Annotated in this window: 49 protein-coding genes; 25 read left to right on the top strand and 24 right to left on the bottom strand. The window is 63.5% G+C overall.

All coding sequences use genetic code 11. The features are described 5' to 3' along the window. The 5 genes from AWB82_RS29085 to AWB82_RS38565 all read right to left on the bottom strand — a co-directional run. Nucleotides 1–842, bottom strand: an 842-nt coding sequence (locus AWB82_RS29085) for an acetyl-CoA C-acyltransferase (RefSeq protein ID WP_086972786.1), incomplete at its 3' end; no start/stop codon positions are given. A gap of 928 nt (nucleotides 843–1,770) precedes the next feature. Next, nucleotides 1,771–4,107, bottom strand: coding sequence for a cytochrome P450/oxidoreductase (locus AWB82_RS29080; RefSeq protein ID WP_086972779.1), 2,337 nt, complete (start codon nucleotides 4,105–4,107; stop codon nucleotides 1,771–1,773). 138 nt (nucleotides 4,108–4,245) lie between these two features. After that, the gene (locus AWB82_RS29075) at nucleotides 4,246–5,409 is read right to left on the bottom strand and encodes a dienelactone hydrolase family protein (RefSeq protein ID WP_086972778.1); all 1,164 of its coding nucleotides are present in this window, start codon (nucleotides 5,407–5,409) and stop codon (nucleotides 4,246–4,248) included. 52 nt (nucleotides 5,410–5,461) lie between these two features. After that, nucleotides 5,462–6,805: an Nramp family divalent metal transporter gene (locus AWB82_RS29070; RefSeq protein WP_086972777.1), complete on the bottom strand. Its 1,344-nt coding sequence runs from the start codon at nucleotides 6,803–6,805 to the stop codon at nucleotides 5,462–5,464. Between the two features lie 91 nt (nucleotides 6,806–6,896). Beyond that, a complete protein-coding gene (locus tag AWB82_RS38565) occupies nucleotides 6,897–7,487 on the bottom strand; it encodes a hypothetical protein (protein ID WP_235023484.1) in 591 nt (196 codons plus the stop codon). Between the two features lie 18 nt (nucleotides 7,488–7,505). Between AWB82_RS38565 and AWB82_RS29065 the strand changes: the two genes are divergently transcribed. The 5 genes from AWB82_RS29065 (at nucleotide 7,506) to rpoD (ending at nucleotide 15,261) form a co-directional block, all read left to right on the top strand. Next, nucleotides 7,506–8,987 (top strand): phage integrase family protein, encoded by a 1,482-nt coding sequence (locus AWB82_RS29065; protein ID WP_235023483.1) that lies wholly within the window; start codon nucleotides 7,506–7,508, stop codon nucleotides 8,985–8,987. Nucleotides 8,988–9,160: 173 nt separating this feature from the next. After that, nucleotides 9,161–10,339 (top strand): ParA family protein, encoded by a 1,179-nt coding sequence (locus tag AWB82_RS29060; protein ID WP_086972775.1) that lies wholly within the window; start codon nucleotides 9,161–9,163, stop codon nucleotides 10,337–10,339. Then, complete coding sequence (locus AWB82_RS29055; RefSeq protein ID WP_086972774.1) at nucleotides 10,340–11,311, top strand: ParB/RepB/Spo0J family partition protein; 972 nt, start codon at nucleotides 10,340–10,342, stop codon at nucleotides 11,309–11,311. A gap of 317 nt (nucleotides 11,312–11,628) precedes the next feature. After that, nucleotides 11,629–12,951 (top strand): replication protein O, encoded by a 1,323-nt coding sequence (locus AWB82_RS29050; RefSeq protein ID WP_235023482.1) that lies wholly within the window; start codon nucleotides 11,629–11,631, stop codon nucleotides 12,949–12,951. 300 nt (nucleotides 12,952–13,251) lie between these two features. Continuing rightward, nucleotides 13,252–15,261 (top strand): RNA polymerase sigma factor RpoD, encoded by a 2,010-nt coding sequence (gene rpoD / locus AWB82_RS29045; RefSeq protein ID WP_086972772.1) that lies wholly within the window; start codon nucleotides 13,252–13,254, stop codon nucleotides 15,259–15,261. A gap of 92 nt (nucleotides 15,262–15,353) precedes the next feature. Here the strand turns inward: rpoD and AWB82_RS29040 are convergent, their stop codons facing one another. The 3 genes from AWB82_RS29040 to AWB82_RS29030 form a co-directional block, all read right to left on the bottom strand. After that, nucleotides 15,354–15,671 (bottom strand): hypothetical protein, encoded by a 318-nt coding sequence (locus AWB82_RS29040; protein WP_235023481.1) that lies wholly within the window; start codon nucleotides 15,669–15,671, stop codon nucleotides 15,354–15,356. Nucleotides 15,672–16,028: 357 nt separating this feature from the next. Continuing rightward, nucleotides 16,029–16,172 (bottom strand): methyl-accepting chemotaxis protein, encoded by a 144-nt coding sequence (locus AWB82_RS38560; protein ID WP_407643056.1) that lies wholly within the window; start codon nucleotides 16,170–16,172, stop codon nucleotides 16,029–16,031. Nucleotides 16,173–16,388: 216 nt separating this feature from the next. Next, nucleotides 16,389–17,093 carry a glutathione S-transferase N-terminal domain-containing protein gene (locus AWB82_RS29030; protein WP_086972770.1) on the bottom strand — a complete coding sequence of 235 codons (705 nt, stop codon included), beginning with the start codon at nucleotides 17,091–17,093 and terminating at the stop codon, nucleotides 16,389–16,391. A 377-nt stretch (nucleotides 17,094–17,470) separates the two neighbouring features. Between AWB82_RS29030 and AWB82_RS29025 the strand changes: the two genes are divergently transcribed. Then, entirely contained in the window at nucleotides 17,471–17,974 is a 504-nt protein-coding gene (locus AWB82_RS29025; RefSeq protein WP_086972769.1) for a hypothetical protein, read from the top strand. A gap of 69 nt (nucleotides 17,975–18,043) precedes the next feature. After that, entirely contained in the window at nucleotides 18,044–18,811 is a 768-nt protein-coding gene (locus AWB82_RS29020) for an SDR family oxidoreductase (protein WP_086972768.1), read from the top strand. Nucleotides 18,812–18,820: 9 nt separating this feature from the next. Here AWB82_RS29020 and AWB82_RS29015 read toward each other — a convergent pair whose 3' ends face one another. Further along, nucleotides 18,821–19,051 (bottom strand): hypothetical protein, encoded by a 231-nt coding sequence (locus tag AWB82_RS29015; protein WP_086972767.1) that lies wholly within the window; start codon nucleotides 19,049–19,051, stop codon nucleotides 18,821–18,823. A gap of 179 nt (nucleotides 19,052–19,230) precedes the next feature. Between AWB82_RS29015 and AWB82_RS29010 the strand changes: the two genes are divergently transcribed. The 7 genes from AWB82_RS29010 to AWB82_RS28980 all read left to right on the top strand — a co-directional run bounded on the left by AWB82_RS29010 (nucleotide 19,231) and on the right by AWB82_RS28980 (nucleotide 27,382). Next, the gene (locus AWB82_RS29010) at nucleotides 19,231–21,204 is read left to right on the top strand and encodes a sigma-54-dependent Fis family transcriptional regulator (protein ID WP_086972766.1); all 1,974 of its coding nucleotides are present in this window, start codon (nucleotides 19,231–19,233) and stop codon (nucleotides 21,202–21,204) included. A 201-nt stretch (nucleotides 21,205–21,405) separates the two neighbouring features. After that, nucleotides 21,406–22,461 carry an ATP-NAD kinase family protein gene (locus tag AWB82_RS29005; RefSeq protein WP_086972765.1) on the top strand — a complete coding sequence of 352 codons (1,056 nt, stop codon included), beginning with the start codon at nucleotides 21,406–21,408 and terminating at the stop codon, nucleotides 22,459–22,461. 33 nt (nucleotides 22,462–22,494) lie between these two features. After that, nucleotides 22,495–23,490 carry a thiamine pyrophosphate-dependent dehydrogenase E1 component subunit alpha gene (locus AWB82_RS29000; protein ID WP_086972764.1) on the top strand — a complete coding sequence of 332 codons (996 nt, stop codon included), beginning with the start codon at nucleotides 22,495–22,497 and terminating at the stop codon, nucleotides 23,488–23,490. Between the two features lie 18 nt (nucleotides 23,491–23,508). Beyond that, on the top strand, nucleotides 23,509–24,525 hold the full coding sequence (locus AWB82_RS28995; protein WP_086972763.1) for an alpha-ketoacid dehydrogenase subunit beta: 1,017 nt from the start codon (nucleotides 23,509–23,511) through the stop codon (nucleotides 24,523–24,525). Further along, nucleotides 24,525–25,658, top strand: coding sequence for an acetoin dehydrogenase dihydrolipoyllysine-residue acetyltransferase subunit (locus tag AWB82_RS28990; RefSeq protein ID WP_086972762.1), 1,134 nt, complete (start codon nucleotides 24,525–24,527; stop codon nucleotides 25,656–25,658). The genes AWB82_RS28995 and AWB82_RS28990 overlap by 1 nt, the downstream gene beginning before the upstream one ends. Before the next feature lie 131 nt (nucleotides 25,659–25,789). Then, the gene (locus AWB82_RS28985) at nucleotides 25,790–26,533 is read left to right on the top strand and encodes a lipoyl protein ligase domain-containing protein (RefSeq protein ID WP_086972784.1); all 744 of its coding nucleotides are present in this window, start codon (nucleotides 25,790–25,792) and stop codon (nucleotides 26,531–26,533) included. A gap of 18 nt (nucleotides 26,534–26,551) precedes the next feature. Further along, complete coding sequence (locus tag AWB82_RS28980) at nucleotides 26,552–27,382, top strand: hypothetical protein (protein ID WP_086972761.1); 831 nt, start codon at nucleotides 26,552–26,554, stop codon at nucleotides 27,380–27,382. 10 nt (nucleotides 27,383–27,392) lie between these two features. Here AWB82_RS28980 and AWB82_RS28975 read toward each other — a convergent pair whose 3' ends face one another. From AWB82_RS28975 to AWB82_RS28965, 3 genes are all read right to left on the bottom strand, one after another. After that, nucleotides 27,393–27,923: a YMGG-like glycine zipper-containing protein gene (locus tag AWB82_RS28975; RefSeq protein WP_086972760.1), complete on the bottom strand. Its 531-nt coding sequence runs from the start codon at nucleotides 27,921–27,923 to the stop codon at nucleotides 27,393–27,395. A 49-nt stretch (nucleotides 27,924–27,972) separates the two neighbouring features. Next, nucleotides 27,973–28,323: a hypothetical protein gene (locus AWB82_RS28970; RefSeq protein ID WP_086972759.1), complete on the bottom strand. Its 351-nt coding sequence runs from the start codon at nucleotides 28,321–28,323 to the stop codon at nucleotides 27,973–27,975. Between the two features lie 174 nt (nucleotides 28,324–28,497). Beyond that, complete coding sequence (locus tag AWB82_RS28965) at nucleotides 28,498–29,301, bottom strand: DeoR/GlpR family DNA-binding transcription regulator (RefSeq protein ID WP_086972758.1); 804 nt, start codon at nucleotides 29,299–29,301, stop codon at nucleotides 28,498–28,500. Between the two features lie 31 nt (nucleotides 29,302–29,332). Between AWB82_RS28965 and AWB82_RS28960 the strand changes: the two genes are divergently transcribed. Beyond that, nucleotides 29,333–29,920, top strand: a complete 588-nt coding sequence (locus AWB82_RS28960) for an NUDIX domain-containing protein (RefSeq protein ID WP_086972757.1) — start codon at nucleotides 29,333–29,335, stop codon at nucleotides 29,918–29,920. On the opposite strand, the gene modC is transcribed toward AWB82_RS28960, so the two are convergent. Genes modC through modA form a run of 3 tightly spaced genes read right to left on the bottom strand, consistent with a single transcriptional unit; the run spans nucleotide 29,909 to nucleotide 32,503 of the window. Further along, the gene (gene modC, locus AWB82_RS28955) at nucleotides 29,909–31,054 is read right to left on the bottom strand and encodes a molybdenum ABC transporter ATP-binding protein (protein ID WP_086972756.1); all 1,146 of its coding nucleotides are present in this window, start codon (nucleotides 31,052–31,054) and stop codon (nucleotides 29,909–29,911) included. The genes AWB82_RS28960 and modC overlap by 12 nt on opposite strands. Next, entirely contained in the window at nucleotides 31,047–31,727 is a 681-nt protein-coding gene (gene modB / locus AWB82_RS28950; RefSeq protein ID WP_086972755.1) for a molybdate ABC transporter permease subunit, read from the bottom strand. The genes modC and modB overlap by 8 nt, the downstream gene beginning before the upstream one ends. Nucleotides 31,728–31,735: 8 nt before the next feature. Continuing rightward, on the bottom strand, nucleotides 31,736–32,503 hold the full coding sequence (gene modA, locus AWB82_RS28945; RefSeq protein ID WP_200818221.1) for a molybdate ABC transporter substrate-binding protein: 768 nt from the start codon (nucleotides 32,501–32,503) through the stop codon (nucleotides 31,736–31,738). A 318-nt stretch (nucleotides 32,504–32,821) separates the two neighbouring features. Between modA and AWB82_RS28940 the strand changes: the two genes are divergently transcribed. The 4 genes from AWB82_RS28940 (at nucleotide 32,822) to AWB82_RS28925 (ending at nucleotide 35,984) form a co-directional block, all read left to right on the top strand. Continuing rightward, nucleotides 32,822–33,619: an enoyl-CoA hydratase/isomerase family protein gene (locus AWB82_RS28940; RefSeq protein ID WP_086972754.1), complete on the top strand. Its 798-nt coding sequence runs from the start codon at nucleotides 32,822–32,824 to the stop codon at nucleotides 33,617–33,619. Nucleotides 33,620–33,636: 17 nt separating this feature from the next. Then, nucleotides 33,637–34,314, top strand: a complete 678-nt coding sequence (locus AWB82_RS28935; RefSeq protein WP_086972753.1) for a glutathione S-transferase family protein — start codon at nucleotides 33,637–33,639, stop codon at nucleotides 34,312–34,314. Nucleotides 34,315–34,437: 123 nt separating this feature from the next. After that, complete coding sequence (locus AWB82_RS28930; protein WP_086972752.1) at nucleotides 34,438–34,620, top strand: hypothetical protein; 183 nt, start codon at nucleotides 34,438–34,440, stop codon at nucleotides 34,618–34,620. A gap of 320 nt (nucleotides 34,621–34,940) precedes the next feature. After that, nucleotides 34,941–35,984, top strand: coding sequence for a PDDEXK nuclease domain-containing protein (locus tag AWB82_RS28925; RefSeq protein WP_086972751.1), 1,044 nt, complete (start codon nucleotides 34,941–34,943; stop codon nucleotides 35,982–35,984). Between the two features lie 194 nt (nucleotides 35,985–36,178). On the opposite strand, the gene AWB82_RS28920 is transcribed toward AWB82_RS28925, so the two are convergent. The 3 genes from AWB82_RS28920 to AWB82_RS28910 form a co-directional block, all read right to left on the bottom strand. After that, nucleotides 36,179–36,496 carry a c-type cytochrome gene (locus AWB82_RS28920; RefSeq protein ID WP_200818220.1) on the bottom strand — a complete coding sequence of 106 codons (318 nt, stop codon included), beginning with the start codon at nucleotides 36,494–36,496 and terminating at the stop codon, nucleotides 36,179–36,181. Beyond that, nucleotides 36,493–37,761 carry a PQQ-dependent sugar dehydrogenase gene (locus AWB82_RS28915; protein WP_086972750.1) on the bottom strand — a complete coding sequence of 423 codons (1,269 nt, stop codon included), beginning with the start codon at nucleotides 37,759–37,761 and terminating at the stop codon, nucleotides 36,493–36,495. The genes AWB82_RS28920 and AWB82_RS28915 overlap by 4 nt, the downstream gene beginning before the upstream one ends. Nucleotides 37,762–38,012: 251 nt before the next feature. Continuing rightward, complete coding sequence (locus AWB82_RS28910) at nucleotides 38,013–38,771, bottom strand: hypothetical protein (RefSeq protein WP_086972749.1); 759 nt, start codon at nucleotides 38,769–38,771, stop codon at nucleotides 38,013–38,015. A 180-nt stretch (nucleotides 38,772–38,951) separates the two neighbouring features. On the opposite strand from AWB82_RS28910, the gene AWB82_RS28905 reads away from it, so the two are divergent. Continuing rightward, nucleotides 38,952–39,428, top strand: a complete 477-nt coding sequence (locus AWB82_RS28905) for an outer membrane lipoprotein (RefSeq protein WP_086972748.1) — start codon at nucleotides 38,952–38,954, stop codon at nucleotides 39,426–39,428. A 100-nt stretch (nucleotides 39,429–39,528) separates the two neighbouring features. On the opposite strand, the gene AWB82_RS28900 is transcribed toward AWB82_RS28905, so the two are convergent. The 4 genes from AWB82_RS28900 to vapB all read right to left on the bottom strand — a co-directional run bounded on the left by AWB82_RS28900 (nucleotide 39,529) and on the right by vapB (nucleotide 40,854). Beyond that, nucleotides 39,529–39,930 carry a hypothetical protein gene (locus AWB82_RS28900; protein WP_086972747.1) on the bottom strand — a complete coding sequence of 134 codons (402 nt, stop codon included), beginning with the start codon at nucleotides 39,928–39,930 and terminating at the stop codon, nucleotides 39,529–39,531. A gap of 22 nt (nucleotides 39,931–39,952) precedes the next feature. Then, entirely contained in the window at nucleotides 39,953–40,120 is a 168-nt protein-coding gene (locus tag AWB82_RS38085) for a hypothetical protein (protein ID WP_200818219.1), read from the bottom strand. Between the two features lie 90 nt (nucleotides 40,121–40,210). Next, nucleotides 40,211–40,618 carry a type II toxin-antitoxin system VapC family toxin gene (locus AWB82_RS28895; protein WP_086972746.1) on the bottom strand — a complete coding sequence of 136 codons (408 nt, stop codon included), beginning with the start codon at nucleotides 40,616–40,618 and terminating at the stop codon, nucleotides 40,211–40,213. Continuing rightward, complete coding sequence (vapB, locus tag AWB82_RS28890; RefSeq protein ID WP_086972781.1) at nucleotides 40,618–40,854, bottom strand: type II toxin-antitoxin system VapB family antitoxin; 237 nt, start codon at nucleotides 40,852–40,854, stop codon at nucleotides 40,618–40,620. Before vapB ends, AWB82_RS28895 begins: the two co-directional genes overlap by 1 nt. Nucleotides 40,855–41,087: 233 nt before the next feature. On the opposite strand from vapB, the gene AWB82_RS28885 reads away from it, so the two are divergent. Then, nucleotides 41,088–42,221, top strand: coding sequence for a polysaccharide pyruvyl transferase family protein (locus AWB82_RS28885; RefSeq protein ID WP_086972780.1), 1,134 nt, complete (start codon nucleotides 41,088–41,090; stop codon nucleotides 42,219–42,221). On the opposite strand, the gene AWB82_RS28880 is transcribed toward AWB82_RS28885, so the two are convergent. Beyond that, nucleotides 42,216–43,085 carry a LysR family transcriptional regulator gene (locus AWB82_RS28880; protein WP_086972745.1) on the bottom strand — a complete coding sequence of 290 codons (870 nt, stop codon included), beginning with the start codon at nucleotides 43,083–43,085 and terminating at the stop codon, nucleotides 42,216–42,218. The two genes, AWB82_RS28885 and AWB82_RS28880, sit on opposite strands and share 6 nt — an antisense overlap. Nucleotides 43,086–43,191: 106 nt before the next feature. Here AWB82_RS28880 and AWB82_RS28875 point away from each other — a divergent pair, with 106 nt between their 5' ends. From AWB82_RS28875 to AWB82_RS28865, 3 genes are all read left to right on the top strand, one after another. After that, on the top strand, nucleotides 43,192–44,763 hold the full coding sequence (locus tag AWB82_RS28875; RefSeq protein WP_086972744.1) for an MFS transporter: 1,572 nt from the start codon (nucleotides 43,192–43,194) through the stop codon (nucleotides 44,761–44,763). Between the two features lie 80 nt (nucleotides 44,764–44,843). Next, nucleotides 44,844–45,218: a potassium channel family protein gene (locus tag AWB82_RS28870; RefSeq protein WP_086972743.1), complete on the top strand. Its 375-nt coding sequence runs from the start codon at nucleotides 44,844–44,846 to the stop codon at nucleotides 45,216–45,218. A gap of 68 nt (nucleotides 45,219–45,286) precedes the next feature. After that, the gene (locus tag AWB82_RS28865; RefSeq protein WP_086972742.1) at nucleotides 45,287–45,994 is read left to right on the top strand and encodes an SDR family NAD(P)-dependent oxidoreductase; all 708 of its coding nucleotides are present in this window, start codon (nucleotides 45,287–45,289) and stop codon (nucleotides 45,992–45,994) included. 3 nt (nucleotides 45,995–45,997) lie between these two features. Here AWB82_RS28865 and AWB82_RS28860 read toward each other — a convergent pair whose 3' ends face one another. Then, entirely contained in the window at nucleotides 45,998–47,041 is a 1,044-nt protein-coding gene (locus tag AWB82_RS28860) for a sensor domain-containing diguanylate cyclase (RefSeq protein ID WP_086972741.1), read from the bottom strand. 239 nt (nucleotides 47,042–47,280) lie between these two features. On the opposite strand from AWB82_RS28860, the gene AWB82_RS38080 reads away from it, so the two are divergent. Beyond that, a partial coding sequence (locus AWB82_RS38080) for an alpha/beta hydrolase (protein WP_235023480.1) occupies nucleotides 47,281–48,240 on the top strand: 960 nt, incomplete at its 3' end.

Raw genomic sequence — 48,240 nt, 5'->3', positions numbered from 1 at the left:
TTCGCGTATGCCTTGATGCGCGCGAGCGGCGTGAGCCCCAGCGCTTCGGCCTTCTTCGCCGACATCACCACGACCGCCGCCGCGCCGTCGTTGAGGCCCGATGCGTTCGCCGCCGTCACCGTGCCTTCCTTCGAGAACGCGGGCTTCAGCCCCGCGAGCGCATCGGCCGTCACGCCGTGACGCACGAATTCGTCGGTGTTGAACTGCAGCGGCTCGCCCTTGCGTTGCGGAATCGCGACCGGCACGATTTCGTCGTTGAAGCGGCCGGCCTTCTGCGCGGCTTCCGCCTTGTTTTGCGACAGCGCCGCGAACGCGTCCTGCTGCTCGCGCGTGATGCCGAATTCCTTCGCGACGTTTTCCGCCGTCGTGCCCATGTGGTAGTTGTTATAAACGTCCCACAGGCCATCGACGATCATCGTGTCGATCAGCTTCGCGTCGCCCATGCGAAAACCGTCGCGCGAGCCCGGCAGCACATGCGGCGCCGCGCTCATGTTTTCCTGGCCGCCCGCGATGACGATCTCCGCGTCGCCCGCGATAATCGCGTTCGCCGCCAGCATCACCGCCTTCAGGCCCGAACCGCAAACCTTATTGATCGTCATGCCGGGAACCATGGCGGGCAAACCCGCCTTGATGAGCGATTGGCGCGCCGGATTCTGGCCCGAGCCAGCGGCCAATACCTGGCCCAAAATCACTTCGCTTATCTGATCCGGCTTCACGCCTGCGCGCTCCAGCACGGCCCTGATCACCGTCGCGCCCAGTTCCGGCGCCGCGATCTTCGCGAGCGAGCCGCCGAACTTGCCTACCGCCGTACGCGCGGCGGATACGATCACTACGTCAGTCATTTTCTTTTCCTCGTGAAACAGCGAAAGCATGAACGGACTTTCCGTTTGCGATGGCACTCACGCGATACGGAAACACATCCATTCCGAATGGATTCGTTGAGTTCGGTACGAACCCGGGCGATTGATGCGCAACGTCGATTGCGGAGCGATGTCCGACCGTCCGATGCGTGAGAGAGCGACTTTCAAAGGGCGTCGCGCCGACTACGGGATGACTTCGCCCGAAAGACGAGGTTCGTTCCGCCTGGATAATCCCGAACGGGATACGGCAAACGTGTAGCCAATTGCTTGGTCCATTTATATGGGCCTTTAATAAAATCTCTCAGGTTCAGCACCGGCCTTCTCTTCGCCTTGCCGCGTGAATCGTGCGCGCGTGATTCCACCGCGCGAACTTTCGCGCCGTCGTGCAGCAAGGTCTATAGGAAGTTATTCGGTTGTGTGCGCTTGTGCGACGCACCAAATCAGTAACAATTTTAAACGCAAAATATGCGTAAAAAATTTCATATTAGTAGGTATAAACCCTAAAACCAGTAAAAATTCGCATGCTCATCATGCCGAATATCGCAGTTTTACTCGAACGCACGTTCAATAATCATCCTATATGACGACGAAAATTGCGCGTCAGCTCGATCGATTTCGCGGATTCCGGGTAACCACGTAATACAGACGCAGGTCGTTCGTTATTTCAGCCAACGGCCGCCGCTACCAAACGTTCGTCCAAGACGCCTTTGCGAAGTTAGACCTTATATTCGAATTAACCACTGGGTATAACCATTCAATCTTTATCCGCTTCTCGATTTGGATATATATGACGGCGTGATGAAAATATGAGCAGTTAATCGGTTGGTTATTGCGCGACATTTTGTCATCCGTCGGCGAGGAAGTAATCACTTCGAGCGGCTGCGCAAGCCGCCCGGATTCCGGCAAACCGTCAAAGCGCCAAGACGAGCCTTTCGCCCTTCGCGCGCGAACAGCACGTCATCATGCGGTTGTTCGACTGGCGTTCGGCTTTAGTCAGCACCACGTCGCGATGATCGATATCGCCGTCGAGCACGCGCACCTCGCATGATCCACACAGACCTTCTTCGCAGTCGCTCTGCACATCGACGTTCGCGCGCCGAAGTGTCGTGAGCAGCGTCTGATCGGCCGGGACGGTCAGCACGAGGCCCGAATCCTTCAGTTCGACTTCGAACGCGCGCTCCTTTTCCGGATCGAGCGTGCCGAGTTTCGATTCGAAATGCTCGATCCTCAGCGCGTCTTCGGGCCAGGACGCGCTCGCGTCGCCGAGCGCTTCGAGCATGCGCGCCGGGCCGCACGCGTAGACGAGCGTGTCCTCGTCCACGGCGAGCGCGGCGAAATCGTTGCGCGCGCCTTCTTCCGAGATGTACGCGCGCAGGCGTTCGCCGTGCAGCGCGCGCATCTCGTCGAGCAAGGCCATTGACGCGCGCGAGCGTCCGCTGTAGTGCACTTCGTAGTCGATGCCGAGCGCACGCGCGCGCCGCGCCATTGCGCTGATCGGCGTGATGCCGATGCCGCCCGCGATCAGCACGAGCTTTTTCGCGGTCTCGTCGAGCCGAAAATGATTGCGCGGGCCGCGGATGCGCCAGTGCGCGCCGGGCTTCACGTTCTCATTCTCATGCACCCACGCCGAGCCGCCGCGGCTCTGCGTCTCGCGCAACACCGCGATTTCGAACGCGCGCGCGTCGTCGGGATCGCCGCACAGCGAATACTGGCGCGAGATGCCGGTCTCGCCGCATACGACGTCGATATGCGAGCCCGCCGTCCAGCGCGGCAGATCGCGCCCGTTCGCCGATACCAGCCGCACGCGCGCGATGCGATCCGCGCACGCCTTCACCGACTCGACGATCACCGCGCGGTTCACCGCATGCGAGGAAGGCTCGCCGATACGCACGACCGCGCGCGGCTCGCGCACCGCCGGATCGGCGCGTTCGGGATTCATCGCCGGGTCCCATTCGATGTGAAGATGCTCCGGCCCGCGAAACGACGTGTTCGGCACATACGTGAAGCGCTGCGCGGCGAGCCGCATATGCGGCAGGCGGCGCGTGAGCTCGTCGAGAAACACCTGCATCTCCATGCGCGCGAGATTTTTGCCCATGCACTGATGCGCGCCGTAGCCGAAGGTCAGTTGATCGCTGGCGTTTTCGCGGCGGATGTCGAAGAGATCGGCGTCGGCGAACTGATGTTGATCGTGATTCGCCGACGACGTGACGATCAGAAGCTTCGAGCCCGCCGCAATCTCGACGCCGCCGATCGTCACGTCTTTCGTCGCCAGCCGCCGCCATGCCGCGACCGATCCGTTATGCCGCAGACACTCTTCGACCGCGTTCGGAATCAGGCTCGGGTCGTCGCAGATATCACGCCATGCATCGGGATGTTGAAGCAGCAGCTTCATCGCGTTCGCGGTCGCGTTGGCCGTCGTCTCGTGCGCGGCGACGATGCCCGCCATCATCATCGAATGCAGATAGGAATCCGTAACGACGTCGGGCAATTCCTTCTGCTTGCGGATGCCGTATTGCATCCAGCCGGGACCGGACGGGTCCTCGCGCATCTTGTCGAGCACCTTGCCCGCGTATTGCCAGAACTTGCCGACCGCGTGCGCGACTTCGACCTGCTCCTCGGGCTTCGGCCGTCCCCATGTGTTGACCGTGTGCGCGATCGAATAGCGGCGCAACGTGTCCATGTCTTCTTCGGGCACGCCGAGAAAATGCAGCGCGACGGTGAGCGGCACTTCCCACAGCATCTGATCGACGAGATCGGCGCGGCCGTCGTCGATGAAGCGATCGACGTACTCGCGCGCGAGCGCACGCACCATCGGTTCGTGATGGGCGAGCGCGTCAGGCGTGAACGGGTCCATCAGCGCGCGACGGCGCGGCATGTGCGCGGGCTCGTCCTCGTTGACGAGCGTGCGGTTGAGCGCAAAGCCGTAAGACGCGAGCACCGCGTTCGCTTCGGGGCCGGTCGGCGTGATCTTTTCGAGCGCGATCGACGGGCTGAACGTGATGTTGTCGCGGAAGATCGCCTTGATGTCGTCGTAGCGCGTGACGACCCAGTAACCGAGTTTCGGGCTGAAGAACACCGGTTCGCGCTCGCGCGCCCAGCGCACGTATTCGGGCGGGTCTTGCTGATAGCCGTCGCCGAAGGGATCGAACCCGGCCGCGCCCGCGCTGACAGGACAGCCGTTCGGCGCGCGTGTTTCGTCATGGAAAGGACATCGGGGCGCGCGGTTTTCGCCGGCCACGTCGGTCATGCTTGTCTCCTGGTCTTTTCTTGTCGTGACGATAGTATGCAACGCCTCGCCGCTTCGGTCATCGCGGTACGCGTTGTCGAACCCGCACTCGACGCTGCTGTTTATCCGCAGCGTGCCGGGATTGGTAACGCTGCCGCGTTATATAGGCTTGCCCTCGCTCGATGCCCAGTTCGGCATCAACGCGTTGCTCGGCAGCGTTTCGTCGATCAGCTTCTCGGCCGTTCTCCGGCCGGCGACCGGCAAGCCCTCGGGGTTCAGCACGCCGATCTGGACCAGCACCGAAGCCTGATCCCAGTAGATATGCTCGTTGTAGAGTTTGTCGCCGCGAAAGCGGATCACAGCGAGCATCGGGACCTCGAAGTATTTTCCCGTCGGCGCGAGACCGGGCAGCAGCCAGTCGATTTCGCAACTGTGCGTCGCGCAGAACACGAATTCGTCGACGACGCGGTCCGCGCCGATCGTGCGCGACACCGGAATCAGCTTCGTGTCGGCGGGATTCGAGTGGACGAAGTGATATCGGTAGAAGCGCTTCAATTGATCGTGACCGACGCCGCCCGTCATCGTCGGTACGTGATTCACGTAAGGCTCGTCGACCATCGTCGGCATCACGGCGTCGACATCGCGCGCACCGAACTCGAAGTAGCAGTGCTGCTCCCAGAGATGGTTCAGATCGAAGTGCGGGCCGAGCACCTTGCGCAGCATGGAAAGCGTGCGCGAGTACGCCATCAGCGCGGCGGGTTTGTCATAGTGCTCGCGATCCGCCACGATAAAGCCCGCCGACACGCCCGGATAAACGTAGCGTTCGATGTACGGTCTGCCCGCGAACGCCGCCTCGACTTCGCGTGCATCGGGCGCGCCGTGCTCGGGGAAGTGGAAGACCATCGGGCAGCGGATCGTCGGAATATCGGCGAGGCAGGCGCTAAAGTCGTCGGCGTAGTAACAGGCGGCGCAATCGACATCGGCCTGCGCGGCGATGCGCGTCGCGAATCGGCCGCCGCGCCCGTAACCGATCACGCTCACTTTGCCGGCGTGCTGCGGCAACGCGCGCAGAGCATCGACGAGCGCCGCGAAATTTTCCGCGGCGATGCCGCCCGGCTTCGGATCGAGCTCGGGAAGTTGCGGCGCGAGCACGACATACCCTTCCTCGGCGTACAGATCGGCCGAGCGCTTCACGAAGTCGTCGAGGCCGGCCGCGTCGTGCAGCAACACGATGCCCGGACCCGAACCCTTCGCGGGCTGCGTGACGTAAGCGGGAAGCGTCGTGCCGTCGCGAAGCGTAATGTCGATGAAGCGACCGCTCATGGTCTGCGTCTCCGTATATATATAGAGGGAATGTTTTGCGCGCGCGACGCGCCTACGACAACAGCGTGTCGGCAAGCAGCTTCACGTTGAGCACGACGATCACGGCCGCCACCAGCCACGACAGCGCGCTCGTCCAGCGCGAAATCGCGAAGACGCCCATTTTCCGGCGGTCCGACACGAAAAGCACCAGCGGAATCACGGCGAATGGCAGTTGCATCGACAGAATGACCTGGCTCAGCACGAGCAACTGGCCGGTGCCCTTCTCGCCGTAGATCGCCGTGACCACGACCACGGGAACGATGGCGATCCCGCGCGTGATGAGGCGCCGCGCCCAGTTCGGAATCCGTAGCCGCAGAAAGCCTTCCATTACGATCTGGCCGGCGAGCGTCGCGGTAACGGTCGAATTCAGCCCCGACGCGAGCAGCGCAACCGCGAAGAGCGTCGATGCGATGCTCAGGCCGAGCAACGGCGAGAGGAGGTGGAACGCATCGCCGATTTCCGCGACTTCATCGTGACCGTTCGCGTGGAACACGGCGGCCGCGACGATCAGGATCGCCGCGTTGATGAAAAGCGCGAGCGTCAGCGCGATGGTGCTGTCGATCGTCGCCCAGCGAATCGCGCTGCGCCGGGCCGCGACGGATTTGCCGTATGCGCGCGTCTGCACGATCGACGAATGCAGATACAGATTGTGCGGCATGACCGTCGCGCCGATGATGCCGATCGCGACGTACAGCATTTCGCGGTCGGCGACGATGCGCGGCGACGGCACGAAACCGCGCAGGACATCGGCGAGCGGCGGCGCGGCGGCCGCGATCTGCAACGCGAAACAACTCGCGATCACGACCAGAAGCGCGATGACGAACGCTTCCAGCAGCCGAAAGCCTTTGTTGATCAGCAGCAGTAAGAGGAATGCGTCGAGCGCGGTCAGGAGCGCGCCCGCGATCAACGGAATGCCGAAGAGCAGTTGCAGCGCGATGGCGGTGCCGATCACTTCGGCCAGATCGCACGCGACGATCGCGGTCTCGCACACGAGCCACAGCGCGAAATTCACCGGCTTCGGATAATGATCGCGGCAGGCTTGCGCGAGATCGCGCCCGGTCGCGACGCCCAGGCGGACTGCGAGCGCCTGCAGCAGAATCGCCATCAGGTTCGACAATAAAATGACGGTGAGCAAGGTGTAGCCGAAGCGCGAACCGCCGGTGATGTCGGTCGCCCAGTTGCCCGGGTCCATATAGCCGACGGATATCATGAACCCCGGACCGGCGAACGCGAGAAAGCGCCGAATCCATCGGCCGCCTTCCGGCACGTGAACCGACGCGTACACCTCCGGGAGGCTCGGGCGGAACGCGTCGTCCTGCTCGGGCGGTGTCGAAGCGGGGCGTACAGGATCAAGCATCGGCTCGTTTCTCCTGCGGATACCTGCTGTGGGCGTGGTGGAAATATGCGCCGCGGCGGATGAACATTCAAGCGCGTCAGCGGAGTACCGCTCACACACGTTCGGAGCGGCCCAGCATCTGATAATCCGACTTATCAGATGTAGCGATTTTCCTTGTCAAATTCGAAGCTGGTTGATAACCTCGGCCCAAACTACTGAAAAATAAGGATAAATGGCTACCCAAACGGCACGCTCCGGAGGACGTTTGGCAGAAAGCGCGGTGGAGACAGTCCGCTTGCGTGCGCCGAGCCGTCTTACGCGGCAGCACTTCGCGCTGTATCGCGGTTATCTCGACGGCGTGTCGGAGGCGCAGTTGCATGCTTCGTATGGCGATGCCAGCACCGACGTGCGCACGACCCGGCGGCTGATCGACGCGCTGCGCGATACGCTCTCGGTTCTCGCCCGACGCGCCCGCGATACGGAAGCCGCGCACTTGCTGCGGCTTCGGCCAGGCAGCATTCCCCTCTTCGAGCCGCCGGCCACGGCCGCCCCGCCGCTCGACGACTTCCGCGAAAGAATCGATCCGGATGGCGTCTACAGCGAGTCCGAATTGCTGGCGCTCTACGAGGAGGCCTATCCGCCCGACGCCTCGCCCGCCGTCGATCGCCGCGCCGCGCGCAATGCGCGATTGCGGCGGCGGCAAGCGGATGCGCTCGCGCGCATGGAGGCGTCGCTTGCGCAGGATCCGAGTCCGGATCATCCCATCGACGGCTGGTTCGAGTCTGCCGTCGCCGCGCGACTGACGGCGGCCGGACTTTCGACGCTCGCGGACGTCATCGGACTGATCGAGCGGCGGCGGAATCGGTGGTACTCGGCCGTGCCCCGGCTCGGTCCGAAAGGCGCGCAACGCGTGGTCGACTGGCTGCAACTCCACGCTCAGGCGCTTCGGCACACGCTGTCGCCCGTCGCGCTGGTGCCGCGGCGGCAGTGGCGCTCGGGCGATATTCCGTCGAAGCCGGCTCCGGAAGTCGATGAACGCGACGCCGTCGTGATCTCGCCGCTTGAAACGCTGCGCGTCCCGCCAGCGCTCGACGGGTCAAAAGGGTCAAATCGGGCGGTTGCTAGGCCGCAGTTCGACACCGATATCCGCGCGATCTCAGCCTGGCTCGACGCCCGTTCGAACAGCCAGCACACGCGGCGTGCTTATCGGCGGGAAGCGGAACGGCTGCTGCTTTGGGCTCTGATCGAGAAAGGCAAGCCGATTTCGTCCCTCGATGCCGACGAATGCGCCGACTACATCGGAGCGTTTTTAGCCGATCCGCAGCCGGCGGCGCGTTGGGTCGCCAGGCATCGCGGCGAGCGGTGTTTCGGCGACTGGCGTCCGTTTGCCGGCCCCTTGTCCGACCGCAGCCGCGAGACGGCGCGCTCCATATTGAGCGCGATGTGCGAGTGGCTCGTCGGCCAGCGTTATCTGATGGTCAATCCTTTTGCGGGCTTCGCGCGCGTCGCGAGGCCGCCCATATTTGAATCGGCGACCCGCTCGCTCGACGCGGGGCAGTGGAAATGCGTGCTGGAATCGGTCGAGCGGACGGAATACTCGTTCGCCGAGCACCGCGACAAATTGGCGCTGCTTCTCGCTTACGCCACGGGTTTGCGTCGCGCCGAGCTCGCGACCGCAACCACCGACGCGCTCAGTGCGGGACGTCTATCCGGCGTTGAGGGCGTGGTGTGGCGTCTTGCCGTCGATGGAGGCCGCGGCGCGCCGCGCTCGGTGCTTTTACCGCCGATCGTCGTCGAGACGTTGACGGAAAACCTGAAATTGCGCGGACTGCCGAATCCGCTGGATTGCGCAGAAGGAACGCCGGTTCTGGCTCAGGCGCGCGGCGGACAAGCACTGACGCCCGATGGGCTCGGAAAGATCTTCAAGACAATCTTTTTTAATGCGGCCGCGCTCTCGGAATCTCGCGCGCCAGGCGGCGGACGGCATTTGACACGCGCGAGCACGCACTGGCTGCGTCACACCCACTCGACGCACGCAATCGGACACGGTGCCGACCTGCGTGAAGTCGGCGCCGGACTCGGCCATGCCGATCTCGCAACCACCGCCGTTTACCTAAAAAATGAAGACGCTGGCCGATTTCTCGGCATCGAAGCACTGATTCGCGGCGCCTCGTTAACACGGAAATCCCGAGATTCGTCTTAATTTCGCGTTTACACGCGCGGACGACGTTGTAAAAATGTCCGCTGCGGGCGCTCAAGTACTTCAGAGTTTACTTGAGGTTTACCGGTTCGCCGTTTATTCTTCGGTTTGCAACTTGTTTTCCACAAACCGAAGAATTATTTGCTTACCCAGGCCCGCCAGTGACTGCGAATTCCATGCTAAGCGCTCGGCTTCCCGAAGTCGATCAATCCGTTTCGATCGAAACGCTCTTGGGGGTGGCGGCCCAAGCCACTGACATTCTCAATCAGATCCGCGATGCGATGTTGGAGCCGTATCCGCGCAAGAGCGCGCCGACATTCACGAGCGCGCAGGTCGCTTCCCTCTGCGGCGTCGACAAGCAACGGTTCCAGTACTTGACCACCAAGGGCGACCTGCCTGCGGGCACGTCCAAGGGCGCGGGTCGCAGCAAGGAATTCACGCTCCAGGAAGCGCTCACATGGATCCGGGCGACGAAAGAACGCCCGCGCCGGCCGGAAGGAAAACGCGGCAGGATCGTGACAGTCGCGAACTTCAAAGGTGGCGTCGCCAAGACGACGACCGCCGTCTCAGCCGCGCAGGCCTTGACGCTGCTCGGCCGCAGAGTGCTGGTCATCGACTGTGATCCGCAAGGCACGACGACGCAGTTATGCGGATGGGCGCCGGACGCGGAAATCTCGGACGATCAGACCCTTCTTCCGCTCATCTACGGCGACCAGCAAACGCTGCACTACGCCGTACAGGAAACCTACTGGCATAACCTGGACCTCATCCCGGCGTCGTCGTCTCTTTTCGACGCCGAGTTCGAGATTCCTGCCAAGGTGCTGAACGACAGCACCTTCGAGTTCTGGGAAATCGTTCGCAAGGGCCTGATGCCGCTCACGGACGAATACGACGCGATCGTGATTGATACGCCTCCGGCGCTCAGCTATTTGACCATCAACGCGCTGCTCGCGTCGGATGCGATTTTGCTGCCCTGCCCGCCCGAGGCGCTCGACTTCGCAAGCTCGACACAGTTCTGGCACCTCTTCGCGGATATCGCCAAGAAGTTGCCGGGCGTGCTCGAACAGAAGCGCTTCGATTTTGTCAACGTGATCTTGACCAAAGCCAAGTCCGATGATGTGTCGCGCGTCGTGCGCGGTTGGCTTAAGAAAGCCTATGGAGATCGCGTGCTGCCTTTCGAGATTCCCGAATCGACGGTTCCGAAGGGCGCGTCGGCGCAACTTTCGACAGTCTACGACCTGTCGAAGCCGGACGGCAGCACAGCCGCATACAACCGATTCAAAGAGCCGCTCGACCGGCTCGCCGAGCACCTCGACGCGCAGTTCGCGCGGGCGTGGAATCAGACGGAGGAATAAATGGGCATCGGGGACAGACTCCTCGCCAAGACAGCGAACATCGGCAGCAAGCCGACGGACGCGGCGCAGCCGCGGCCGGTCAACACTGAACCGCGTACATCGCCGGGCCGCTTGATGGATGCCCAGCATCGCATCAACACGGCACAGACACGAATCAAGGAACTCGAGTCGCAACTCGAAGAGCAGGCGGCGCTGGAAGTGCCGCTCCATGCTCTTATCGAAGTGCGCGGGCGTCGGCGCAAGCTCACAACCGAGCAGTTTCAGGAACTGAAGAACAACCTCGCCCAGCACGCACTCGCCACGCCAATTTTGGTGCGCGCGTTGCCGGACGCTCGTTACGAGATTATCGCGGGCCATAACCGGGTCGCCGCATACCGGGAGCTCGGTCGGCCGACGATTCGCGCAAACGTTGCGTCGATCGAAGAAGGTGAAATCGAGTTCGCAGCGTTCTTTTCGAATCTGCTGTCCCCATCGCTTACGGACTTCGAGAAGTATTGGAACTTCAAGCGATTGCAGGAACTGAGTGGCCTTTCGCGCACGGAGATTTCCGAAAGCGCGGGTCTGAGCAGAAGTCACGTCACGCGAATTTTTTCGTTCGACGCGCTGCCGGAGGCTGCCAAAGTCGCGCTCGCTGAAAAGCCCGAGCGACTCGGCAGCAACGCAGCGCAGAAGCTCGCGGCGCTGACGGAAGCAGGAAAATCGGAAAAGGTAGTCGAAGCGATTCGGCGGCTGGTTGAGGACGATAGCTTCACGCAAGACAAGGCAGTCGCGTTCGTAGCGGAAAAGCCACGCGCGGCCGCCCCGAGTGCAACCGTAGTTCGGTCGGGACGCAGGAAGGTCTGTGAAGTCTCCACCAGAAACGGTGTGGTCGGAGTTCGTTTCTTTGAGAAAGACGCGAGCGACGCAGAGCAGTGGGGACAGCGGATTGCCGATTTCATCAACAAAACGCTGAGCGAATCGGAACAGGACTGAAGTTCTACTAGAGTTTCGTTTTAAATCAACTACTTAGCAAATTCGCCAAAGCTGACGTTGATTGAGCCTAGTAGACCTTCCTTGTAAATCAATGACTTGCTGCATCGGCACCGTAGAGGATGCTATGTAACGAACAAGCTTCACAAAGACAAAAGCCTTCGGCGCCAACCGAAGGCTTTTGAATATCGGGCTTAACTGCTTATCGCCCGGTCCGCTTCCCGACGCCAATCGGGTCACGAGTACGCACTCGAAGTTTAGCGGAACGCGATCTGCAGTCAAGCGTTTGTCTTCCATTTTCCGAAATGGACGTATTTGACATGCATATCGCGCAACATTCCGTTGCAGGCGAGGTTGTTTCTCGCCCAAAAACTTACGATTTCCCTCCGGCGACTGCCGATCGGCAAGCTCTCGATGAATACGCTTGCGATCGATCGAATCTGCCATGGGTGATTTTTCGGGCCGCGCATCGTGCGACCCATACGTCAGCCCTTCCCGCACGCGCACGCGCATTGTTCGCGGCTTTAGCGCGTACCGTCGACGCATCTCGTCCTTTCGCACCGATTTTCGCGCGGCGCGAATTACTCACCGGACGCGCTCAGCAATCCATGCGCACCTTCTATCGGAGTATGGACGACCTCGAAGGCGCCGGGTTCATCACGCGCCCGCCTCAGACACGTTACGGTGCTGCGGGCTTGTTTGGTCGCGCCTACATCCATCTGACCCAGAAGGCGGCCGCGCTGCTCGGCCTCGTTGAGCCAGCGAACGAGGCCGAGAACGAGTCTGCACAGCAACGGGAGAACGCGCTCAGCACCGAAGCCGCGTTTTCGTACGCCCGTCCGTCTGTCACCGTGGCAGACGGTGCTATATATAAGGATCTAATCCCTAATACTCAAAAGAGACAACCAGGACGCCTCCCCGCGGACCTCCAACGCCTCTTGCCGCTGGGATTTCGTGAATTTCTGATTTTCAAGCTCATGCGCGAAGCGAAGACTCACGGCAAGCTTCTGTCCGATGTCGTGGAAGCCAGCTGGGCTCCGTTGCGACGTGCAACGCATCCGATAAGCTACCTCCGCACGCTTCTGCGGGCCCCGGTCGATTTCGCGTATCGCGCCCGAACTCAGCGCGAAGCTCAACTGCAGGAACAAGTCGAGCGCACCGATTCAGCGCGCACCGACGCGGCCGTCGTGGGTCTCGCGGGTCAATCTTTTGTTAGCCGCGATGGTTTGCGTCGGTACCGCGTATCGGACGACGCCCGGTCCATCGTCATTCATCATCGTGAGGAGACGCAACCACGCGTACATGCCGGGGCATGGGCGAAAGACTTCGTCGCTGCGCTCGAAGCAGGGCACATCGTGTCGGAAAACGCTGTCGATGCCTGTGATGCCCATTCCGGTTCCTCTCAACGAATCGGGACACTACCATCCGTGATCAAGCGCAAATCCGAAGCGCACCTCAGCGATCTGAAAGCGCTTCTCCGCTTGAAGACAGCCGGTGGCACCCCATCTACGAAAGCGAGCGGAACGGCGCGGCCATCGTCTGAAGCCCGGTCCGATGTGTCCCCATTGACTTCGCTTTTGCAGGCGGCATCGCGTGCGGCGGCGTCGACGGATTTTCGCCATTTACCGGGCTTGAGTTCGTGAGCACGTACTCACTGCGAGCCTGGACTGGCAAGCATCAGACAAACGCGGCTCAAAAGGCGCGCAGGGAAACTTTTTTGAATTAGGCTGCTGCGTCGCAGCAAACTCTGATATACTCTAAGGTTGCGCCGTAATGGGCGAATGGAAAACGCAAAACCCGCATCTGGATGCGGTTTGCGTGTTTTGCTCGATGCGATTTTCAGCAAGCCTTCCGTGGTCGAAGCTGTTATCGAAATCATCGCGAGCGGTTACGCTCGCTCCCGGGGATCTGTCGTCGCCGAGCAAACCTGTCGAGGAGAAAGTATGGCAAGTTTTGATCGGGAAGATTCGGAGCTGGATATCGTCGCGCCGGCACGCAAGGCACCGGGCCGTCGGGCGAACAAAGGGAAGGGCCAGGCCGGCACGATACAGCCCGATGTCGCAATGACCGCCGAACAAAACGAAGAGCGTCAGCGCCAGATGCGCGCGCTCATTCAGTTGGGCAAGGACCGCGGTTATCTCACGCACGCCGAGATCAACGACCACCTGCCGGATAATTTCGCTGAAACGGCGGCGATGGAAACCATCATCAGCACGTTCCACGATATGGGTGTCGCCGTTTACGAGCAGGCGCCGGATGCCGAAACGCTGCTGCTGAACGATACCGCCCCGAGCGTGGTCACGGACGAGCAATCGGACGAGGAAGCGGAAAACGCGTTGTCGACCGTCGATTCCGAATTCGGCCGCACGACCGATCCGGTCCGTATGTACATGCGCGAAATGGGCGCAACCGAGCTGCTCACGCGCGCGGGTGAGATCGCCATTGCAAAGCGCATCGAAGACGGCCTCCACGAGATGATTCAGGCCATCGCGGCGTGCCCTTCGACGGTCGCGACCATTCTCGCGGACGCGGCGCAAGTCGAGGCCGGCGAGCTGAAAATCGACGAACTCATCGATGGCCTGAAGGAAGACGACACGCCGGAAGAAGAGATTTCGGCTCCCGATACGAGCACGAGCGACGCCGTCGAAATCGATACGGAGACCGATGAATCCGGCAGCGACGAAGACGAAGACGACGATCTCGACGGCGACGATGCCGGCGCATCGAACGAAGCGCGTCTGAAGCAGCTGAAGGCCGATTGCCTGGAGATCTTCGCACGCGTGCGCGAGTTGGCGGAACAAGCCAGTAATCCTAAGGGATCGGGCGCGGTGGCGGCGAAGGCCGTCGAGAAGTCGCGCGCCGAAATCCAGCGTGAGCTAGGTTCGATCCGCTTCACGGCGAAGACCATCGACCGCTTGTGCGTGAATGTTCAGCAACAGGTCGCGCAGGTGCGTGACATCGAGCGTCGCGTGTTGCAGATCGCGGTGGATCGTTGCGGCATGCCGCGCGAAAAGTTCGTCGAATCGTTCGTCGGTCACGAGACCGATCTCGAATGGACGTCGCGCGCATCGGGCGCTTCGAAGCAATACGGCGCGTCGCTCGAACGCAGCCTGCCCGCGATTCAGGCAGAGCAGCAGAAGCTCATCGACATCGAAGGCGTGCTCGAGATGCCGCTTCAGCAACTCAAGAAGATCAACCGTCAGATGACGGCCGCCGAGTTGAAGATGCGTCAGGCCAAGCGCGAGATGATCGAAGCGAACCTGCGTCTCGTCATTTCGATCGCGAAGAAGTACGTGAACCGCGGCATGCAGTTCCTGGATCTGATTCAGGAAGGCAACATCGGTCTGATGAAGGCGGTGGACAAGTTCGAATATCGCCGTGGCTGGAAGTTCTCGACGTATGCGACGTGGTGGGTTCGTCAGGCTGTCACGCGTTCGCTCGCGGATCAGGCGCGTACGATCCGCGTGCCTGTTCACATGATCGAAACGATCAACAAGCTGAACCGCATTTCGCGCGAGATCCTGCAGCAGACCGGGCAGGAAGCGCATCCGTCGGTGCTGGCCGAGCGCATGGAAATGCCGGAAGAGAAGATCCGCGGCATTCTCAAGATCGCGAAGCAGCCGGTGTCGCTGGAAACGCCGGTCGGTGAAGATGCCGACGCAACTCTCGGCGACATGATCGAAGACCAGGGCGCCGCGTCCCCCGCGGATGCCGCCGTGCATGCGAACATGCGCGCCGCGATCGACGATGCGCTCAACGCGTTGTCGCCGCGCGAGGCGAAGGTGCTGCGCATGCGCTTTGGTATCGACACGGCGTCGGACTACACGCTCGAAGAACTGGGCAAGCAGTTCGACGTGACGCGCGAGCGCATTCGTCAGATTGAAAGCAAGGCGATGCGCAAGCTCATGCATCCGAGCCGCGCCGACAAGCTGCGTCCTTTCCTGGATCGCTGATCCTCCGGGCCGCCTGAACTCGCGTTCGGGCGAACTCGAAAGCGCGTACCGCCGTTTCTGGCGGCACGCGCTTTTTCATTTGTGCGACGGTATTAGCCGTGGGTCGTGCTTCGAGGCGTGCCTGGCGACGAACACGTCTGCAGCGCGACGATGGCCTTGTTCGCGAGCGTGAGCGTTTCCTCGCAGGCGAGCCGGTCGCGGAAGATCGAGCATCCGCCGCCCGCGTTGACTTTTGCCACCGCGCTGCGCAGTTTGTCGAGCGCGGATCGCGGCGAACCGGCGTCGCGGATTATCGACGCGATATCGAACGCGCTTCCGGCCTCGGTTTCGACGTAGCCGGGACATTGGGTCTGCGCGTGCGCCGCGACGCAGATCATGCTGATCGCCGCGACGGCGGGGAGTCGTCGCACGCGTGGGCAGCGAAGAGGAAAGGCGCGAGAAGAAACAGAGCAGGAGAGGGTATTCATTGGCGTCACCATCGTCAGATCCGCATCGAAAGAACAATGCGTCGGGCGAACTCGTGGCGGCCGGAAACGGACGAATGCTTGTCCACAGTTTCCCTGGACAAGCATGTGGATATCCTGAGCATCGCCGGCTCAACGCATTGATGCGTAACGCATTTCACCCGGCGTACGAAATTCGCGCGTTGCTTCGTGTTCCATTCTGAACCGGTCGCAAAAAATGCGCCGGACGCGACGAAAGCGGCTAAAGCTGGAACGCGTGGACGGGCTGGGCGAGCTCGCGCGCCTACGCGTTCATTTCGCGCGTCAACCGCGAGATTTGCTTCGCCGCTCCGACGAGCGGCGCGCGAGGGCGCGAACTTCTTCCACGACCACCGCGAAGCCACGCCCGAGCGCTCCCGCGTGCGACGCTTCGACCACCGCGTTCAGCGCGAGCAGATTCGCTGACACGAAATGGATTCGATCACGCTCGTAATCTGCACGATCTGAACGCGACCTTGAATCGGTCATGCGCGCGATTGCATCGGCAGCGGCGCGCATCCGTCGTGCTTCCCAAGCTCCGACGCTTCCTTGTGTAACAACAGACGCGCTCACGCACGGCAAACCAACGCCCACGCCCGAGCAACGAAAGGAAACCAACGCCCGCGCATCGCGCGAGACATGCGATCAGTCGCGCTTCGGAATCTCCAGTCCGCGCTTCACGGCGGGCCGCGTCAGGAACGCATCGAGCACGCGCTCGACGTTCTCGAACTCATGAAAATCGACCAGCTCGCGCGCCTCGTAAAAGCCGATCAGATTGCGCACCCACGGAAACGTCGAAATGTCGGCGATGCTGTACTCGTCGCCCATGATCCAGTCGCGTCCGTCGAGTCGCTTGTCGAGCACGGCGAGCAGCCGCTTCGACTCCGCGACATAGCGCGCACGCGGGCGCTTGTCCTCGTAGTCCTTGCCGGCGAACTTGTGGAAGAAGCCTACCTGCCCGAACATCGGTCCGACTCCGCCCATCTGGAACATCAGCCATTGCAGCGTTTCGTAGCGCTTCGCGAGATCGTCGGGCATCAGTTGGCCGCTTTTGGCCGCGAGATAGACGAGAATCGCGCCGGATTCAAATAGCGGCATCGGCTCGCCGTTCGGGCCTTCCGGATCGATGATCGCCGGAATCTTGTTATTCGGATTCAGCGACATAAACTCCTCCGACATCTGATCGTTCTTGTCGAAGCGCACGAGATGCGGCTCATAGGGCAGGCCGGTTTCCTCCAGCATGATCGAGACTTTCACGCCATTGGGCGTCGGCAGCGAATAGAGCTGGATGCGCTCGGGATGCTGAGCGGGCCATTTGCGGGTGATGGGGAAATCGGCAAGCGCGGTCATGTAAGGTCCTCGGAGGTCGAACGGGCGAATATAACGATTTCACGGAATTCGTGCCTGAAGACATCACCGCGCGCGCTGTCATCCGGGTGACGCATCGACGAGAAAAAATTGAGGGATCTCGTACAGACGCGGTCTGTCGAAACGCAGAATCTATCTTCACCTCGACTACAAAAGCGATTGTAGGAATCGCTGTACGAACACGAGGATTGCGCGTAGCGCCTCAGGTCAAGAAGTCAACGAACAACGAAGAAACCACGCCCTTGCGGGAATGATGCAGCGCAAACGCGACGTGCGAGCCTGTTCACTGGCTCGCTTATTGCATCGGTACGGATGCCCGGAATCCGTTGCCGGCCCGACGAACCGTTGGTTACGCTGCCATGAAAACCGCTCCTCTCGCAACGCTCACCGCATTTGCCGCCGTGGTCGGGGGACTGCTGCCCAGCTTCTGCGACGCGACACCTCTCGAAAGCCAGCTCGACTGTAAATCCAGTGCGCACAGCTTTATCGCGCCGCTCGTCGCCGACAAATCCATCGAGGCGCACCCCATGCGCGTCGAGGCGAATTCGGTCAACGCGTTCAGGCCGGCGAAGGGCAGCGAGCTTACGGCATATGGCTTTCGCGTCTACGCCGTGCTTGGCTACGAGCAGGGCGACGACATGTTCAAGCGCGGCAGCGGCCAGCCGATCAACGATTCCGCCTATGGCGTCGTGGTGCTCGCCGCAGCGGAAACGGTGGAGGAGAAGGTGCGCGAATCGGGCAGCACGGCCGTCGTGAAACAGATCGTGCCGATGCTGATGACCGCCGTCTTCTGCAATGGCAGCAGCGCGGGCAATACGACGACGGCTGGCCAACTCACGACGGAAGCATCGCGTAATCGCTGATTCATCGTCGATAATGTTCTCCCGCCCAGCGCGCGTATGTCGCGCGCATAACAACAGGAGAACGCCGACATGTCTGACGCAGCCAACCAGTCTCAACGAATCGCGATCGTTACCGGAGCGGGCAGCGGAATCGGCCGCGCGGCGGCGCTGGCCCTGCTCGGCGACGGCTGGTCGGTCGTGCTCGCGGGCAGGCGTCCCGCGCCGCTCGAAGCGGTGATCGGCGAGTCGAACGCGGCGCAACGCGCGCTCGCCGTGCCGACCGACGTCGCCGATCCGCAATCGGTCGAAAAGCTGTTCAAGGCGGCGGTCGAGCGTTTTAACCGCGTCGATCTGCTCTTCAATAACGCCGGTGTGTCGAATCCGCCCGGGCCGTTCGAGGACTGGACGCCCGAGCAATGGAAGAACGTCGTCGATATCAATCTGAACGGCATGTTCTATTGCGTGCAGCAGGCGTTTCGCACGATGAAGGCGCAAACGCCGAAGGGCGGCCGCATCATCAACAACGGTTCGATTTCCGCGAGCGCGCCGCGCCCGAATTCGGCGGCCTACACGGCGACGAAGCACGCGGTGCAAGGCCTCACGAAAACCGCCTCGCTCGATGGCCGCAAGTACGACATCGCGGTCGGTCAGATCGATGTCGGCAATGCCTTCACCGAGCTGTCCGAGCGCATGTCGAAGGGCGTGCCGCAAGCGAACGGCGAGATCGCCGTCGAGCCGATGATGGACGTGAAGATCGTCGGCCAGTCGGTGCTCTACATGGCGAATCTGCCGCTCGAAGCCAACGTGCTGTTCCACACCGTGATGGCGACCAAGATGCCGTTCGTCGGCCGCGGCTGAGCGCGCCTTCTACGCGATCCGATACCAGACGCGAATGCCCGAATACCAGTGGCTCACGCTGGTATCGTCGCCGGCGCCGAACGTCGAGAGGCTCTCGACGTTCAGCACATCGACGCCATTCTCCGCAATCCATCTGTTCGCGCGTTCGACGAGCGCCGTGCCGTTCTCGTACACATTGCCCTTGATGAGGTGATGCTGCAGAACCTGTCGCTCGAAGTCTTCGTAAGCGATCTTCGCCATCCGCCGTCTCCTGATTTTCGTTCTGATGCGCCGAGGTATCAGCAGGCGTTTATGTTGCGGCGCAGCGCTATCGCCGCATGACGCGTTCTGCCGATTCGAGCATCATATGGCCTGAGACACGCTCGTGCGAATCGGTGAAATCCGCGTGCGGGCGGCACAGGAACGCCAAGGAGAGCACGATGGACATGCGCCAACGCGAGCACATCGAGGCCGTCGTCGCGGCGACCACGCGGGCGGACGCGCTCGGTCCGGCGCGCACGCACGACGGCATCATTCAGTCTTCGTGGCGGCGTTGCGTGCATCAGTACGGGCTCGATCCGTCGCGCATGCAAGAGGCGCGCATCCTGCCGCAAACGCGCCTGCGCGAACATCAACAGCGCATCGACGATTTCGCGCGCATCGCGCGTCACGGTCTGGAAACCTTGTACGAGCAGGTCGCGGGCATGGGCTACGTCGTGTTGCTCACCGACGCGCTCGGCGTGACGGTCGATTACATCGGCGATGCGAACACCGATTCCGCGCTGCGCCACGCGGGGCTTTATCTCGGCGCGGAGTGGAGCGAAGCGGGCGCGGGCACGTGCGCGGTCGGCACGGCGCTCACTACGGGGCAAGCGCTCACCGTCCATCAAATCGATCACTTCGACGCCACGCACATTCCGCTCACGTGCACCGCCGCGCCGCTCTACGATTCGCGCGGCGCGCTTAGCGCGATCCTCGACATTTCCGCGCTCGTGTCGCCGCAAGCGCGCGACAGCCAGAACCTCGCGCTGCAACTCGTGCGCATCTACGCGGGACACATCGAGAACGCGAACTTCCTGCGCACGCATCGGCAGGACTGGATTCTGAAGCTGAACACGTCGCCGGAATTCGTCGATGTCAATCCGGAATATCTGATCGCGCTGGATGCGAGCGGACGCATCGTCGGACACAACCGGCGCGCCCATGCGATGCTCGCGGCGGAAATCGGCCGGCCGATCGCGCCGGGAGAAGCAGCGGCGTCGTTGCTCGGCGTGCCGTTCGACACGCTCTTCGACGCGCGTATCGAAGAACTGGGCCGCTTCGTGTATTCGCGGCCGAGCGAATTGCGCGCGGTGCCGCTCGCGAAGTCGGGCGCGCTGCTTTACTTGAGCGTGATGCCGCCCGCGCCGTGCGTCACGCCGGCCACGAACGCGGCTTCGCCACGCAGCGTGGAAGTGCCCGCGCCGCTCGCTGCCCTATGCGGCGGCGATGCCGCGCTCACGCGTCAACTGGAGCGCGCCGCGAAGCTCGTCGATTCGCCGATCAACCTGCTCGTCAACGGCGAAACCGGCAGCGGCAAGGAGTTCTTCGCGAAGGCGCTGCATCGCGCGAGCGCACGGCGCGCGGGACCGTTCGTCGCGGTGAATTGCGCGGCGATTCCGGAGACGCTCATCGAGAGCGAATTGTTCGGGCATCTGCCCAACAGCTTTTCGGGCGCGGGCGCGCGGCCCAAGCGCGGGCTGATTCAGGAAGCGGACGGCGGCACGCTCTTTCTCGATGAAATCGGCGACATGCCGCGCGAACTGCAATCGCGGCTTCTGCGCGTGCTGGCCGAGGGCGAAGTGCTCGCGATCGGCGCGTCGCGGCCCGTATCGGTCAATGTGCGCGTGATCTCCGCGACGCATCATTCGCTCGACGCGCTCATGCAAGACGGACGCTTCCGCGAAGATCTCTACTACCGCCTGAACGGGGCGCGCTTCACGTTGCCGCCGCTGCGCGAGCGAAGCGATCTCGACTGGCTCGTCGACAAATTCCTCGAAGGCGCGCTCACGCTTTCGGCCGCGGCGCGCGAGCGGCTGCATCGGCACGCGTGGCCGGGCAATCTGCGCGAGCTTTGCAACGTGCTGCGCTATGCGCGTGCGGTGTGCGCGAACGGTTCGATCGATGTCGATGATCTGCCCGAAGGATTCGGCGGCGCGCCCGCGCAGGTCGAGCCGCCGCGCGTCGTCATCGAGAATTTCGATCCGCATCGACTGCCGCCCGAAGGCATGCTGCTGATGCAGTATCTGCGTGCGGCGAGCTGGAACCTGAGCGCGGTCGCGCGGCAGATCGGCGTGAGCCGCATGACGTTGTATCGGCGCATGGCGCGCCATGGCATCAAGTCGCCGAATCAGCGCGACGCGAACGGCCACTGAACGCCCGATACACCCGATACGCCTGTACCCCCGCCGATACACCTGCCGCTGTGACACCTGTCACGGCGGCGCGCCGTACACCCGCCGAAGCGCCCGTTTTTCGCGGGTAATCCCTCGCTTTTTACGCCTCGAAACGCGTCCTTCGATTGGCATGGCGCTTGCCTTTATCCGCCGCACAAAACACAGCACGGAGACACTGGCATGCGTGAGCGCGCGGCGCCGCTCGTCGGCATCATCGCCAATCCTGTTTCGGCGCGCGACATCCGCCGCGTCATCGCGAATGCGAACAGCCTGCAACTCGCGGATCGCGTGAACATCGTGTTGCGCCTGCTTTCTTCGCTCGCGTCGTGCGGCGCTTCGCGCGTGCTGATGATGCCCGATCGCGAAGGCCTAAAGGTCATGCTTCAGCGCCATCTTTCGCGCAAGCAAGGCCCGGACGCCGCGCTCGCCCACGTCGATTTTCTCGATATGCCCGTGACCGCGCGCGTCGACGACACCTTTCGCGCGGCACGCATGATGCTTGACGCCGGCGTCGATGCGCTCATCGTGCTCGGTGGCGACGGCACGCATCGCGCGGTCGTGCGCGAGTGCGGGCAAGTGCCGATCGCGGGGCTCTCGACGGGCACCAACAACGCGTATCCGGAAATGCGCGAGCCGACCATCTCGGGACTCGCGACGGGACTGTACGCAACGGGCCGCGTTCCGCCGGGCGAAGCGCTCGCGTCGAACAAGCTGCTCGATATCGAGATCCGCGATGCGAAGGGCGGCGTGCGCCGCGACATCGCGCTCGTCGATGCCGTGATCTCGCACGAGCGTTTCATCGGCGCGCGGGCGTTGTGGAAGATCGACACGCTCGCCGCCGTCTACGTCTCCTACGCCGATCCGCAGGCGATCGGCATGTCGGCCATCGCCGGTTTATTGGAACCGCTCGGACGGCATGACAAGGGCGGACTCGCGATCGAACTCGGCAAGCAGGGCGAGTGCGAATTCGAACTGCACGCGCCGATCGCGCCCGGCCTCGTCGAAGCCGTGCCGATCGCGAACTGGACGCGCCTCGCCGACGGCGTGCCGCATCGCGTCAAGCAGACGAGCGGCATCGTGGCGCTCGACGGCGAACGCGAACTCGCCTTCGGCCCCGGCGACGACGTCACCGTGACGCTCAGGGAAAACGCCTTTCGCAGCATCGATGTCGCCGCGTGCATGCGCTACGCGGCGGCATCCGGACTGATGCGTCAGTCCAGCAGCAACACCCGCTAGACCCACCCACCGAAGACACCAAAGGAGACAGAGATGACAGCGACGCAACATGCGGGCGGCTTGCCGCTCTCCAAGGACGAACTGTTGACCGTGTATCGCAAGATGCGCACGATCCGCGATTTCGAAGAGCGCCTGCACGTCGATTTCGGACGCGGCGACATTCCCGGTTTCGTGCATTTGTACGCGGGCGAGGAAGCGGCGGGCGTCGGCATCATGAGTCATCTGAACGATGGCGACCGCATTGCGAGCACGCACCGTGGACATGGCCACTGCATCGCGAAGGGCGTCGATCCGATCGAGATGATGAAGGAGATCTACGGCAAGAAAGGCGGCTCGTGCAACGGCAAGGGCGGCTCGATGCATATTGCCGATCTCTCGAAAGGAATGATGGGCGCGAACGGCATTCTCGGCGCGGGTGCGCCGCTCATCTGCGGCGCGGCGCTCGCGGCGAAGTTTCGCGGCAAGGGCGAAGTGGGCATCACGTTCGCGGGCGACGGCGCGTCGAATCAGGGCACTTTCCTCGAAAGCCTGAACCTCGCCGCCGTGTGGAATTTGCCGGTGATTTTCGTGATCGAGAACAACGGCTACGCCGAATCGACCGCGCGCGATTACGGCACGGCGGTCGATAGCTACGTGGATCGCGCGGCGGGCTTCGGCATTCCGGGCGTGACGGTGGACGGCACCGATTTCTTCGCGGTGTACGAAGCGGCGGGCGAAGTCATCAGGCGCGCGCGCGAAGGCGGCGGGCCGGCGCTGCTCGAATGCAAGATGATCCGCTTCTACGGCCATTTCGAAGGCGACGCGCAGACCTACCGCGCGCCCGGCGAAATCGACGATATCCGCTCGAACAAGGATTGCCTGAAGAAGTTCGCGGCCGCCGTCACGCAGGCCGATGTGATCTCCCCGGGAGAACTCGATGCGATCGACCGCGAGGTCGCCGCGCTGATCGACCGCGCCGTGCAGGAAGCGAAGGACGCGCCTTTGCCGAGCGCCGCCGATCTGCTCACCGATGTCTACGTCAAATACTGAATCGAGGAGATAACCATCATGGCCCGCAAACTGAGCATGAAGATGGCGATCAACGAAGCCATCGATCAGGAAATGACGCGCGATCCGAGCGTGATCGTGCTGGGTGAGGACATCGTCGGCGGCGCAGGCGCGGACGGCGAGAAGGACGCGTGGGGCGGCGTGCTCGGCGTGACGAAGGGACTTTACGCGAAGCACGGCGACCGCCTGCTCGATACGCCTTTATCGGAGTCGGCGTATGTCGGCGCGGCGATCGGCGCGGCGGCGTGCGGCATGCGCCCGGTCGCGGAACTGATGTTCATCGACTTCATGGGCGTGTGCTTCGACCAGATCTTCAATCAGGCGGCGAAGTTCCGCTACATGTTCGGCGGCAAGGCGGAAACGCCGGTCGTGATTCGCGCGATGGTCGGCGCGGGATTTCGCGCGGCGGCTCAGCATAGCCAGATGCTGACATCGCTGTTCACGCACATTCCCGGCCTGAAAGTCGTGTGCCCGTCGACGCCGTACGACACGAAAGGACTGCTGATCCAGGCGATCCGCGACAACGATCCCGTCATTTTCTGCGAGCACAAGAATCTCTACGGCTTCGAAGGCGAAGTGCCCGAGAACTCGTATGCGATTCCGTTCGGCGAGGCGAACGTCGTGCGCGACGGCCGCGACGTATCGATCGTCACGTACGGCTTGATGGTGCATCGCTCGCTGGAGGCCGCCGCCACGCTCGCGAAAGAAGGCATCGAAGCGGAAGTCGTCGATCTGCGCACGCTCTCGCCGCTCGATCTCGATACGGTGCTGGAGACCGTCGAGAACACGGGAAGGCTCGTCGTCGTCGACGAGGCGAATCCGCGCTGCAACATTGCCACGGATATTTCCGCGCAGGTCGCGCAGCAGGCGTTCGGCGCGCTGAAGGCCGGCATCCAGATGGTCTGCGCGCCGCATACGCCGGTGCCGTTCTCGCCGACCCTCGAAGATCTGTACATTCCGAGCGCCGCGCAGATCGCCGACGCCGCCCGAAAAACCATGAAGGGAGGAAAGCACTGATGTCCGCAATCACACCGATCGTGATGCCCAAGTGGGGCTTGTCGATGAAAGAAGGCACGGTCAACGAGTGGCTCGTGGAGGAGGGCACGGAGATCACCGTCGGCATGCCGATTCTCGATGTCGAAACCGACAAGATCGCCAATGCCGTCGAAGCGCCCGATGCGGGTCTGCTGCGCCGGCGGGTCGCATCGGCGGGCGATACGCTGCCGGTGAAGGCGCTGCTCGGCGTGCTCGCGCCGTCCGAGGTGAGCGACGCCGATATCGACGCATACGTGTCGTCCTACGTGACGCCCGCCGAGGATGAGGAAGAGGGCGAGGAAGCCGCGGCGTATCACTTCGTCGATGTCGAGGGCATCCGCGTGCGCTACGCATCGCGCGGCCATGTCGATGGTAGCGACGCGAGCCGGCCGGCGGTGCTGTTCATCCACGGCTTCGGCGGCGATCTCGACAACTGGCTCTTCAATCTCGACGCGCTCGCCGAGAAGAACCGCGTATTCGCGCTCGATCTGCCGGGTCACGGACAATCGACGCCGAAAGTGCCGGGCACGACCCTGGCCGATCTCGCCGCGTTCGTCGGCAAGTTCATGGACGCGGTGTCGATCGAGCGTGCGCATCTCGTCGGCCATTCGATGGGCGGCGGCATCGCGGCGCAGATGGCCGTCGATCAGCCGGCGCGCGTGCAGTCGGTATCGCTGATTTCGCCGGCCGGTTTCGGCGATGAAGTGAACAACGCGTACACCGAAGGTTTCGTGACCGCCGAATCGCGCCGCGAACTGAAGCCGGTGGTCGAGCTGCTGTTCGCGAATCCCGAGCTGGTCAGCCGTCAGATGCTCGACGATCTGCTGAAGTACAAACGGCTCGACGGCGTGAGCGACGCGCTGACATCGCTCAACGGCGGCTTGTTCGCGGGCGGAAAACAGAGCGCGCAGCCAGGCGCCAAGCTGGCCGCGGCGGGCAAGCCGGTGCTCGTGATCTGGGGCGGCAAGGACCAGATCATCCCCGCCACGCACGCGAAAAATGCGCCGGAAGGCGCGACCGTTCGTGTGTTCGACGACGCCGGGCATATGAGCCAGATGGAGAAGGCGAACGAGGTGAACGCGTTGCTCAAGGAGCACGTGGGCAAGGGCGGCTGATCCCGCTCCGAGCGCACGCGCCCCGCCGGAGAAGGCCCCCGGCGGGGTGCGCTCGTGTTTCGCGGTGATCGGCCACCTTGGGCTACCATGCTGGGATGGCGTCGCTCCCGACGCGCCCGCACATCGATTCCATGCCCTTCCAACTGATCGATCCCGTCTCGCTTTCCGGCGATCCGCTCGATGCCGAAGAAGCGCTTCTCGCGCGCGCGGCCGCTGGCGACGCCGTCGCGCATGTCTGGGAAGCGCCCGCTTCGCTGGTCGTGCCGCGCAGCTATCAGCGTTACGCCGCCCTCGCCGATGCGCGCGAGGCTTTCGCGCGGCGCGGTTGCCCCGTGTGGCTGCGCTTGTCGGGCGGCGGACTCGTTCCGCAGGGTCCGGGCGTGCTCAATCTGAGCCTCGCATACCCCGTGCACGCGCCGATGGGCGCGCTGTCCGAAACCGTCTACGTGCATCTGTGCAGGATTCTCGCGGATGCGCTCAACTCGCTCGGCGTGTTGACGCACTGGCAGGCGGTAGAAGGTTCTTTCTGCGACGGCCGCTTCAATCTCGCCTGGGGCCCCGGCGATGACGCCCGCAAGATCGCGGGCACGGCGCAGTACTGGCGGCGCGTGCCGCACGGCGACGCGGACCAGCCGCTCTACGCGGTGCTCGCGCACGCCGTTCTGCTCGTCGATGCCGATCCGATCGAACTCAACGAGCGCGCCAACGCGTTCGAAGCGATGATCGAAAGCGGACGCCGCTACGAGGAAATGCGGATCGTGACCGTTGCGCAGGCGCTCGCCTACGAATGTTTCTCGATGCCCGCCGACCTGCGCGAGCGCGTGCGCACGGCCTTGATCGACCGCGTGAAGGACGCGTCGCCGCCGGAACAATAAAAACGCATCGAGGTGGCCATGCCGCTCAGAAGTGCTTCGAACGGGTTCTTCTTCGCGCTGTGGGTGGCCGTGTGCGCGGCCGCGCCCGAATTTCTGTGGCAAGGCCTCTTTTCCCTTTTCGGCCATTTCTCGCTGACCGATGCCGCCGCCGCGCTTCTGATCGGCGCGATTCTCGCGTTCTTCGTCGAACCGGTGCTGGAACGCCTGCGCGGTCTCTCCGACGCGCACAAACACGCGGAGAAATCCCCCGCCTTCGCCGCGTGCGAGGCGCTGAGTTTCGCGATCGTCGCCGTGTGCGTGCACGAGGCCATCACCGTGTATGTCGCGGCAAGTCACTCGAACGAGCAGGCGAGCGAGAACCTCGTGAAAGCCGTGGCGCAGGCGCTGCAATGGGCGATCACGCCGTTTTTCATCACGATTGCGTGGATGGCCGCGCGCGCGCCCGCGTGGATCGCGTGGCCGGCGGCGGCGCTATCGATCATCGTCGGCTTTCTCGTCGGCGTGATATCCGGCTGGAGCGCGCACGTGCTCGTGACGAGCGCGATTCCCACGATAGGCGTGCTGATCGCGGGATGCCTCATCGTGCGGGAACAGTGGGATGCGTTCACGTTCAGGCGCTGCGCCCGCGCAACCGGCGTGATCGCGCTCGCGTGGCTCGTGCTGACCGGCGCGCTGCAACTCGTGCTATGGCTTGCGCACGTGCAGGCGTTTCGCGTGTATGAGCGATCGGAGTTCTGGAGCGACCTGCGGTTTTACATCGGCTGGGTGACGGGCCTGCTCGTCGCGCCGTCGTTCGTGCCCGATGCGCCGCTGAACGCCGGCGGTGACGACCGGCGTGTGCGGCATTGACGACTTTTCGTCAGTATGTTCCGGGCGGCGGCTGCCAGCCCGGCGGTGGTGGCGGCGGCGGTGGCGTGGTGCTGTACGCGCCGCCGGAAGGCTGAACCATGCGCGTCGCGCCGCGCACCGGCACCTTGTCGCCGGCCGCGTACATGCATTGCAGATACGCGTAGTCGTAGCGCTGCTGCACGTTGTAGCCCGATGCCTGCGAAGCGCCGACGCCGAACGCGCTGCCGGTCAGGAGACCCGCGCCCGCGCCGATGGCCGCGCCCGAGCCGCCGCCGAACGCCGCGCCCGCCGCCGCGCCGAGCGCCGTGCCGACGACCGCGCTGCCGACCGCGCTGTTGGTCGCCGCCTGATTGGCGTCCACGCCGCCGACCTGATTGAGCGCGAACTGGCGGCACGAGGCATCGTCGGAGCGGAATTGGTCGAATGTTTTGGTGCTGCCGGGCAGCGCCATCACGCTGGGGCCGGTGGGCATCACGGTGCAGGCCGAAAGTCCGGTCGCGCCGATTGCCGCCACTAAAAGAGCAAGCCTTGAGTAGTTCATGGATTCTTGCGAATACGCTTCGTTATCGGATTTCTTTGTGCCGAAAGCATCAGTTCGACGGCGGCGGCGTTGCCGGAACCGGACGCCATGCGTTGCCGCATTGCTTCACATACGGGTAGTAGGCCCTCGCGGAGTCGCAGTAGTACCACATGCCGGGCTCCTGAGCGGGCGCGCCCGGATCGGCGGCGGGCTGGCCCTGCTCGACATACTGCGTCGGTGCGGCAGGCTGGACGACCACGGGCGGCGGCGGATAGTAGTAATACGGCGCCGGCGCCACGGGATACGGGTAATACACGGGCCCGCCCACCCATACGCCGACGCGCGACCAGGCGTGCGCATTGGCGGTCACGCCCGCGCTCGCAATCAGCGATAGCGCGATAAAAGCCTTGAGGCGATTCACGTCCTTCTCCAGAAAAAATTGTTCGCTGTGTCGATGCCTGTAACGGAAATCCGACCTCCGCCGTCGACTGGACATGGCGCATCTTCGAACGCTATTCCCTTTGCTGGAGAATTTCAATTACACGAATCAGTCTGTATTTTTCGGCGCGTTACTCGGTAACAAAGTGTCTGAATTTCACGCGCGCAGCACGGTAATTCCGGCTCGTTCGATCGGCTCGGTGAGCTTCGCGTCGGCCGCATCTTCCACGATGATCGTCTGCGCCAGTTCGATCGCGCCGATCCTGTACGCGGAAGCCGCGTTGAGCTTCGCCGCCGACGCGAGCACGACGGTTTCCGCCGCGCGCGCCGCGAGCGCACGCTTGATATGCGCTTCCTCGAAATCGCCGGTGGTGAGGCCGGCTGTCGGATGCACGCCGGTGACGCCCATGAAATAGAGGTCGGCCTGGATGTGCGACATGGCTTCGACGGCGGCCGCGCCCACGGTAACGATCGAATGCTTGTAGAGCTTGCCGCCGATCAGCACGACTTCGACCGACGCGTGCTGCGCGAGCGCCACCGCGACGCTCGGACTATGCGTGACGATCGTCGCGGACAGATTTTCCGGCAGTTGACGCACGAGCAGCGCGGATGTCGTGCCGCCGTCGATGATCACGATCTGCCCCGGCGCGATCAGTTCCGCCGCTTTCCTCGCGATGCGCCGCTTCGCTTCCGACTCCATGTCCTCGCGTCGGACGAACGGCGCGATTGCGGGCGAAGCGGGCAGCGCGCCGCCGTGCACGCGCTGCAGCAGCCCTTCGGCGGCAAGCTCGCGCAGGTCCCGCCGCACCGTGTCCTCGGAGACGCCGAAGCGCGCGCTCAGTTCGGCGGCGAGCACCTGTCCGTCGCGCTTGAGGGCGTCGAGAATTGCTTTCTTGCGTTGGCTGGTCAACATGGCATTGCACGAAATTTCTTGATGTTGCACGAAACTGCACGCTACCATGAGTTCAACCAATTGTCGAACGGGTGAATCGATGGAAACGAAAGAGCGCGTGCGCATTCTCAAGACCGACGTGCTGTCGGACGACTGGTACGTCCTTAGAAAAGTGACCTTCGATTTTCAGCGCCGCGACGGCGTCTGGCAGCGTCAAAGCCGCGAGACTTACGATCGTGGCAACGGCGCGACCATCCTGCTGCGCGATCGCGAGACCGGCAACGTGCTGCTGACGCGCCAGTTCCGCATGCCCGCGTTCGTCAACGGACACGACGGCATGCTGATCGAAGCGCCCGGCGGCTTGCTCGACGACGCCACGCCCGACGAGTGCATCCGCGCGGAAGTCGAAGAGGAAACGGGTTATCGCGTGCAGCGCGTCGAGAAGATCTTCGAGGCGTTTATGAGCCCGGGATCGGTCACGGAAAAGCTGCATTTCTATATCGGCGATTACGACAGCTCGATGCGCGTATCGGACGGCGGCGGCGTCGAGGCGGAGGGCGAGGAAATCGAGACGATCGAAGTGCCGCTGCAAACGGCCATGCAGATGATCGAGCGCGGCGAAATCATGGATGGCAAGACGATCATGCTGCTGCAATACGCCGCGCTGAGGGATCGCTCAGGCGAGTAGCGACACCGCCTTCACCTGCGCCCACAACCGCATGCCTTCGACGATGCCCAGCCGGTCCAGAGAGTAACGCGTGACGCGCGCGAGCAACGGCGATCCGTCGACGTCGAGCCGGACCACGGCCTGCGACGGATTGGCGTCCTGCGCGATGCCGACGACCGTCGCGGGCAGCACGTTGAGCACGCTGCTGCGCTCATGCTCGTGCGTGCCCGTGAGCAAACTCACGTCGCGCGCTTTCACCGCGACGCGCATGGTTCGACCTTCGGCCATCGGCGCGTGCACGACGGCGAGCTTCGCGCCCGAGCCGGGCAACGTGAGCGTGAGCAGGCCATATGCGCTGTCGTATCCCCCGACGATGCCTTCGAACACGACCGATGCGTCGTCGGCGATCGCGAGCGGCAAATCGAGCCGCGCGAGCGTATCGGCAATCGGGCCGCTCGCGAGCGCGCGACCGCCTTCGAGCAGCACGAGATGATCCGCGAGGCGCGCGACTTCTTCCGGCGCGTGGCTCACGTAGAGCACGGGAATGTCGAGCTCATCGTGTAGGCGTTCGAGATACGGCAGGATTTCCTGCTTGCGTTTCTGATCGAGCGACGCGAGCGGTTCATCGAGCAAAAGCAGACGCGGACTCGTCAGGAGCGCCCGCGCGATACCCACGCGCTGCCGTTCGCCGCCCGACAATCCGGCGGGCATGCGCTCCAGCAGATGCCCGATGCCGAGCAGTTCCGCCGCCTGCGACAGATCCACGCGCCGCTCGGCCGCCTGCACGCGCTCCAGCCCGAAACGCAGGTTTTTCTTCACGCTCAGGTGCGCAAAGAGGCTCGCTTCCTGAAAGACGTAACCGAGCGGGCGCTTGTGCGTCGGCAGAAAAATATCGCGCTCGGTATCCAGCCAGATTTCGCCATTGACGACGAGCCGCCCGACGCGCGGCCGCGCGAGCCCCGCGAGACAGCGCAGGAGCGTGGTCTTGCCGGAACCGGAATGGCCGAAGATCGCGGTGACGCCGCGGCCGGGCAGCGCGAGATCGATATCGAACGTGAAGCCTTTGTGCTCGACGAGAAAGCGCGCTTCGATCGCTTCCCCGGAACTGGTGCGCTCGCGGGCGAGCGTCAGGCGTTGAGAAGTGAGTTCAGACATGAGCCGTGACGGAACGTCGGCCGGAATAGAGCAGTAGAAGGACGACGAAGGAGAATAGCACCATGCCGCCCGCGAGCCAGTGCGCCTGCGCGTATTCGAGCGCCTCGACGTGATCGAAGATCTGCACCGACACCACGCGCGTGCGTCCCGGAATATTGCCGCCGATCATCAGCACGACGCCGAATTCGCCGACGGTATGCGCGAAGCCGAGAATCGTCGCCGTGATGATGCCGGGCCGCGCGAGCGGCAGCGCCACCGTGAAGAACGTGTCCCACGGACCCGCGCGCAGCGTCGCGGCCGCTTCGAGCGGACGGCGTCCGATTGCTTCGAACGCGTTCTGCAACGGCTGCACGACGAAGGGCAGCGAGTAGATCACCGAGCCGACGACGAGCCCCGCGAAGGTGAACGGCAACAAGCCGATGCCGAGCGCCTGCGTGAATTTGCCGACATAACCGTTCGGCCCCATCAGCACGAGCAGATAGAAGCCGATGACGGTCGGCGGCAGCACGAGCGGCAACGCCACCACGGCGCCGACGATGCCCTTCAGCTTCGAATGCGTGTGCGTGAGCCACCATGCGATCGGCGTGCCGATGACGAGCAGAAGCGCCGTCGTGAGCGACGCGAGTTCGAGCGTCAGCGTGATGGCCTGGAGATCGGCGCTATCGAGCGGCATCGGCGCGATTACAGCTGATAACCGTAGGACTTGATCACTTCCGCGGCCTTCGGCCCTTTCAGGTACTCGATGAACTGCTTCGCGACCGGATTGTCACGGCCCTTGCTGAGGATCACGGCGTCCTGCCTGATCGGGTCATGCAGATTCGCCGGCACGATCCACGCCGAACCGCTCGTGATCTTGCCGTTCTTGTAGATCTGCGACAGCGCGACGAAGCCGAGTTCGGCGTTGCCCGTGGCGACGAACTGCTGCGTCTGCGAGATGTTCTGGCCTTCGACGACCTTCGGCTTGATCTCGGCCGTGAGGCCGAGCTTGTCGAGCGTCTGATAGCCGGCGAGACCGTAGGGCGCGGCTTTCGGATTGGCGATCGCGATGTGCCTGAAATCGTTCTTCTTCAGCACTTCGCCCTTGTCGTCGACGTAGCCGTCCTTCGCGGACCACAGCGCGAGCGCGCCCGTCGCGTAGGTGAAGCGGCTGCCGGGCACGGTCGCGCCTTCGCTGTCGAGCTTGGCGGGCGTGGCGTCGTCGGCGGCCAGGAACACTTCGAACGGCGCGCCGTTCTTGATCTGCGCGTAGAACTGGCCCGTCGCGCCGAAGGATGCGACCACTTTGTTGCCGGTGTCCTTCTCGAAGTCGGCGGCGATGGCCCGCACGGGTGCCGTGAAGTTGGCCGCGACCGCGACCTGCACTTCGCCGGCAAGCGCCGACGTCGCGGCGATGCCCGCGGCGAGCGGAACGAACGCACAAAGCAAAGCGCGCAAAATGCGAGTCTTCACGTAAAGCTCCTTGAATCGAGTTGAAAGTCTGGTTATGGATCGACTTCGGGCGCGCGTTGGAGGCCGCGAGCGTGGTGCCGTACAGTTCGGCGAGCACCGTAATATATACGACTATATTACGTCCCCGCATGCGCGCTTCACGACATGGCGGCGATAAGTCTCGTCGGATGATTGTCGTGTAAGCGAATTTGTGAGTAACGCTCAAATATTTGAGTTGACCATTTTCATGTTTATGGATGACACTGATCGTTGAAACGTAGGCTGCCAGCCGGCATAAATTGAGCAGCGCTCAATTCGAGCGCACAGGGAGACTACACCATGACCGACGCAGCGAATCTGCAACGCCTGAAGCTCGGCATCGAAGGCCACGTGGCGCGCGTAACGCTCGATCGCCCCGATGTGCGCAATGCCTTCGACGACGCGACCATCGTCGAGCTCACCGCCGCCTTCCGCGCGCTCGACAGCGACGCCAACGTGCGCGTCGTCATTCTCGCGGCGAGCGGCCCGGCGTTCTGCGCGGGCGCGGACCTCAACTGGATGAAGCGCATGGCGGGCTATTCCGAGGCGGAGAACCGCGCCGACGCGCTTGGCCTCGCGACCATGCTCAACACGATCTACGCCTGCTCGAAGCCGGTCATCGCGCGCGTGCAGGGTGACGCTTACGCGGGCGGCATGGGACTCGTCGCGGTGTGCGATATCGCGGTCGCGGCGGACACGGCGCACTTCTGTCTCTCCGAGGCGAAGCTCGGCCTGATGCCCGCGACGATCGCGCCTTACGTGATCCGCGCGATGGGCGCGCGCGCCGCGCATCGTTACTTCGTGACGGCGGAGCGCTTCGATGCCGCCGAAGCGCTGCGTCTTTCCTTCGTGCACGAAGCCGTCGCCGCCGATCAACTCGATGCGCGCGTCGACGCGATCGCCGCGAGCATCGCCGCGAACAGCCCGAACGGTGTGCGCGAATGCAAGAAGCTCGTCGCGGATTTCGCGGGCAAGGAAGTCGATGAAGCGTTGATCGGCGAGACCGCCGAGCGCATCGCGCGCATCCGCGCATCGGACGAAGGGCGCGAAGGCGTGCGCAGTTTTCTGGAGAAGCGCAAGCCGTCCTGGCTCGCCTGAAGCGCGGAGGAATCGACGTGATTACGCTGCATCATTGCGTGAGCGCGCGCTCGTTCCGGCCGCTTTGGGCGCTGGAAGAAATCGGCGTGCCGTATGAACTGAAGATGTTGCCGTTTCCGCCGCGCGTGTTGGCGCGCGGTTTCAAGGACGTGAATCCGCTCGGCACGATTCCGGCGCTCACCGACGACTCGGACGACGCGCTTTTCATGACCGAATCGTCGGCGATCTGCCAGTATCTGGCGGCGCGCTATTCGCCGGGCGCGCTCGATGTCGCGCCGCACGAGGCCGATTTCGGCCGCTATCTCAATTTCCTGCATTTCGGCGAAGCGACGCTCACATTTCCGCAGACGCTCGTGCTTCGCTATGCGCATCTGGAGCCGCCGGAGCGGCTGCAGCCGCAAATCGTCGAGGATTACTCGCGATGGTTTCACGCGCGCCTGCGCACGCTCGCGCCGCTGCTCGACGCGCAGCCGTATCTGTGCGCCGGACGCTTCACGGCGGCGGACATTTCCGTCGGCTATGCGTTGATGCTCGCGGAACTGCTCGATCAGAGCGCGGGCTTCGCGCCATCGATCGCGGATTATTGGCGGCGTCTGCGCGAACGCGAAGGCTTCATCCGGGCGATGCGGGCGCAAGACGCCGCGGCGCGCGCGCAAGGCGTGTCGACCACGCCGTCCCCGAGGCTGCGCCCTTAGTCACCCTCCTTCAAGTCCCCCCGTCCGTAGGGCTGTGCGATGCGCCGTGCAGCCGTACTCTTCACATCACGCGCTGACGTTCAAGCGCGCCGATGCAGAGAGACTTTCTTGACGAGGTTGGCGATGATCGTTCTTTCCTGGTTCCTGTCGGTGGTTCTTGCGCTGGTCGCGACGGCCACCATTGCGATGGCGCTGCCGCGCTCCGCCGCGGACGAGCTGAACGCCACCGCGCCGCAGTCGATTTTCAGCATCGAGATGAATCGCATCGACGCGGTGCTCGCGTCCTGCACGCCGAATGCCGACTGAATCCGGCGGCGCGCACGGGGCGCGTTGCTAGGCGTTGGATGTAAGTGTCGTCGAATCAATGCTTTGCAGCAGAACCTGAAACGATATCCACAGGCTTGTGCCCACTTTCTGTGGACAACTTTTGTGGACAAAATTAAGCATCGAGGCCCAAGAGCCTCGGAAGATAACCCCAAGCCTTGCGCGAGGGGCGCGTCGGGAGACCAACGAAGACGCAGAAGCACACGCAGAAGGCCGCCGCGCCGCCTGCGCTCCATGTTCCGAAGAGTCGAATCCGCCGATAATGGCCGTTCCACGACAACCGGCGTCGAACCAGGAACCGCATGACCGTCAAACTTCCCAAGGTGTGGGACGACGACTACCGGCATTGGCTTGCCGAACTGAAACTTCGCGTCGAGCGCGCGCGCCAGCGGGCTGCGGCCAGCGCGAACCGCGAACTGGTCACGCTGTATTGGCAGATCGGCCGCGACATTCTCGATCGTCAGCGGCGACAAGGCTGGGGCGCGGGCGTCATCGATCAGTTGGCGCGCGATCTGAAATCGGCGTTTCCCGACATGCGCGGCTTTTCACCGCGTAATCTCAAATACATGCGCGCGCTCGCGCAGGCGTGGCCGGACGAGGCATTCGTGCAGCAGCCTGCTGCACAATTGCCGTGGTTCCACCTTTGCACGTTGCTGGACAAGCTCAAGAATCAGGACGATCGAAGCTGGTACGCGGCGAAGTCGCTTGAGCACGGCTGGTCGCGTCAGGTTCTCGTGATGCAGATCGAAACCGCCGCGCACGCGCGCAGCGGCAGCGCCATCACCAATTTCGACGAGCGGCTGCCGCCGCCGCAATCCGATCTGGCGCGCGACGCGCTCAAAGACCCGTATATCTTCGATTTCCTCGGACTCGCCGAAAACGCGCAGGAACGCGATATCGAACAGGCGCTCACGCGTCACATCACGCGATTTCTGCTGGAATTGGGCGCGGGCTTCGCGTTCGTCGGGCGGCAGTATCGGCTGGATGTGGGCGGCGACGAGTTCTTTATCGATTTGCTGTTCTATCACCTCAAGCTGCGCTGCTACGTGGTGGTCGAACTGAAGACGACGGCGTTCAAGCCGGAATATGCCGGCCAGCTCAATTTCTATCTTTCCGCCGTGGACGCGCAACTGAAAGCGCCCGACGATCAGCCGACGATCGGGCTTTTGCTGTGCAAGGAGAAGAACCGGCTGGTCGCGGAATATGCGCTGCGCGGCGTCGCCAAACCGATGGGCGTGGCCGAATATCAGCTGCTTCGCGAGGTTCCGGCGTCGCTGGAGACCACCTTGCCTTCGATAGACCAGATCGAGGCCGAATTGCGCGGCGATATGCCAGGCGAGCAATGAAGCGGCGGCAAGAAGAGGGCAAAAAATGGCCAAAAAAAAGCCCGCTTCAGTTGAGCGGGCTTGAATCCACATCGGTTGAGACATGGAGGAGACAGGTGTAAGTATAAACCCTTAACTCTGTGCGTCAACACCTAAAACAAAAAAAATCGCAATCGGGAATCGACCGCAGCAAATTTGCAACACGCCGGCTGCCGTCACGGCTTGCCGAGGCTGTGGTAATACGCGGCCAGATTGGCGACGTCGGCGTCGGACAAGGTTTTCGCCATCATCGACATCATTTCGTTCTTGCGCTCGCCCGTGCGGAAATCGTTGAGCGCCTTCACGAGATATTCCTCCGTCTGTCCGGCGAGGTTGGGCGCTTCCGGCAGCTTCGAGATTCCGTCGATGCCGTGACACGCCGCGCAAGCCGACGCCTTCGCGCGCCCGGCCTTGACGTCGCCGCCAGCGAACGACGCGCACGACACCGCCGCCAGCACGCCCGCGAGCACCGCGCCGGTCAGCGCGACCCTCATTTGGCCCCCGTATACGAGATGCGATAGATCGCGCCAGCGTAGTCGTCGGAGACGAGGAGCGAGCCGTCCTGCAGCATCTGCACATCGACGGGGCGGCCCATATACTCGCCGCTGCCCGTGAGCCAGCCTTCCGCGAACACTTCCGTCGCGCCCGCGGTGCCGTCGTCCTTGATCGGCGTGAACATGATGCGCGCGCCGATTGGCTTCGTGCGGTTCCACGAACCGTGCTCCGCGTCGAAGATGCCGCCCTGATACTTCTGCGGGAACATCTTGCCGTTATAGAACGACATGCCGAGATCGGCGGCGTGCGGGGCGAACTCGACCTGCGGGAACACGACGCCCGCCGGCGGATTCTGGTCCTTGTATTCGACCGTGCGCACTTTGCCGCCGCCGTACCACGGAAAGCCGAAGTTCTCGCCGCTCTTGGTCGCATGATCCAGCTCGCCGGGCGGGGTGTCGTCGCCCATGCCGTCGACCTGGTTATCGGTGAACCAGAGCGTCTTGTCCTTCGGATTGAAATCGAGGCCGACCGAGTTGCGCACGCCGTGCGCATAGACTTCGCGGTTCTTGCCGTCCTGATCCAGACGGATGATGCCGGCGAGCCCGTTCTTGTCGAGTTCGGCGAGCTTGTCCTTCGGCGGCACGTTCCACGGCTGACCGAGCGCGACGTACAGCTTTTTGTCCGGCCCGATGCGGCAGTAGCGCGCGCCGTGATTGAAGCTTTCGAACTGCGTCGGAATCAGCTTGCCCTGCGGCACGACGACCGCCGCCGCGACATCCGGTCCGCCTTCGCCGAAGAACTGCGCCGCGGGAAAGCCGAGCACGCGGTTCTGCTCGACCACATAGAGCACGCCGTCCGGCGAGAAGCACACGCCGTTGGGCACCTTGAACGTCACCGACGAGGCGAACTGCACGACATCGCTCGCGAAGCGTTGCTTGGTCCGGTCAGTCACCTGCCACACGCGATTCTTGCGCGTGCCGACGAACACGACGCCCGTCGAAGGCTCGATCGCCATGGCGCGCGCTTCGGGCACCACGGCGTACAGCTCGATCTTGAAGCCCGGAGGCAGCTTGATTTGTTCGAGATTTTTGCGCAGCGCGTCGGCGGTCTGACCGGCTTGCGGGATGGTTTCCGGCGGCGCGGCGTTGCCCGTCTGACGGAAATTCGAAAGCGTGCTGACATTGTCCTGCGCGGCGTTCGCATACGGCAGGCAGGCGAACATCGCACTGACGGCCAACGGCAAAAGCTTGAGCGTTGCGTTCATCTGGGTTGTCTCCGGTTGTTGTCGGCCGGATCGGGCGTTCGTCGCCGTCGTCCGGTCGCATGCAAAGCAAGGCTTCTCTCGGAAATTGCACTGAACAACACACGACTACTTTCGCCGAAGCGCGCACCCATGAAAGCAACCGACGCGAACGCCACGACGCTGCCTGCAGCGAAAAGAATCTTAGGATAGAAATCGCTTATGTAAGTAACGGATGACTAATTTTCGCGGCCGCTTGCCGTCGCCTGCGGCATCTATTTCCGGCCGTCGAAGAGAAAGACGTCGGCGCGGTCCGGGCTCGGCAAAGCGACGAGAAGACGCGCGCCGTCGAGCACCGCGTTACCGGTCACGGTCGCGTCCGGGAGCGGGCAGGGCGCGGGGCCGAACGTCACCGAAACGTCGTAGGCATTCGCGCCTGCGTGCGGCGCCGCCGTGCCCTTGAAGATGCAGCCGGATGTCGTCGTGCCGGCCAGATAGCCGTCGCCCGCGACCGTGATGCGCGTTTGCGTGGTTCCGCCTAGCGACATGCCGCGTCCGCTGTAGAGGCCGCCCGCGTTGGCACGGCTCGGCCCGATGTCGAGCATCGGCGCGGCGTTGCCGGAAAACGCGAGACCGGCGCTGCCGTCCGTGTGCGCGACGGTTGCATCGACTGCGGGCGCGTGGGCGAAATTCGCGCTGAAGACGGCGGGCGATGCCGACGCCTTGCCTACGCGATAGTCGAACGCGGCCTCGCTGGTGAAGCGCCCGTCGCCCGATTGCGCGCCGTTCTTCGCGACCGCGACGCCCGCGAGCCCCGTGCCGCCCGCGCTCCCGTAGAAGAGATACGCGCTGCCGTCGAAGAGCATGAGTAGCGTGGCGTCGGCCGCGCTCTCCTTGAGCGAGCCTTTGTAGACGCCGCCCGAGGGCAGCGTCGTCGTGACGGAGCCCGGCGGCGGTGCGGAGTTGGGACCGCCGCTGGAACACGCAGCGAGCGCGACGGCGCAAACCAGGAAGGGAATCGCGGATCTTGTCATTCAGGACTCCGGTCGCGAGCGAGGAGAGTTCTGTATAAGCGCTTCAATCATGCAGGTCAAGCGCGCCGGGCATCCTCATTCGGCGCTCATTCAGCCTCTTTACGATGCTTTTCATGGCAACGCGACACACGAAACGCGGGCCGAACCCAACAAGACATCGTCCGATCTGAGGAGCAAAACATGAACAAGTCGACTATCGCCGTCTGCGTTTTGGCCGTTGCCTGCACGGTGGGCATGAGTGGTTGCGCATCGATGGGCAGTTCCGCCGACGTCTACGACAGCATGCAGACGCAGCACGAAGAAACGGTGCGCATGGCGACGGTCGAAAGCGTGCGCGGCGTGACGATCGAAAACAACGACGGCCACCCGGCCCCGTTCGGAGCAATCGGCGGCGGGTTGCTCGGCGCGGTCGCGGGCAGCGCGGTCGGAGAGGGACACGGCTCGCTGCTCGCCGGTGTGATCGGCGGAATCGCGGGCGCAGTCGCGGGCGATCAGGTTCAGGATCATCTCGAACGGCAGAAGGGCCTCGAAATCACCGTGCGTCTCGACAATGGCGATCTGCGCGCGATCACCCAGTCCGCCGATGGCCAGATGTTCTACGCCGGCCAGCGTGTGCGTCTCCTGTCGAGCGGCGGCGTCACGCGCGTGACGGTCTGACAGAGCGGTTCAGGGCAAACACGACGACGAAACGACCCGGGCGATCGGGTCGTCGAGCGCTTGCTGCGCAACCTGTTCCAAACGCTGACGCCGCCGCAGGTCAATCCCGACGATACATCGACGCCCGCGTGCCGCTCTTCGCCCGCTCCCAGATCTGCTCGTCGGTGAGCGTCGTCTCGATGAGTTCGACCGGCACGTCGCCGTTCCGAACGACCGCGACACGAAAGCCGTCGATCGGCTCATACGGGCCGAGCAGAAGCGTCTTGCCTTCGATCGCCTTCGTCAAATCGCTCACCTTGAACGCCGCATGCGGCACGGTGCGCATCAATGCGGGCAGCGTGCTGCCTTCCTCGAAGCGGTGATACTGCACGCGCATGAGATCGCAATCGGCGTCGCTCGTGTACATGCGGAACTGCGCGCTGTAACGCTCGCCTTCGCGCGGCTCGTGCGCCGGAATGCCCATGTGATGAAACTCGTAAGTGACGCCGTCTCGGATGAACATCGGGTGCTCCAGCGGTTTCGTTTCAGTACGCGCCGGCCATCGGCAAAAACAGATAGGGCAGGAGGTCGTCATAGCGCATCGGTTCGAAGCAAACGGTCGCGTCGACCGTCGCAGCTTCAGGCGATGCGTCGTCGTTCGCGTCCGTCGCGATCAGCGATGCGGCGGCGATGGGCGTCGGTTCGATCTTCATCTTTCCCTCCTGTCCTTCCGTGTGTGAGGGAAGTTTGATCGGGGAGAATTAGCGGATCGTGAGGGGCTGTCTCCGGTTCAGTGAGCGGCGTTAGGCGTCGCCTTCGAGCCAGTTCTCGACGGTCACGCCGGGATAGCTTTCGAAGTCCTTGACGTTGTTCGTCACGATCGGCACGCCCAGCGCGACGGCGTGAGCGGCGATGAGTTTGTCGAGCGCGCCCCGGTTGCGCTCCCGCGACGCGTGCCTGATCGGACCATAGGCAGCGGCGGCGTCCTCGCCGAACGGCGCGACTTCGATCAGTTCGACGAGCGACGCCAGATTGGCGCGCTCGCGGGCCGGGCTTGCGCTCACCGCGACGCCGAATTGCAGTTCGGCGTAGGTGATCGACGACATGAGCACCTCGCCGACGTAGCATTTTGCGAAGCGCCGCGCGACCTGTTCCGGCTGATGCTTCATCAGATAGATGCACATGTTCGTGTCGAGCAGATAGCGCGGCATCAGAAGAACTCCCGATCGTCTTGTTCCGGCTCGTTGCGTCCCGACGCCATGAAACCGGCATCGAAGCGCGCGAAGCGTTCGAGCGCGCCAGCGAGCGACCGCCGCACCGGGCGGATACGCAGTTCGTCGCCTATACGATCGATCTCGACTTCGGTTTGCGTGTCGGGATACGCGAGTTCCGCGGGAATGCGGATCGCTTGAGAGTTGCCGTTGCGGAAAATTCGGGTGATGGGCATGATGAAATCTCGTGTGTACGTTTGTGTGTACTTTAGCAGAATTCCATCGGCGGCGCGCAGGCTCAACATGTTTTCGACTCCAAAATCAGAATTTCAGGTTTCCTTACGAATGACCCGTTCATGCTGCCCGATGACGCCTCGCTCGAACAGGTGGCCGTTTGGCTAACGCTCGCGTCTGCCCGAAGCGCCGGGTCATCGTGTTCGGTGCCTTCGACCGGCACAATTTCGGGGACATGCTGTTCGCGCATGTCGTCGCGGCTTTGCTCGGCGAGCGCTGTCCGGAGGTCGAGCCGATATTCGCCGGACGCGCGCGGCGAGACCTGCGTGCGCACGGCGGCCACGACATCGTCGCGATCTCGCAACTGGCCGGGTGGTCGCGCGACGAACCCATCGCCCTGATTCACGCGGGCGGCGAGCTCTTGACGTGCGACGCGTGGGAAGCCGCCGTGATGCTGACGAAGCCCGGGCAAGCGCAAGCCCGCATCGCCCGATACGGATCGCGCGCGGCGGACCGCGATGCATGGGCGCGCGCCCAACTCGGCACGGACGCGTTCGCGCCGTATGTCGTCGGCCGCGAGACGTTTGCGCGCGCCGCTTCGATCTGCTTCGACGCGATCGGCGGCGCGACGCTCGACATCCGCGACGCCGCGTTTCGAGCCGAAGTGCTGACCAAGCTCCGATCGGCCGATGAAATCAGCGTGAGGGACACGCGCACGCAAGCCACGCTGAAGCGCGCGGGACTGGACGCGCGGCTGGTCCCCGACCCGGCGTCGATGGTCGCCGAACTCTTCGACGCGCGCATCGCGACGCGTGCCGGCGCTCGCCGCGCATTTCCTCACGGCTATCTGGCGGTCCAGTTCAGCGCCGATTTCGGCGACGACACCACGCTCGCGCAAATCGCGCATCAGCTAGATCTGATTGGCGGCGCGACGGGACTCGGCATCGCGCTCTTTCGCGCGGGCGCGGCGCCGTGGCACGACGCCCGCGCGGTCTACGAGCGCATGACCGCACGCATGCGCCATCCGGCCGTGACGATCTTCGATTCACTCGACATCTGGGACATCTGCGCGTTGATCGCGAAAAGCGAGGGTTTTGCGGGAAGCAGTCTGCACGGCCGGATCATCGCGATGGCGTACGGCTTGCCGCGCGTGAATTTCGAGCACGCGGATGCCGTCAAGCAGCGCGCGTATGCATCGACGTGGGAGATCGCGGATGCGCCGGGCGTCGTGCCCATCGCGCAGTTGCACGCGGCAATGCGCGAAGCCCTGGCGATGGATCGCGCCGCGCTTCGCGAGAAGGCATCGGCGCTCGCGCAGGCGCATCGCGCGGGATTCGAGCCGATCGCGCAATCCGCGCTTCGATCATGACGCCGCGAAATCCAGATACGACCTGACGGCCGCCGCCCGCTCGAACCGGCGATAAACCATCGCCACTTCCGAGGGCACCGCTTTCCCCGCGATCTCCCGATACTCGACGCCCGGCACCGTCACGCATTGCGCGAGCGAGCGCGGCACGACGGCGACGTCGCCGCCAAGCGACACATGCGCGAGCACATCGGCGAGCGTGCCCGGCTGGGCGACGATTCGCGCCGTGAAACGTCCGCGCCGCGCCACTTCGAGCGTGCCGGATTCCTGCTCCGGCACGACGAACGACTGATCGCGCATTTGCGCCGGCGCGATGGCGCTCGACGCCGCCAGCGGGGAATCGGCGGGCAACGCGACGATGAACGCATCGCGATGCACGGTGCGCGACTCGACGCCTTCGGGATACGGCACCGGCGGGCGCACATACGCGATATCGATGCGCCCTTCGACGAGCAGCGCGCCGGCTTCGCGCATCACGATTTCCTCGATGCCGATCTCGACTTGCGGATAGCGCGCCCGAAAGCCGCGCACAGTCGCCTGCAGCACGCCCGAATACACCGCCGACCCGACATATCCGATGACGATCTTCCCCAGTTCCCCGCGCTCGGCGAGCGTCGCGCGTTCCGCGCCGCGCGCGAGATGATCGAGCGCGGCGACGGCTTCGCCGAGATACGCCTCGCCCGCCGCCGTCAGCGCGACGGAACGCTTCGTCCGATGAAACAGCCGCACGCCGAGCAGACGCTCGGCTTCCTGGATCTGCTTGGTGAGCGCGGGCGGCGCAATGCCGAGCTCTTCCGCCGCGCGCGCGAAATGCAGATGCCGGGCGACGCTCAGAAAACAGCGCACGTGACGCAATTCGACGGGCATATCTGTATTCACGATTTCGATAATTATTCAGCGATTCTATGCCAATGACAGGCAAGACCGACGCCACTAGCATCGACAGATCCTTCCGTTTTCTCCGCGCGTGGTCATGTCGAACCCGAACCCGAATCCATCCGAAACCCGCTTCGTCCTGCTCACCGCATCCGCGACGTGCGCGCTGATCACGCTCGACACGAACGTCGTCGCGGTGGCGTTGCCGTCCATCGCGCGCGATTTCCACGCCGGTTTCGCCGATGTCGAATGGGTCGTGAGCGCGTACATGGTCGCCTTCGCGGCGTGCCTGCTGCCGGCCGGCGCGCTCGCCGACCGCATTGGCCGCAAGAAGATGCTGATCGCCGGACTTGCGGCGTTCTTTCTCGCGTCGCTCGGTTGCGGGCTCGCGCCGTCGGCGCTGGCGCTGAACCTCGCGCGCGCGGCGAAGGGCGTCGGCGCGGCGATGCTGCTCACGTCGGCGCTCGCGATTATCGCGAACACGTTCCACGAAGGCGCGGCGCGCGCCCGCGCGTGGGCGGTGTGGGGCACGTGCATGGGGGTCTCGACGACCATCGCGCCGCTCGTCGGCGGCGTTATCACGCAATGGGCCGGCTGGCGCTGGATCTTCCTGATGAATCTGCCGATTTGCGCGGTGCTCGCCGCGTGCGCGTGGCGCGGCATGCGCGAGTCGCGCAACCGCGAAGCCGGAGCGCTCGATCTCGTGGGCAGCGCGCTCTTCGCCGCCGCGCTCGCGCTCGGCATCTGGGCGCTGATCGACGCGCAAGCCGACGGCTGGACCGACTGGCGCACGCTCGCGCGCCTCGGCGCATGCGCGGCGCTTTTCATCGTCTTCGTGCGGGTGCAGCGCTCACGCGAGCACGCGATGATCGACCTCGCGCTCTTCCGCCAGCCGCGCTTCGTCGCCGCCGTGCTCGCGATGTTCGGCTACGCCGCCTGCGCGCAAGTGATGATGACTTTCCTGCCGCTCTATCTGCAAAACGCGTTCGGCTTGCCGGCGGTGCGCGCGGGCCTCGGAATGTTGCCGTTCGCGATCGCGATGATCATCGGGCCGCGCATCGGCGCGTCGCTCGGCAGGCGCGTGCCGGGGATGGCGCTGTTGACGCTCGGTCTCGCGACCATCGGCGCGGGCAATCTGCTGACGGCGCTTTTCGCGCAAACGTCGAACTACGGGCTGATCGCGGCGGGGATGATCGTCACGGGCCTCGGCGCGGGCGTGCTCAACGGCGACACGCAAAAAGCGATCATGGCGTGCGTGCCGTCGAATCGCACCGGCATGGCCTCGGGCATCAGCACGACGACGCGTTTCACCGCGATCGTTACATCGGTGGGCGTGCTGGGCGCGGTGCTCGCAACGCGCACGCACGCCGCGCTCGATGCCCACGCGTCGCGCCTCGCAGATCCGTCGAGCGTGCGCGACGCCACGTTCCTTTCGCGCCTGCTCGCGGGCGATCTAGCGCACGCGAGTGAAAACCTCGCCGGAGCGCAGGGCGCGGCGCTCGTGCGCATCGCGCGTGAGAGTTTCGCGAGCGGCTTCGCGGCGGCGCTTGGCGTGGCCGGCGTGTGCGCGCTGGCTATCGCGGCGGCGGTCTGGTTGCTCGCGGGCCGTGCGTCGGTCGAAAGCCGTGCGAAGGCTTCGGGAAAGGCGGGATCGGCATTGGCTGAATAACGAGGCCGGATGCTTCCGGGCGAATGCGCACTGAAGGTAGGATGGCGGTTTTTGTCCGAAACAGCGCGAATCCAGCCCGAATGAATAGCTTCACTAAACTTTTCACGATCGAAAAGATCAATGCACGCCGCGCGACGCGCGGGTTCTTCCACGCGCTCTGGCATTTGCGCTCGCTGATCGGCATGTTGCTGATCGTGTTCTTCGTGCTGTCCGTGCTGATGTTCTACTTCGGCGCGCCCGTCGACAGCAGCACGCACGTGCCCTCTTCCTTCGGCGAAACGCTCTATTTTTGCGGCGTGACGGCGCTCACCATCGGCTACGGCGACGTGGTCGCGACGACGGGCATCGGGCGCATTTTGTCGGTGGTGCTGGGCTTGCACGGGGTGCTCGTCACCGGCCTGACGACTGCGGCGGCTGTTTTCGCGGTTCAGCGCACGGTGGGCGACGCTCACTGAAGATTCCGGGCTGCGCGCCGCGTTCCGTCCTATGCTTGATCTGGCGCCTTCGAACGGAGCGACAACGCATGAACAGCCTGAGCCTGGAAGGAAAGATCGTCGCCATCACGGGCGGTTTCGGCAGTCTGGGACTCGCGACAGCGCGCGTGCTGGCCGGGCGCGGCGCGCGCGTCGCGCTGGTCGGCCATGGCGCGAACTCGGACGCGTTGCCCGCGTTGCTCGACAATGCCTGCATCGTGACCGGCATCGATCTGACGGATGCGAAATCGGCGCAAAAAGCCATCGATACGATCGTTCAGCGCACGGGCGGTCTCGACGCGCTCGTGAACGTGGCCGGCGCATTCAGTTGGGAAACGGTCGCGGACGGCAGCGCCGACACTTGGCAATCGATGTTCGATGTCAACGTGAAGACCGCGCTCAACGCATCGAAGGCGGCGCTCGCGCAACTGAGCGCGAAGGAGGGCGGGCGCATCGTCAATATCGGCGCGCTCGCGGCCATGAAAGCGGGCACGGGAATGGGCGCTTACGCGGCATCGAAGGCCGCGCTGCTGCGCCTGACCGAAGCGCTCGCGGAAGAGTTGAAGGACCGCGGCGTGACGGTGAACGCGGTGTTGCCTTCGATCATCGATACCGCGTCGAATCGCCGCGACATGCCCGCCGCCGATTTCTCCCGCTGGGTGCAGCCAGAAGCGCTCGGCGCGGTGATCGCTTTCCTGCTTTCGCCCGATGCGCAATGCATCACGGGCGCGGCGATTCCGGTGACGGGGCGCGTCTGAAGCTCAGCGCGTCTGCGCCTTGAACCCTTCGCCCCGCATGCCCGCGCGATCCACGGCCGCAATGCGATTGCGGCCGTTGTCCTTCGCCTGATAAAGCTGCGCGTCGGTCAGATTGATGAACGCCGTCACGTCCATGCGCTCGCCGGGCACGACGGTGCCCACACCGAAGCTCGCCGTTACCTGCTGATCGTGCGGCGAGCGCACATGCGGGATCGCTTCCCCGGCGATCAGCGCGCGGCAACGCTGTGCGACGCGCATCGCGGCTTCGGCGTCGGTATCGGCGAGAATCAGCGCGAACTCCTCGCCACCGAACCGGCCGAGAAAGTGTTGCGGACCCGCCGCTTCGCCGAGCACGCGCGCGACGCGCTTCAGACATTCGTCGCCCTGAACGTGCCCGTAATAATCGTTGTACGACTTGAAGAAGTCGATATCGATCATCACGAGCGACAGCGGCTTGCCCGAATCCTTCGCGGCGTGCCATTCGCGCGTCAACACGTCGTCGAAGCGGCGGCGGTTGCCGACGCCCGTCAGGCTGTCGCTGAACGACAGGCGCTCCAGTTCACGCTGCATCTGCGCAAGCTTTTCCTCGGTGCGCTTGCGTTCGCCGATGTCGAACATGAATCCGATCAGCGCCTCGACCTCGCCCCGCTCGTTGCGCTCGACGTGCACGACGTCGCGCAGCCACACATAGCCGCCGTCGCGTGTGAGCGCGCGGTAATCGGCTTCGTGATCCGTGCCCGCTTTCGACTGCGAGACGCAAAAGTCGACCACCGAATCGCGATCTTCCGGATGCATGCGCTCGGCCCAGTCGTTCACCGACTTCCACGACGACGGCGCCCAGCCGAGCAGCGCCTCGATTTGCGGGCCGATGTAGACGAATTCCATCGTCGCCCAGTCGATCTTCCAGGGAATCGCCTTGGTCGATTCGAGGAGCGTGCGGTAGACGGCGTGATCGTCCTCGCCGAACGCGCGCTCCGGCGGCGCGAGGGTGTCTTCGTGGCGCAGGAAAGCGGCTTTGAGCGAGCTGTCGGATGGGTCGCGATTCATCGTGTCGGGTGGCGGCGATGTCTGGTTGGCGTGTGCGTCTGTTATCGGCAGCGCCAGCCGATTCTGAAGTCGCGCGCAATGTTTAGGAGTTTACTGGTGTGAAGCGCGCGCACATTTGCCTATGCTCGCCGGGTAGCTCACGGCTACACAAGGTGGTCTCGTACCTTTGCCCCGACTCGTTCGGGGCTTTTTTTGAATTGCGCCGGTGGGATCCGGGTATGACGCAGGGGACAGACAAGATGCAGAACAAGCAGTCGACCGAATCGAACGAACAAGAACAGCAGCAGGCGATGCGTGAGGTGCCAAGGCAGACAGATGTCTTTGGGCGTCCATATTGGGAGTCCTATATGACGCCCGAGAGCTATCAGGTGTGGGCTCAAGCGAAGCTTCTCCCTCATCTGCCAGGCGTGATCATCTTCGTGCATGGGGTGAACTCGGAAGGCGAGTGGTATGACAAGGCTGAGGAAGGTCTGTGTAAGGGATTGAATGAACGACTTAACCTCACGGGGGGATCAGAGCTTCGGGCAAACGAGTACGCGGATTTTGACGAAACGCTGAAACGCCCAATGGTACGGCGCATGACGCGTCCAGGCCGCTCGCCCGTAATTCGCTTCTACTGGGGGTATCGCGCCAAAGACGGCGAAGAGAAGAAGTGGCGAGTAGCGCTCCGGAACGATCCTGGCGCCGATGTCTGGAAAGCCGACCTAGCGCAGGACAAGGGACCATGGTACTGGGGCGGAGGCCCATTCCAGAACGGCACCAATAATATTCAGCAACTCTGGAGCGCCATGGGGATGAAGCGGCACGTCTACGGGATTGATGCGCAGATGCTAAATACCGAAGCCGACCGCTACCTGCAAGACGCGCCACCCCGAGACTATTATTCGCACGCCGCGAAGCGTCTTGCGGACCTAATCGATGATATCCGGAGGCATTCGCCGCGCGACACGGTGACTATTATGTCGCACAGTCAGGGAACGATGATCGCATTAGCAGCCACGGCACTCTGTACTACTCGCGCGCCCGACGCGTTATTTGTCATGAACTCGCCGTGCGCTCTCGAGGACAAGCTTGTGGATGCGTTGACCTGCGGCAAAGAGCGCCCGACGCAGGAGGCGCGCTCAAACACATTCCGTCATATTGCGGAGCGCATCAAACATGACAAGTTCACGTTCGACGATGCATTAATGGAGCAGTTG

The sequence above is a fragment of the Caballeronia glebae genome (assembly GCF_001545035.1).
Classification (GTDB): Bacteria; Pseudomonadota; Gammaproteobacteria; order Burkholderiales; family Burkholderiaceae; genus Caballeronia; species Caballeronia glebae.
This window is presented reverse-complemented; position numbering and strand designations above follow the sequence as displayed.

Coding starts and splice junctions, on each gene's coding strand:
- AWB82_RS29080 (WP_086972779.1), bottom strand. CDS start 4,107: ATGACCGACGTGGCCGGCGAAAACCGCGCGCCCCGATGTCCTTTCCAT.
- AWB82_RS29075 (WP_086972778.1), bottom strand. CDS start 5,409: ATGAGCGGTCGCTTCATCGACATTACGCTTCGCGACGGCACGACGCTT.
- AWB82_RS29070 (WP_086972777.1), bottom strand. CDS start 6,805: ATGCTTGATCCTGTACGCCCCGCTTCGACACCGCCCGAGCAGGACGAC.
- AWB82_RS29065 (WP_235023483.1), top strand. CDS start 7,506: ATGGAGGCGTCGCTTGCGCAGGATCCGAGTCCGGATCATCCCATCGAC.
- AWB82_RS29060 (WP_086972775.1), top strand. CDS start 9,161: ATGCTAAGCGCTCGGCTTCCCGAAGTCGATCAATCCGTTTCGATCGAA.
- AWB82_RS29055 (WP_086972774.1), top strand. CDS start 10,340: ATGGGCATCGGGGACAGACTCCTCGCCAAGACAGCGAACATCGGCAGC.
- AWB82_RS29050 (WP_235023482.1), top strand. CDS start 11,629: ATGCATATCGCGCAACATTCCGTTGCAGGCGAGGTTGTTTCTCGCCCA.
- rpoD (WP_086972772.1), top strand. CDS start 13,252: ATGGCAAGTTTTGATCGGGAAGATTCGGAGCTGGATATCGTCGCGCCG.
- AWB82_RS29030 (WP_086972770.1), bottom strand. CDS start 17,093: ATGACCGCGCTTGCCGATTTCCCCATCACCCGCAAATGGCCCGCTCAG.
- AWB82_RS29025 (WP_086972769.1), top strand. CDS start 17,471: ATGAAAACCGCTCCTCTCGCAACGCTCACCGCATTTGCCGCCGTGGTC.
- AWB82_RS29020 (WP_086972768.1), top strand. CDS start 18,044: ATGTCTGACGCAGCCAACCAGTCTCAACGAATCGCGATCGTTACCGGA.
- AWB82_RS29015 (WP_086972767.1), bottom strand. CDS start 19,051: ATGGCGAAGATCGCTTACGAAGACTTCGAGCGACAGGTTCTGCAGCAT.
- AWB82_RS29010 (WP_086972766.1), top strand. CDS start 19,231: ATGGACATGCGCCAACGCGAGCACATCGAGGCCGTCGTCGCGGCGACC.
- AWB82_RS29005 (WP_086972765.1), top strand. CDS start 21,406: ATGCGTGAGCGCGCGGCGCCGCTCGTCGGCATCATCGCCAATCCTGTT.
- AWB82_RS29000 (WP_086972764.1), top strand. CDS start 22,495: ATGACAGCGACGCAACATGCGGGCGGCTTGCCGCTCTCCAAGGACGAA.
- AWB82_RS28995 (WP_086972763.1), top strand. CDS start 23,509: ATGGCCCGCAAACTGAGCATGAAGATGGCGATCAACGAAGCCATCGAT.
- AWB82_RS28990 (WP_086972762.1), top strand. CDS start 24,525: ATGTCCGCAATCACACCGATCGTGATGCCCAAGTGGGGCTTGTCGATG.
- AWB82_RS28985 (WP_086972784.1), top strand. CDS start 25,790: ATGCCCTTCCAACTGATCGATCCCGTCTCGCTTTCCGGCGATCCGCTC.
- AWB82_RS28980 (WP_086972761.1), top strand. CDS start 26,552: ATGCCGCTCAGAAGTGCTTCGAACGGGTTCTTCTTCGCGCTGTGGGTG.
- AWB82_RS28975 (WP_086972760.1), bottom strand. CDS start 27,923: ATGAACTACTCAAGGCTTGCTCTTTTAGTGGCGGCAATCGGCGCGACC.
- AWB82_RS28965 (WP_086972758.1), bottom strand. CDS start 29,301: ATGGTAGCGTGCAGTTTCGTGCAACATCAAGAAATTTCGTGCAATGCC.
- AWB82_RS28960 (WP_086972757.1), top strand. CDS start 29,333: ATGGAAACGAAAGAGCGCGTGCGCATTCTCAAGACCGACGTGCTGTCG.
- modC (WP_086972756.1), bottom strand. CDS start 31,054: ATGTCTGAACTCACTTCTCAACGCCTGACGCTCGCCCGCGAGCGCACC.
- modB (WP_086972755.1), bottom strand. CDS start 31,727: ATGCCGCTCGATAGCGCCGATCTCCAGGCCATCACGCTGACGCTCGAA.
- AWB82_RS28940 (WP_086972754.1), top strand. CDS start 32,822: ATGACCGACGCAGCGAATCTGCAACGCCTGAAGCTCGGCATCGAAGGC.
- AWB82_RS28930 (WP_086972752.1), top strand. CDS start 34,438: ATGATCGTTCTTTCCTGGTTCCTGTCGGTGGTTCTTGCGCTGGTCGCG.
- AWB82_RS28925 (WP_086972751.1), top strand. CDS start 34,941: ATGACCGTCAAACTTCCCAAGGTGTGGGACGACGACTACCGGCATTGG.
- AWB82_RS28920 (WP_200818220.1), bottom strand. CDS start 36,496: ATGAGGGTCGCGCTGACCGGCGCGGTGCTCGCGGGCGTGCTGGCGGCG.
- AWB82_RS28915 (WP_086972750.1), bottom strand. CDS start 37,761: ATGAACGCAACGCTCAAGCTTTTGCCGTTGGCCGTCAGTGCGATGTTC.
- AWB82_RS28910 (WP_086972749.1), bottom strand. CDS start 38,771: ATGACAAGATCCGCGATTCCCTTCCTGGTTTGCGCCGTCGCGCTCGCT.
- AWB82_RS28905 (WP_086972748.1), top strand. CDS start 38,952: ATGAACAAGTCGACTATCGCCGTCTGCGTTTTGGCCGTTGCCTGCACG.
- AWB82_RS28900 (WP_086972747.1), bottom strand. CDS start 39,930: ATGTTCATCCGAGACGGCGTCACTTACGAGTTTCATCACATGGGCATT.
- AWB82_RS38085 (WP_200818219.1), bottom strand. CDS start 40,120: ATGAAGATCGAACCGACGCCCATCGCCGCCGCATCGCTGATCGCGACG.
- AWB82_RS28895 (WP_086972746.1), bottom strand. CDS start 40,618: ATGCCGCGCTATCTGCTCGACACGAACATGTGCATCTATCTGATGAAG.
- vapB (WP_086972781.1), bottom strand. CDS start 40,854: ATGCCCATCACCCGAATTTTCCGCAACGGCAACTCTCAAGCGATCCGC.
- AWB82_RS28885 (WP_086972780.1), top strand. CDS start 41,088: ATGCTGTTCGCGCATGTCGTCGCGGCTTTGCTCGGCGAGCGCTGTCCG.
- AWB82_RS28880 (WP_086972745.1), bottom strand. CDS start 43,085: ATGCCCGTCGAATTGCGTCACGTGCGCTGTTTTCTGAGCGTCGCCCGG.
- AWB82_RS28875 (WP_086972744.1), top strand. CDS start 43,192: ATGTCGAACCCGAACCCGAATCCATCCGAAACCCGCTTCGTCCTGCTC.
- AWB82_RS28870 (WP_086972743.1), top strand. CDS start 44,844: ATGAATAGCTTCACTAAACTTTTCACGATCGAAAAGATCAATGCACGC.
- AWB82_RS28865 (WP_086972742.1), top strand. CDS start 45,287: ATGAACAGCCTGAGCCTGGAAGGAAAGATCGTCGCCATCACGGGCGGT.
- AWB82_RS28860 (WP_086972741.1), bottom strand. CDS start 47,041: ATGAATCGCGACCCATCCGACAGCTCGCTCAAAGCCGCTTTCCTGCGC.